Origin of the sequence: Bacillus marinisedimentorum (genome assembly GCF_001644195.2) — a bacterium.
GTDB classification, from domain to species: Bacteria; Bacillota; Bacilli; order Bacillales; family Bacillaceae_O; genus Bacillus_BL; species Bacillus_BL marinisedimentorum.
In genome coordinates this window covers 1-40,943 of sequence record NZ_LWBL02000044.1, presented here as the reverse complement: position 1 = coordinate 40,943, position 40,943 = coordinate 1, and the positions used below count along the sequence as shown (strand labels likewise).

The following is a 40,943-nucleotide window of genomic DNA, read 5'->3' as shown; positions in this document are numbered from 1 at the left end:
CAGGAACAGATGTGGCAATTGTGCCCTTGGGTGAAAGCGATTACCTGCAACGGAAATCAACACTAACGTTTAACAGAGCCAAAATGAAAAAAGAGCCCGGTTATCCGGGCCCTCTCAAGGAAAAGAAGAATCAGTCTGTATGGGAAACCTCAGTACTGATAATTGTAACAATTGTAGCGGCGAGAATAAGGCTCATAACGACTGAGAACATATTTAACACCTCTCCGTTTTTATGTTATTTACAGGATAGCATGTGGATTTGGGAGAACGATGATGAAATCTTGTCAAATCAATGAACATTAACACGTTTTTCATGCTGGCAAGTGATTTAATGGTCCGGCCCTATATAACGCTTATCCTTCAGGAAAAGCTTCCAGAAATAATAGAAGCCGGGCATCAGCACCAAAAAACCTGCTATGTACGTCACAAAAAGTGCCCTGAACATATTTGGGTGTGTAAAGCCGCTCTCAATTGTCACAATCGGATAGATCATGTAAGGTAAATGTGCCGATCCGTAAGCATAGCTTGCCGTCAGGAACTGGCTCACAATTAGGAGCACTGCCAGACGGGGTATCCCTTTAACTGCATGCCCCCGTCTTCTCTGGATAAACAGCGCGCCGTATCCTGCAAAGAACAGGAGAACAGAAACACCAAGCCAGCCCCTGTACTCAAAAAGGCTGGAAAAAAGCCAGTTTGATTCCGCTCTGACTGCAAGCACAATAAATAGTGCAGCAGCTAGTACAGCTGGCCCGAGCAGAAGTGCATCCTTGCGGTAAATCTGATATGCATTCATCTCTTCAGCAAGATAGGAATAATCCGCCAGGAGCAAAGAAGATAAAAATAATGTGCTGAGAACGGCGAAAATCATGAACGCATACACTTCCATCCTCAAGAAAAAAGCCGCGAAATCCAGCTGGAACACTCCTCCTGAATCAGTGACCAGTCCGCCGTGAGAAAGGGGAAGCACACTGATGAGCAGAGCGGGAATCAAAACTCCGGTTATTCCGGAAATATGGACGAGCATCCGCTCAAAACGCGGGGCCGAATGGGAAAATACGAGAAAAGCACTGCGAACGGCCAAAAGAATCACGATCGCACTTCCGGGAATCAAGAGAACTGTTCCGAGTACGAAAGTAGCCCCGGGGAAAAAACTGACAAGTGCCACGACAATTAAGACAATAAAAACGTTGGTCACTTCCCATGAAGGCGAGAGATACCTGTTTGCAATCCTGGTCGCTTTCGTTTGCGGCCGGTTATAATAAACCATTGACCAGAACCCTGCGCCGAAATCGATAGTGGCAAAAATGGAGTAAATGAATACGAAAGACCATAACAGCGTGACTGCCAGCAAAGAATCAGCCAATCCTGTCACCCTCCTTTTTAAAATGAAAAAAATTCTATTCCGCGAGTTGTTCAGCAACGGGGTGGCGCTTGAAATAATAATACAGGACAAGTACAACCGCGGCTGTCAGAATGACGTAGATGATAAGGAAAAATACGAACAGAGTGCCGATATTGCCTGCGGTTGTTGCTGCATCTTCCGTTTTCATCATCCTGTAAATCACCCAGGGCTGGCGGCCTGTACAGGCAAAGATCCAGCCGAATTCGATGGCAAGCAGCGCCATAGGTCCTGAAGAAACGAACAGCCACATCAGCGGGTTAGGAAAATCCCGTCTCTTCAATACTTTGTGCCAAAAGAAACCGATAACAGATAAAAAGATCAACAGAAAACCGATTCCTACCATAGCGTTGAAAAGTGTGTGGACAAACAGCGGCGGCCAGTATTCCTCGGGAAAATCATTCAAGCCGACAACCACTTCGTCAAATCGATCAGCAGCGAGATAGCTAAGCGCCCATGGAATTTCAATTCCCCACTTGACCTCCTGTTCTTCCCTGTCTGTGAAGCCGCCGATTGCAAGCGGGGCAAAGGCCTGGGTTTCAAAGAGGCCTTCTGCTGCAGCAAGCTTTTCCGGCTGATATTCATGCAGGAGCTGCGCAGACTCGTGTCCATTGAGGGCGGTTGCAAGTGAAAAGATGCCTCCGATGATCAGTCCGAGCATCATCGCTTTCCGGTGAAACGCATAAACCTCACTGGATTTACCGGCACGCAGCATTTTAAAGGCTGCTATTGAAGCGATTATGAATGCCCCCGTCATAAATGCCGAGACTGTTACATGTCCTGCGGTTGTAATAAAGCTGGGGTTGAAAAAGGCTGCCCATGGATCCACATCGACGATTTCACCATTTTCAATCCGGAATCCGGCGGGTGTTCCTTCAAATGCATGAACATTCGTTATCAGAATTGCAGAAGCAGCGGCACCGATCGTAACAAGGGTCACACTGAAAATCCGCATAATTGGGGAAAGCCGGTCAGCTGCATAAATGTAAATGGACATGAATAGCGCTTCAAGGAAAAAAGCATAAATTTCAATTTGAAAAGGCAGCGCGATAACTTTACCTACAACTTCCATAAAGCCAGGCCATAATAGAGACAACTGGACACCTGCTATCGTCCCAGTCGGTATGCCGACACCAAGAAGCACAGCGAACCCCTTCGTCCACCTGTTCGCCATCACTGCATAATGCTTGTCCTTTGTAGCCTGATAAAGAATCTCGGCAAATAAAATCATAAGCGGTATGCCGACGCCAAGTGTTGCAAAAATAATATGTACACCCATAGTCGTTCCAAATAACGTTCGGGCGAGAAATACATCCTCCATTTAAACACATCCTTATCAACTTCAGAATGGGATTCACACCAGAAACTTGGGGCGGATATGCTGGTGCCAGCAGTTTAGTCAAGTCCATGCTGCACTAAAATTTCATTTACTGTATTTTTATTATCCGGAAGATTGGCCGTCATATTTATCTCAAGCTGATCTGATTATAGTGTCTGCCCGCTGATTTGGATGGAAGCGGGCAGACATTGACAAGGACTCTGGGTATTCCGCTGAACAGGGCTTAGGGTTCACTTTTTCGGAGCAAGTCCTTTAACAGGATCCAGATGATCCAGCGCATTGTTTGAATCTTGCTGACTTGGTGATTTATCCGGCTTGATGAAAAACAATGCCGTCAACGAACCGACAATGCCAATCCCGCCCATCCCTGGATATATCATCTCAGGTAATACTTTGATAACCGCCGCAACTGCAGGAGGCCCGGCAGCGACACCGATAAACCGCATGCTGCTGTAGAGGGAGGTGATTGTTCCGCGTTCTTCCTTCTTAATCCCTTCAGTAAGCAGGGCGTCAAGACACGGGAGGGAGATGCCAATACCTGTTCCGCTTATTGTCAGGAACAGAAGAAGGAGAAGCAGACTTGAGTTTTCTTTAATGAAAAAGAGCGGGAGGGCAGCCATGGCATTGCCGCTGAATATGCCCCATTTCATCAGCAGCTTGTTGCTCCCGATTTTCTTGCCGATTAAGAAAGACGCTGTGCATAAGAACAATAGCGGAACGGCTAGAACACCGCCTTTTATTACCCCTTCAATCTTGTACCTGTCTTCAAGAACCGAAGAAAGATGAAAAAGGAAACCGAACAGAATAAACATATTGATGCCGCCTATGAAGAAGATTCCGCCAAGCCAGCGCCCATTTTCTTTAAATGTGGTTTTTACCGATTTAAGAAAGTTTGAAAATACCAGCTTTTTTTCTTTTTCCTGTTCTTTTGGCGGGCGGACGAGGAACATGACCAATAGTGCTGCTCCTATTGACAGAACAGGAATGGAAGCGAACGGAATGAACCATATGACTGCAGCGAGCAGAGCGCCGACAATGGGGCTAAGCACTTTTCCGAACGTATTAGCTGTTTCAATCAAGCCGAGTCCTTTGCTGACTTCTTCTTCATCGCTGAACATATCGCCGACAGTGGGAATGACAACCGGAAAAGCACCTGATGCTCCGATCCCCTGCAGGAAACGTCCCGCAATGATCATCATATACGGATCTTTCATTTTCCAGGCTGCATAAGCGGACAGTGCGCCTCCTGCAGCAGTGATAATAAGGCTCGGAATGATGATCTTTTTCCTTCCGAATTTATCGGACAGATAACCGGCAATCGGGATCAAGATGATTGCTGTTATTGAATATACAGTGATAATCAGACTTGATTGAAAATTACTGATATCCAGTTTTTTTTCCATGACAGGGAGGACCGGTATGAACATGGAATTTCCCAGGGTCATGACGAGGGGGATGGACGCAAGTGCAAGTAAGTCCCATTGCTTGTTTTTCATGCCTCTGAACCTCACTTAAATGAAAGTAGGAAGATAACAGTAGTATGTTCGGCATTTCCAGAAAAAATATGCACGATAAAAAGTCGAATGGGGTTATCCATAACCTGTAGTTTTTTCAATTTTCTTAAGCAAAGGGTTGTTTTATCTGAAATTTCCGAATAAAATTAAAAATACATACTAACCAGTTGGTATATAAAAAGGGGTGTTTATGTTGAAGTTACACCTTCTTTTAAAAAAAGAAGAGATCGAGGAAGAAAAAATGAAAGAAAATAAAGTGGCAGTGGTTTTTGATGTTTTGCTTGCAACTTCCACGATTGCATCCGCACTGGAGTACGGTGCAGCAGAAGTGATACCTGTCCTGGACGGAAAAGAAGCAAAAGCAGAGGCAGCCGGCAGGACGGCGGGTGATTTTTTACTCGTCGGTGAATATGAAGGGGTAACAATTGAAGGGTTCTTATCACCTAATCCTCTCTCCTTAAAAGACGAAGTTCCGGGGAAGTCTGTTATCCTTTCTACGACTAACGGGACGATCGCGGTAAAAAAATCTGCACAGGCCGGAAGGGTGTATGCCGCGTCACTTTTGAACAGCAGCGCTGTGGCAGATCACCTGGCGGAGACATCCAAAGATGAAACAATCATATTGGTTTGTGCGGGTTCCTCCGGAGAATTCAACGTCGAGGATTTCTACGGTGCAGGCTATTTTATTGATTGCCTCCTTCAGAAAGATAATGTGGAACTGGATTTAACAGACCCAGCGCTGGCGGCTCATCTGTTTTACATGGGGAACCGGGGGAATGGGGCACAAGTCCTGAAAGCTTCCCGTGTAGGACGCATGCTGGCTGATTACGGGTTCGAAACCGAGATCGATTATGTGGCAGGACACAGTTCACATAATGTTGTGCCTGTGCTTGAAGATGGAATGAGGCTGGTCAGCAAGAAACCATTAAAAGTGGAGGGGGAGTGAGCCATAAGCTTCCCGGATCTCCACTGGAACAGAGCCATATGGAAAAATTTATGGAGGAGGACTAACATGATTGAAACGGAAAAAAACCATCTGCTTGTAAAGGTTGAAGATAAAATTATGTATGTAACGCTCAACAGGCCTGACTCACTCAATGCCTTCAGTCCGGAGATGATTTCAGGGCTGAAAGCATCCGTACAAAATGCTAAGGAAGATGACAGCATCCGTGTACTTGTCATTTCAGGCGCAGGCCGTTCCTTTAGTGCCGGCGGAGATGTCAAAACGATGGGTGAAGCGAAACCGACTGAAGTTTATGATCATATCGGAAAACTGAATGAACTGGTCACGGCAATGAGAGATCTTGAAAAACCGATTATCGCCGCTGTACACGGCTTCGCAGCCGGAGCGGGCTTTAACCTTGCGCTTGCAAGTGACCTGATTCTTGCTGCGGAAGGGAGCCGCTTCGTCTTAAGCTTTTCCAGAGTGGGACTCATATCTGACGGGGGAGGCCTGTATTTTTTGCCGCGCCTTGTTGGCCCATACCTTGCAAAAGAACTGTTATTCAGTGCTGAACCCATTAGTGCTGAAAAAGCGCATACGCTCGGCATCGTCAATCAAGTGTATCCGGCTGAAACGTTCCGGGAGCAAGCGGCACGTTATGCCGGCAGGATTGCTGCAGGCCCTTCAAAAGCTTATGGCTTCATGAAAAAAATAGCCGACCGATCCCTTACATCGACGTTGGATGAGGTTTTGGAGTTAGAGCGGATTACCCAGGCGACAGTTGTAACAACCGAAGATCATCGGGAAGGGGTCAATGCGTTCAAAGAAAAGCGCGAGCCCGGATTCAAAGGGAAGTAATCGAGAAACAGCTAAAGCCCAGGTATGGTCCCCGATCTTTTTTCTATGAATACAGATGCAAATAAAAAAGCCGGGTGACCGGCAGTATGATTACTTGATGCCATAAATGGCTAAAAAAGCCATGCCGCGACTTCTTCAAGTGAAAAGAAAAACACCACGATACCTACCAAAATGGAAAAAGGCACGATGAACTCCGCTGCCAGGACAACGGTGGATACTGATCTGATATGCTCCCTGCGCACTGCGGCCCGTTTGTCACTTTTATATTTTTCAAGTGAAACCACTTTTTCCATCTCAAACATCCCCCAATCATTTAACACAATTATAACAAAAATGTCACAGAATGTTCAAAAAATAGTGCGTCATTTTTTTGCTGTCCTTAAAATTGCTTTTGAATGTTTTTATTGGACATACAAAAATAAATTAAAGATTGATAACCACTGTGGGAGCCTGTGAACAGGCTGAGTGAAGAGCCGTGACTTTTGCTGGCAGTACCCAGGTCAGGTCCGGATGAGCGATCTGATGGAGCAAGGGCTTTTAAAGACCTGTTTTTTTTGTATAGGAAAGTGGGAATTGTCGGAATGGAAACATTTCAGATGCAGTGGTCAATTTTTGGTAACTGCGTCTCTGTCAAGCTTCCAGGTCCTCCTGCCGGTGAGTTTCATATTGGGTTTCGGCCGTTTTGCGGGCTATAGATGATAAGAGTTCTCCCGCATTAATAAAACCTTCGCAAAAATGGTTTAGAAAGAGGATGGAAATGGAAAAACAAAGCGGTGTTCCTTTATGGAATCACGCATTTTTGTTTATACTGAAATGAAATGGATGAAGAAAGGAAGTGGCGGAATGGCAAATCGACTCCAATACGAAAAGTCACCCTATTTATTGCAACATAAAGACAACCCGGTCGACTGGTATCCGTGGGGGGAAGAAGCGTTTGAAAAAGCCAGGGCCGAAGACAAGCCGGTGCTCGTATCGATCGGATATTCAACTTGCCATTGGTGCCATGTCATGGCGCACGAATCATTCGAAGACGGGCAGGTTGCACAGCTCCTGAATGACCGCTTCGTTTCCATTAAGGTGGACCGTGAAGAGCGTCCCGATGTGGATTCAATCTATATGAAAGTGTGCCAAATGCTGACGGGACAGGGCGGATGGCCGCTGAACGTATTTTTGACACCTGAAGGGAAGCCGTTTTATGCAGGCACCTATTTTCCGAAAGAGAGCAAGTACGGACGCCCGGGCTTTGTCGATGCCATTGTGCAGCTCTTTGACCAGTACAGGCAAGATTCTGAAAAGATTACAAAGGTTTCGGATGACATCACGAAAGCCCTCAACGAGACGGCGAAAACTGCCGGCGGGGAAAAACTGCCGTTTGCCGCGGCTGATGAAGCATTCAGGAACCTTGGCAGCACGTTTGATACCGATTATGGAGGTTTCGGCAGCGCCCCGAAGTTCCCGACACCGCATATGCTGACATTCCTTTTGCACTACTACAGGCAAACAGGCAAAAAATTCGCTTTCAAGTTCGCCGAAAAGACGCTTGACAGTATGGCGGACGGCGGCATACATGACCATATCGGGGGCGGTTTTGCGCGTTATTCGACCGATGAGATGTGGCTTGTTCCCCATTTTGAAAAAATGCTGTATGATAACGCACTTTTGCTGCATGCCTATTCAACCGCTTACCAGCTGAATAAAAATCCGCGGTATTGGAAAGTCGCCTCTTCTATTGCCAGCTTTTTGAGGCGCGAGATGACTGATGAGAACGGCGCATTCTTCTCAGCAATAGATGCCGATTCTGAAGGGGTTGAAGGCAAGTATTACATTTGGAGCCGGGAAGAAATGAAAGATGTACTGGGGGAGGGGGCTGGGGACCTTGTTTGCCGTGTATACGGCATGACGGGGGAACCGGATTTCGAAGGCAAGTATATTCCCAATCTGATCGGCCGCTCGCTGCCTGAGATGGCGCAGCAGGAAGGCTTCAGTCTGCGGGAATTCGGCCAGGCCCTGGAATCTGCCAACAGGGAGCTTTTAAATACGAGGGAAAAGCGGACTTACCCCCATCTTGACGACAAGGTTCTGACAGCCTGGAACGCACTCGCCATTACGGCGCTGGCCCATGCCGGCAAAGCTTTTGGGGAAGATCAATATGTGCAAATGGCTGAAAAATCGTTTGAATTCATCACCGGTAAGCTGATACAGCAAGGCCGTATCATGGCCAGGTACCGGGATGGGGAAGTGAAGCATGCCGGATATATCGATGACTACGCTTATTTCTTGGAAGCGTGCCTGGAACTGTATGGCGCCACTTTCAATCCGGACTATTTGCTGAGAGCCAGGAAGACTGCTGACGATATGATCAGCCTTTTCTGGGATGAGGATGGCGGCGGCTTTTATTTCACAGGAACTGACAGCGAAAAACTCATCTCACGCCAGAAGGAAGTGTACGACGGGGCGACGCCTTCCGGAAACTCGGCGGCGTTCACAGGCTTGAACAGGTTGTCCTCGCTGACCGGTGAACCTTCCTATATGGATCGGGCTGAAGACATGAGGTCAGCGTTCAAAAAAGAGATCGAAACTCATCCGCAAGGCTACACGAAATTTTTGCAGGGGTTACTCATGCTTGGCGGCAGCCGCAAGGAAATCATCGTGCTCGGCGATTCCGCCAGTGAGGATTATCGTAATTTCCTTTCTGAATTGAATAAAATGTATTTGCCTGATGTCACCATACTGGCAGCGAATGACGGAAGCGAGCTGAAAGAGGCAGCTCCATTTGCCGCCAATTATAAAATGCAAGAAGGCAAGACAACTGTATATGTGTGCCGGAACTTCGCATGTGACAGGCCGACAACGGACCTTGACCGTGTGCTTGCCGGATTGAAGAGTGAATATGGAGAAGCGGAGTGATTTCCGCTTCTTTTTATTATGCCGGGCAGCCGGGTTTTGCGCGAATGCCGGGTTTGCCCTGAAAGTTGGCGGATTGGCGTAAACTTTGCCGTAAATAATCAATCTGCTGGCTTGGAAGGTTACCGCGTTAAGTTGGCTATGGTGATATCCATCGCTATTCTTGATTTGCCTGGCATAAATGCAGGGCAGGTCGGTGAATCTGGCGAAAAGCTGAGTTTGCGTTTATTTGCTGTTTCAGTTCTGCGTGAAACAGCCGGACAATGGCGTGATTAGGCCGGTGTATGGCGGGAAACCGGACATTTGGCGTGAAAAGCAGAGGTTTTTGGCGTAAATGTTCAGGTGGTTGGCGTGAAACCGGAGTGGTTGCGCGTGAAAGTCCGGTTATTCGGCGTGAAAGGTCAATCCAAAATCACCCCCCTGCCCCTGAATACAGTTTAACTGCAGCTGTTCGCTTGGTTTCAAGGCGCCCTGTCCGACACCCTGAAAGAGACCGGTTCCTTGCCAATCCTATCAAGTTGTTTCCTGTCCCATGAAGCATCAGGCAGAATCATTCAAATAATGAAATCGCAAAAAAGAGAGCTTCACCCTCTGCATTTTAAAACTAAAACCTTCCAAAACGAACGGATATTCGCTAAAATAGGAAGGAGTATGCAAAGGGAAACGGGGTAACAGCATGAAAGTGAAAAAGGACGTCATGAGCGTGCTGGAAAGCATGATGGCGGATGATTCATACAAAGATAATTTCATACACTGGAAAACGATACCGGAACGGGAAGCCAAACTCCGCGACATGCCCGCTGAAGTCGACGCACGCATCAAGGCTGCGCTTCAAAAACGCGGGATCGAACGCCTTTATACCCACCAGGAAGAGGCGTACCGGACTGCGCGCAGAGGGGAAAATTTCGCAGCGGTGACACCGACGGCTTCCGGTAAGACGCTATGTTATAACCTGCCTGTCCTGCAAAGCATCCTTGAAGATGAAAGCAGCCGTGCACTCTATTTGTTTCCGACAAAAGCGCTGGCGCAGGACCAGAAAAGCGAACTGAATGAAATCATTGATGAAATGGGTGCTGCCATTAACAGTTACACATATGACGGTGACACTCCATCTAATATCCGGCAGAAGGTGAGGAAAGCCGGGCATATTGTCATCACAAACCCGGATATGCTCCATTCTGCCATTTTGCCTCATCACACGAAGTGGGTTTCGCTGTTTGAGAACCTGAAATACATTGTTATCGATGAACTCCATACATACAGGGGGGTTTTCGGCAGCCATGTAGCCAATGTGATCAGGCGCTTGAAACGGATCTGCGAGTTTTATGGCAGCAGTCCCGTTTTCATAAGCACTTCAGCGACAATCGCCAACCCGGAGGAGCTTGCCCGTGAACTGACGGGGGGACCGGTCAGGCTAATCGATAATAACGGGGCTCCGTCCGGGAAGAAGCACTTCCTGTTTTACAATCCGCCGGTGATCAATAAAGCTCTGAACGTCAGGCGGAGCGCTACGCTTGAAGCGCGTAAAATCGCTGGTGAGTTCCTCCAGAACAAAATCCAGACAATCGTTTTCGCAAGAAGCCGGGTAAGGGTCGAAATTCTGCTGACATATTTGCAGGAGCTTGTCAAAAAACAGCTCGGCACGAAATCAATCCAGGGTTACCGGGGCGGATACTTGCCAAAGCAGCGCAGGGATATCGAGCGCGGCCTCAGAAACGGTGATATATACGGAGTTGTCAGCACAAATGCGCTGGAACTGGGTGTCGATATCGGGCAGCTCCAGGTGTGTGTCATGACCGGGTATCCAGGCAGCGTGGCGAGTTCATGGCAGCAGGCCGGCAGGGCAGGGCGGCGCCAGAGTGAATCGGTCGTCATCATGGTCGGGAGTTCAAGCCCGCTCGACCAGTACGTGCTGCAGCATCCGGATTACTTCTTTGAACGGAATCCGGAGTCGGCGCGCATCAATCCCGATAATCTTGTCATTCTTGTCGATCATCTGAAATGCGCCGCTTACGAATTGCCTTTTAAGGAAGGCGATACGTTCGACGGCCTGGAAGTGGAGGAAATCATGGAGTTCCTGGCTGAAGAACAGGTCCTTCATAAAAATAACGGCAAATGGTACTGGATGAATGAGGCGTTTCCGGCTCACAACATCAGCCTGCGATCGGCTTCGCAGGAAAATGTCGTCATCATAGATATAAGTGAAACGGCCAATGTCAAGGTGATCGGTGAAATGGACAGATTCAGCGCTATGACACTGCTTCACGATGAAGCGATTTATCTTCATCAGGGTATCCAATACCAGGTTGAAGAATTAGACTGGGACGAAAAGAAAGCTTATGTCCGTGAAGTGGATGTCGATTACTATACAGATGCCAATCTCGCTGTTTCGCTTGATGTGCTGGAAGAAGACAAACGGACAGAAGCAGAGAAGGCCGAATTCGCATTCGGTGAAGTATCAGTTCGGGCAATGGCGACCATTTTCAAGAAAATAAAGTTTGAAACACATGACAATATCGGATCAGGTCCGATTCATTTGCCTGAAGAAGAACTGCATACGAATGCTGCATGGATCAGCCTCCAGCACGAGGCGGCCTCTTCATTTTCTGAAGCGAAGCTGGAACAGGGGCTGATCGGGGCATCACATGCCATCCGGCATGTTGCTCCTTTGTTCCTCATGTGCGACCCGAGCGATCTGCATGTGGTCCCGCAGGTGAAAGCGACACATAACGAGAAACCGACCATTTTCCTTTATGACAGATATCCGGGCGGAATCGGACTGAGTGAAAAAGCGTACGGCATGATGGATACAATATTAGTCGAAGCTGCAGGCTTGATTGAGCGCTGTCCATGTGAAAGCGGCTGTCCTTCATGCGTTGGAACCGATGCCGAAGGAGAGTCGGTGAAGAGGTTCGCCGTCCGGCTTATCAATTTGTTCAGAGGTGCGTGATATGATGTCACTTAAAGGGAAACTGAACCGGTATAAAAAACATATCAGTACAGAACAAAAGGGAAATGTCGATGGAATCATTGATCGTAACCAGGCAGGTGATGGAACAATCGATATTCCGTATTTGCAGGAATGGAAGAACTTTCAAACATCACCATTCCAATTTGAAGGGCAGTATATCCTGATCCGGGAAAAGGAGTATCCGCTTGATTACCGGCACGGCCATTATTCACTTGGCGAAATCTTCACGGCTGTCGCCGGGTGGAACCGCAATGAAACGGAGCATCCCCTTTCCTCATCAGGAAGGGCAGCCTCCGACATGCTGTTTTTTGATACGGAGACAACCGGTCTCGGCCACGGAGCGGGCAATACCATATTTTTACTTGGAATAGGCCGGGTCAGCGATCGATCCGTTAGCATAACACAATATTTCCTGCCTGGACCCGGCCATGAGGTGGCTTTGTACCAGCGCTTTCTTGGCGACATAAAAGAGCTGAAAAATCTAGTGACCTACAATGGCAAAGCGTTTGACTGGCCGCAGGTCACGACCCGCCATACCCTCATAAGGGACCTTGTCCCGGCACTGCCGGCCTTCGGTCATTATGATTTGCTACACGCATCCCGCCGCCTCTGGAAAAACAGCCTGCCGGCGGTGAAACTGTCGATTGTAGAGGAAGAAGTGCTCGGTATCGAGCGGGATGCCGACATCCCCGGTTATCTGGCTCCGATGCTTTATTTCGACTTTCTGAAAGAACCGAATCCGGAAGCGGTAAAAGGCATCATGGAACATAATGAAACGGATGTTCTCTCGCTCGTCACCCTCTACACCCATTTATCGGGGAAATTGCTTGCTGCAGAGGGAGCGGCGATCACCGATCGAGAACATTATGAAATCGGGCGATGGCTAGAGGATCTTGGGCATGCAGACGAAGCACTGCATCGTTACGGGCTTATAAATCGTAAGGAATCATCTGTCTATAAGCTGGCTCAAAAAGGCGCAGCACGGCTTTATAAAAAGGCCGGACTTCTTGAGAATGCCGAAAAAATATGGCTCAGCCTGGAGTCCGATGGAGATTTTCATGATCCGGAAATTGCCGTTGAATTGTCGAAGTTCAATGAGCATACCAGGAGGGACTTTGACAAAGCGCTCCATTATGCGGAAAAGGCATACAGCAGCTGGAAAACGAACCAGCGCATTTTCAAACATAAGGCAGAGAAGGAGAAAGCGGAATTCATGAAAAGAATCGAGCGCTTAAGGCGAAAATCATCAGGGGAATAACGCAGGAAACTCCGGGGAATATTCCCCGGGTAAGCGCAAAATCCGACCGTTTGCAGCAAACAATAAATTGAATTGTGCAAACATTATAAAAGGTATTGTAGAATGATGTCCGAACATGTAAAATACAGTTGTTATCTCATAGGAAGAGGAGACAGGATAAGGTGCAAAAGGTTTTAATGGTTTTGTTTTTTTTGATGATCGGCTTGACTGTATTGTTGTTTAATTCGTTTGGACAGGTTATTGCTTTATTTTAATGAAAAAAATAGGTGCTTAACTCATTACATGTCTTTCCTTTCAGTCATAGGCTAATAGTGACTACAGTGAAAGGAGAGCTTAATTATGCACCCTCAAATGATGAGACCGATCGTATATCCGACAAAATGCTGTGAACACCATACGAATCAGACATTCCACGTGCCTCACATCCATCCGTCCCATACAGCAAACATCAACCATCAAATGTATAAGCACCTTCATTATTACCCGCATACGGAGTCGCAAGTGTCAGATGTATCACATCAGCATTTCAACTGTGGTCCCGGCCCGATGCCATTTATGCCGGGAAGGTGACTTCAGAATTTGAGAACTGATTCGGCGGAGCCGGTCAGTTCTTTTTTGGCGGATTGAATGGACAAGGGAGGTCGATTATGGCAAAAGTTGCAGCTGTCACCGGATATAAGGCGCATGAACTTGGTATTTTCAGCGATGAGCATCCAGGTCTTCCATACATAAAGAAAACACTGGAAAAGCGGATCCGGTCCCTTGCAGATGAAGGACTGGAATGGGTGATCATCACCGGCCAGCTTGGAGTGGAACTGTGGGCAGGCGAAACTGTAATCGGGCTGAAAGACGAGTATCCTGATCTTAAGCTGGCCTTTATCACACCTTTTTTGGAACAGGAAGAAAAATGGAGTGAAAACAATCAGGAATATTATCAGCTGATTCAGTCACAGGCCGATTTTACCGACAGTATTACCCGCCGGAAATATGAAAACCCAGGCCAATTCCAACTGAAGAATGATTTCCTGGTTCATAAATGTGATATGATACTAGTGCTATATGACGAAGAAAGAGGCGGCAGCCCCGGATATATCGTGGAGGCGGCCAGGAAGATGAGGGAGGAGAAGCCAGGCCCTGAACTCATGTTCATCACGCCATTTGATATTGATGAAACAATCAGGGACGAGCAGGAAAACAATCCTGATTTCTGGAATGGTTGAATCAAATTGACAATTCGTGAATCATCTGAAAAAATAAAAGTTATACTAAAGGGTAGAGATATGGGGTGAATGATGATGTTTTCAGATAAAATTCGTTTAACCGCTAAGGAAATATTGGAAAAAGACTTCAAATCGGGCTTCAGGGGATATGACCAGGATGAAGTGGACCAATTTCTTGATCTTGTCATCAAAGATTATGAAACATTCCATCAGGAAATCGAGCGTCTGCAGCAGGAGAACCTTCGCTTGAAAAAACAGGCAGAAGAATCGCCGAAACCCCAGCCAGCTGCCAATACAACCAACTATGACATTTTGAGGCGCTTATCGAATCTGGAAAAGCACGTATTCGGCAGCAAATTGTACGAATAAGAGGCTGTTAGTCGAATTCTTGACAATTAATCAATATGTGCTATAATTAAATCTTGTGATATTACAACTCAATAACGTTCGGGTAATCGCTGTGCGGCTTGACCGCATAGAGGAAAGTCCATGCTCGCACAGGCTGAGATGCCTGTAGTGTTCGTGCCTGGCGAAATCATAAGCCAGGGTAGCCTGATGCCAGGCTAACGGCAGGGAAAGCACCTGTGTCGCTTCGGCGATATGGTGCCGGTACCTTGAAAGTGCCACAGTGACGAAGTCCTTCCGGAAACGGAGGGAGTGGAACGAGGTAAACCCCTCGAGCGAGAAACCCAAATATTGGTAGGGGCGCCTTCTCGAAGGAATCAAACGGAGAGAAGGACGGCAGGCAGACTGTTTGCCGCAGATAGATGATTGCCGCCTGAGTACGAGGTTGACACCGCTTGCAGTACAAAGGTACAAAACATGGCTTACAGAACGTTATTGGTCGTATTGTATATCACATGATTAAATCATAGCAGAAGCTTCCGGATCATCCGCATCCGGAAGTTTTTTTATTGTTAAGGAAATTATAAAATTTTTGCTTTCTGGATAAAAAGCGAGAAGGGAGTCATCCAGCTCCAGGCGCCAGCGGCTATCGTCATAAGCGGTGCTCCCCTCCGGAAGGAAAACCCGCCTTCCTGCGGGTCCCCCCGCTTATGCGCACGCCGCTAAGCAGGCGCCTTGCGCTTTTCTTATTACATAAAGAAAATGACGGGAATAGAGACAAACGGGTTGACTTATGCAGGCTGTTTCGGGAAAAATACAACTGATGACTCATTTGGAGGAGCGGAAATAATATGGCAAACATTACGTTAATAGCAACAGCGGCAATGGGAATCGAAGCAATTGTCGCCGATGAAGTCAGGAGCCTCGGTTACGAAGATGTCCAGGTTGAAAACGGAAAAGTAATATACGAAGCCGATGAAAAAGCGATTTGCCGGTCAAATCTCTGGTTAAGGACGGCAGATCGGGTAAAGCTCAAAATCGGTGAGTTCAAGGCGACGACATTTGATGAATTGTTTGAAAAAACAAAAGCATTACCCTGGGGTGAATTCATCCCTGCTGACGGGGAATTCCCGGTGGTCGGAAAATCTGTGAAATCGAAGCTTTTCAGCGTATCGGACTGCCAGGCAATTGTGAAAAAGGCAGTGGCGGAAAAACTGAAGGAAGACCACGGGCTGTCCGGATGGCTCGATGAAGACGGCCCTTTTTACCGAATTGAAGTCGCCCTTCATAAAGATATTGCGACACTTACAATCGATACTAGCGGTTCTGGTCTCCATAAACGCGGCTATCGGACAGGTCAGGGTGAAGCGCCTTTGAAAGAAACGCTTGCTGCAGCCCTTGTGAAACTGACGAATTGGACGCCGGACAGGCCTTTTGCCGACCCGTTTTGCGGATCGGGAACCATTCCGATTGAAGCAGCATTAATCGGACAGAACATTGCCCCTGGTTTTAACCGTGAGTTCGTTTCCGAGGATTGGCCGATCATCGGGGCAAAGCTGTGGGAGGAAGCGTTTGAAGAAGCGGAAAGTCTGGCAGATTACGACCAGCCCCTGACAATTACCGGATCGGATATCGACCATAAGATGATCGAGATTTCAAAACAGAACGCAATGGAAGCCGGTTTCGCCGATTTGATTTCATTTAAGCAAATGCAAGTATCCGATTTCACTTCAAAGGATGAATTCGGTGTTATCGTCAGCAACCCTCCCTACGGTGAAAGGATCGGAGAGAAAAAAGAAGTTGAAGCGATGTATAAACGGATGGGGGAAACATTCGCAGCCCTTGATACATGGTCGGCTTATATACTGACATCCCATCCTGAGTTCGAAAAACTATACGGAAAAAAGGCGACCAAGAAACGGAAGCTGTTCAATGGTTTCATCAAAACGGATTATTATCAATTCTGGGGTCCGCGCCCTCCCAGAAGCAAATGACCGCTGTTTTCCCCTTCTATATGCTTAAATACAATGAACATTTGTATAAATTTTCCCTTATTGAATAAACTGTAATATAGCAATGGCAGAGGGGGAAAACGATGACTGATACATTGGAATGCTTTCAAAAAATCCAAACGGCGCTTTTATCCGTTCAACATGAACTGGATATGCTCCAGCAAAAACATGACAAAATTGAACGGGCGCTCCTTGAACTTCATACAGCAAAATCGGAATATTTGCTGGCCCTGTCCCATGCAACAGGGGTGGACAGCCAGCTGTTGAACCATTATTTGAAATGACCGGTTAAGTGAAAAAGCAATTAAAAGCGTATATCAAATGACACTGTAATGGCATATAAAAACATTATTATAATGAACGGGTACGCTTTTGAAGTACAAAATTTCAATTAGAAGATAAATTGACAATGTAATTAGAAACCGAATTGACCAGATAAAATCATATCATGATTAGCAAAAGAAACGCTCAAATGAGCGTTTTTTTCTGTCTTATATAATTGCTGGTTTAATGGAATAAATCTGGCTTATAGCTGATCATATATATTGTTTTTTAAAAATGGGAAGTTGATTTCCGCTGGAGGGGCTAGCTTTCACGACGGACACAATTGCGACGTCCGTTTGCTTCCCTCCGGTCGCGCATGAATGAGGGAAATACGGTGTGTTACCGAGGGTTTATGCATGCACGCACCAACCGGAATATGGCTTCGGTTCATAAGGGGGCGTCCCTGTAAGTGCGAACTGCTCCGATTGGAGTAGCGCTACCAGGCGAATCACCCTTGAAAAACCGTTCTCAGCGGTATAGAGGTACGATTCATGAAAAATTGTCCTGTGATTTTTCCCTGCTTTGATTTGAGAGAAACGGAAAGGAGCAGAAAACAGCCTGACAATGTGTCAAATCAACAACATTCTTCAACATAGCTTTTTGTATTGTTGGAAAGGAGTTTATCTGCCAAAATGGAAATAGAAAGAGATAAAGAAACCGGAGGAGTGGAAACATGGCTGAAGAGATGACGAAGTTGGAAGAAGGCTACACATTACTGGCGAAAAAGATTGCCGCTTATAATGAAGCGCTGTCCCTCATATTTTGGGATTTGCGCACAGGGGCGCCGAAGAAAGGGACCGAACAGCGCGCTGAGGTCATCGGGATGATTTCAAGCGAGATCCACCGCCTGCAGACTTCAGATGAAATGGGTACATATATCGAAAAATTGTCGGACGGCGAAATTTACGGACAGCTTTCCGAGATCACAAAAAAATCATTGAAGGAAAGTAAAAAAGACTATGACCGCAATAGGAAAATACCGGCCGATGAATACCGCGAGTATACCGTCCTGCAATCCCGGGCCGAAACGGTATGGGAGGAAGCCAGGGCGAACGCTGACTTTGGCATGTTCCGCCCTTATCTTGAAAAGCTGGTTGAATTCAATAAAAAATTTATCGGATACTGGGGTTTCGAAGGGAACAAATATAACACCCTCCTCGATTTATTTGAACCAGGCATAACCGTGGATATGATCGACAACGTGTTTGGAGAATTACGTGAGCGGATTGTGCCGCTGGTTGAAGACATAGCGGACGCTGAAGCTAAGCCGGAGACAGGCTTCCTGTTCAGCCCTTTTCCAAAAGAAAAACAGCGGCAATTCAGCCTTCATGTATTAAAAGAAATGGGGTATGATTTTGAAGCCGGCAGGCTTGATGAAACGGTCCATCCCTTTGCAATCGGACTGAACCCGGGAGATGTCAGAGTGACGACCCGCTATGATGAAAAAGACTTCAGGACAGCCGTTTTCGGCACGATTCATGAAGGCGGCCATGCCCTTTATGAGCAGAACATTTCTGAAGAGCTCGCCGGCACGCCACTTTCAGGCGGCACATCGATGGGCATCCACGAATCGCAGTCGCTGTTCTGGGAGAATTTTGTTTCCCGTAATCATTCCTTCTGGAAACGGCACTATACTGAACTTCAGAAAGTGGCATCACCTCAATTCGACCATGTAAGCTTGGATGACTTTTACCGGGCAATCAATGAATCCCGGCCGTCCCTGATCAGGATTGAAGCGGATGAACTAACTTATCCGCTGCACGTCATGGTCCGTTATGAAATTGAGAAGGGGCTGTTCAATGATGAAATCGAAGTTAAGGATCTTCCCCGGATCTGGAACGAAAAAATGGAGGAATACCTTGGCGTGACGCCGGCGCATGACGGGGAGGGAGTGCTGCAGGATGTCCACTGGGCGGGCGGAATGTTTGGATATTTCCCTTCATATGCCCTCGGTTATATCTATGCCGCGCAGCTTAACCAAGCAATGCTGAAGGATCTGCCGGAATTTGATGAACTTCTTGAGAAAGGGGAGTTCATGAAGGTGAAGGACTGGCTGACAGAACATGTCCACCGCCATGGAAAGATGAAGGAGCCCCTGGAGATTATGAAAGAAGCGACAGGCGGACAATTGGATGCAAAACCGCTTATTGAATATCTCGAAGATAAATACCGGAAGATTTACAATTTGTAATCGTTCATGTGAAAAGCAGGAGAATCAATTGATTCTCCTGCTTTTTTAGGAACTTCCTTATAGAGGTTGCCTTCCGCATTTCGAGTGTCCAGCTGCAGGCGCCAGCGGCTGTCAGATAAGCATTGCCTCCTTGCGAAAGGAAAGACCGCCTTTCTTCAGGCGGCCCTGCTTATCTGTACGCCGCTAAACGGCGCTTTCCGCATTTCGTATTACCATAGTACAAACGGTTTTGATCCCGGAGGTGCGTTTTGAATCATGTCGATGAACGGTATGGTATAGGCGAACAAAATCAAGGCGACAGTGACGCCAATCCACAGCTTCCAGTTCTCGAGGATCATAGGTGTGGCTTCTGCTTGTTCTGCGACCTCTCCGATTGGATATTCTTCACTGCCTTTTGGTGCGAAGAATGCAAGGTTGATCACGATGTAGATCACAAGCAGAACACCCATGAACAGAATCGTACCGCCGATCGCCGCCGCCAGGTGGTACGGCATCCAGCCCTGCGCAATCGGATTATCGAAATAGGTTGTGAACGATGTCCGGCGCGGTGCGCCCTGCAATCCGACGGCGTGCATGGAACCGGACATGAAGAACATTCCGATTGACCAGAGAATCGTCTGGATGATCCCGAGTTTATTCATTTCTTTCGTCAGAACTCGACCTGTAAGCGAAGGGATAAGCCAGTATGAAATCCCAAAGAACGTAAGGACGACTGATGTGGCCAGTGTCAAATGGAAGTGACCGGTAACCCAGATCGTGTTATGGACAACCTGGTTCAACTGGTTACTTGCATTGACAAGTCCGCCGGCTCCTGCCGGAATGAAGAAAAGCATGCCGACAAACGGAGCAAAGAACCGCACATCTTTCCACGGGAGTTTCCGTACCCATCCGAACAAGCTGCGGGCGCCTTTTGCCCTGCCCGCCATTTCAAAGGTGGCAAAGAGCGAAAAAGCAGTCATCAGAGACGGAATGACGACCATGAAGGTCAGGACAACCTGCAAATACTTCCAGAATGGATCGATACCCGGTTCTACAAGCTGGTGGTGGAATCCGACCGGAATAGAAAAGAGCAGAAACAGAATAAAGGACAGCCGGGCAAGTGAATCACTGAAAATCTTGCCGCCTATGATTTTCGGAATAATGACATACCATGCCATATACGCCGGCAGCAGCCAGAAGTATACCAGCGGATGCCCGAAGTACCAGAAAAGGGTGCGGCTGACAAGTACGTCGATCGTGTCAACAAGACCGAGGGACCAAGGGATGAATTGAATCAAGACAGTCGCCGCCACACCAAGTGTCGCGATTAGCCATAACAGCATAGTAATGACTGCCATGAAGCTCAAGAGCGGGCCGGCCTGGCCCGGATGTTCTTTTTTCCAGCGCCTGTAATGCGCAAACATCGCGAATCCGCTGAGCCAGCTTCCTACAACGACTAGTGTAAGTCCGATGTAAAAAGCAGGGTGCGCTTTTAACGGCGCATAGAATGTATAAAGGACTGTCGCTTTATTTAAAAGGATGAAAATGGCTGAAATCACAACACCGACAGTCATAAGCCAGAAGCCGGCCCACCCGGTTTTCCTAGCTCTCTCAGAAAATGTTCCCGACGTTTTGCTCATCGCCGAAAATAGGAATCCGATAATGAAGAATGTTGTCAGTACAAGGCCAAGCAGCACACCATGCACGGTGAGAAGCTGATAGTACCCGATTTTGGCCGGCAGCTCTACAAGGCCGGCTCGTACCAAAGTCTGCAGCAAGCCTGCAAATGCGCCGATTAAAAGAGCGGCAAAACCGACATATACGTGAGCAAGGCTAAGCTTTGCATCTTTTGCGTTTATACTTATTAATCCGTTTTTCATTGTTCAATCACCTCCACAGTGGCACTCATCACCTGATGGCCTGTTCCGCAATATTCATTGCATAAAATTAAGTATTCACCGGCTTCATCGTATGTTTCGGTATATGTGCTGATGTATCCAGGTGTCAACATCATGTTGACGTTGGTGCCGGCGATTTCAAAGCCGTGGACAACGTCTTTCGTTGTGACTGTATAGTGGACAGTCGCACCTTTCGGAATTTCAATTTTATTCGGTAAGAAGCTGAAAGCCTGTGCAATCATCGTCACCTGATACTCGTTTTCGCCAATTTGCTTAACGCCAGGTTCATCAAAAGGCTCCGTTGCCTCCACATTTTCAGGATCGACGGTCACCAGGCAGCTTGGCGGCTGGCTTCCCATATAAAATGCACTGACCCCAATTACTATAAGGAAAACAAGCAGCGCTCCGCCGCCGAAATACAGCCAAATTTTTTCATACTTATGCATATGCATGATTTGTTTCCTCCCCTTAATCGCCCGTTAACGTGCTAAAAATAACAGAAATACACCTACCCATGTCAGAACGATAAAGCCGCCGACAAAGAAAACGGAAATAAGCGTCCCCTTCAGCGGTTCATCATGCTGGACCTTTGGCCCGGCAGATTGATGCTCTTTGTTCACGGTTGGTTGTGACATCCCATCCACCCCTTCCAAATTAGTTCGTTCATAAGGTAACTACTATACTTATCTTATAAAACGAGAAAACAAATGGAATACGGTTTCACCATCGTTCAAAAAACGTTCATATATGGTTTTTTACTTAACGTATAGTGAAAAGCCTATACATCAAGGAATTCAAGGGTTTATAAGGGAATGCAAATGTGAAGATTATGTGAATGAACTGCGAAAAATGGATAGCCAGCGGAGCAGATCGGATGGAAAAGGGCTGTTTTTTTAAAAATAACCCCGCGGGGTAACGGAATCGGAATAAAGCTTTTTCGGAACCAAAAAACGGACCATGACAGGTCCGTTTTTTAAGAAGAATATATTCAGATATATTCTATTCAGCTAGCTGCTTTTCAGGCGGAGTTTCTACATATATCGGCTTTTGCGCACCCCGCGCATGCAATTCCCGAAGGAAATGGCGATATTCAACGATGGATAATTCGCCGTTCAAATAACTTTGCTGAACAAAATCAAGCAATACATCATTGCTTTCAGGCTGATTCTTTTTCACGTCGGTAAATTGGCGAATAAGTTCCTCGATTGTCATGAAACTTCCCCCTTAGTAAATTTCTTATTACCACTATAGCATGTTTAACGGAAAAACGTTTCTGTTAGAAAATTTTAACTTCCGACACGATTTTACAATATTCCAGTGACATTTGTCACAGACATCGATGTATGACACTGAAACCTGGACACATAATAAGCAACAAAAGAAGGAGGTCTCAGCATGCATACGATCTGGAAAGGTGCTATCAGTTTCGGGCTTGTCAACATCCCAATAAAATTATATGCGGCTACTGAGGATAAAGACATAAAATTGCGTTCTCTCCATAAAGAAGACCACAGTCCCATAAAATACGAAAAGGTATGCCCCGCCTGCGAGAAAACCCTATCGATGGATGATATCGTAAAAGGTTATGAATACGAAAAGGGCAAGTTTGTCGTTCTTCAGGAAGAAGATTTTGAAGAATTAAAAACAGAAGAAGGAAAAACAATTGAAATCATTGATTTTGTCGATTTGAAAGAGATTGACCCGATTTTTTTCAACCGATCTTATTTTCTCGGACCCAATGAGAATGGAGCAAAGCCCTACACCCTCTTGAAACAGGCGATGGAGGATTCGGGGAAAATCGGAATTTCCAAAATCAATATCCGATCAAAACAGCACCTGGCTGTTGTGAGGGTATATGAAAAGAGCCTCGTACTCGAGACAATCTTTTTCCCTGACGAGGTTCGGAATGCGGATCATATCCCCGCCCTCCCCGAAAGCGCCGATTTAAACGAGAAAGAATTGAAAATGGCGATCCAGCTGATCGAACAGCTTACGGCACCGTTTGAACCCGAAAAATATAAAGATGATTACCGGGAATCCCTCATGGACGTCATTCAGCAAAAAATCAGCGGAGAAGATATCAAGGTGGCGAAAAAAGCGCCGAAGAAAAATGTGGCTGATCTTATGGAAGCATTACAGGCAAGCATTGATGAGACGAAGCCGAAGCAGAAGAAAAAGAAAGCGCCTGCGAAACGAAAGAAAGCGAGCAGTTCATGAACCCGGTAAAGCCTATGCTTCCAACACTTGCAGAAAAATTGCCCCGAGGAAACGAATGGGTATATGAGTGTAAATATGACGGGTATCGCTGCCTCGTATATTGGGATAAAAACGGATTGGAGTTATTCAGCAGAAACGGAAATGCCCTGACAGCAAAATTTCCTGAAATAGCTGAATTGCTGATAAGCCGGTCTGCACTTGCCGAACCGGCTTTGCCAGTGTGGCTGGACGGAGAAATCTGTATTTTGGCCAGTAAGTTCAAAGCTGTATTTTCAGAGATCCAAACGAGAGGACGCCTTTCCAATAAGGAAACGATCAGGAGGGGGGCAGCAGGGCAGCCGGCCGTCCTGGCGATTTTCGATATCATGTCCTCAGCAGGAACGCTGCTGCACGATCGCACCTATACAGAGCGCCGGCGGTATCTGCGGAAGTTTATGGAAATGAGCTGTTTTCCGGAGGAAGTGACAGGGGAATCCCCATCAGTTTGTCTTGTGCAGTCATATGGATCAGGAACTGAGCTGAAAAATCTTATCGAGGCTGAAAAAGGTGAAGGAATCGTTGCCAAACGAAAAACAAGCCGGTGGGTGGAAGGAAAAAGATCGGCTGACTGGGTGAAGTGGAAAAACTGGAGGACCGCCCTGTTTTTCGTGGCCGGAAAAGACAAGCGAACCGGGTATTTTTATGCAGGGCTGCATAAGAAGGGGGAGATCAAAATTGCCGGCAAGTTTTCTGCCGGACTTTCCAGTGATGAGCGGTCCGCTTTATCTGGCATCATCCACTCAAATATCGAAAAGGAAACCAAAACAGCCATCTGGGTGAAGCCTGCAATTTGCATCGATCTGCAGTACCTGGAATGGGCGCAGTCTGCCTTAAGGCAGCCCCGGTTCGTCCGGTTTAGGTTCGATGCATCATGGGAGGAGTGCGAATGGGAAACGATAGCGGAACGATCGTAATAGAAAGTAATGAAATTCAGATTTCCAATCCAGACAAACTGCTCTTTAAAAATCCTGGCATCAGGAAAGCGGATATGCTGGCTTACTATATTAAAGCCTCTAATGAAATGCTCCCCTTTTTGAAAGGGCGGCCCGTTACCCTTATCCGTTACCCCGACGGCATTGATGCCCATTCGTTTTACCAGAAACACCTGCCGGGTCATGCACCTGGGTTTATTAAAAAGCCATTTGCGGAGAAAGAGAATATTGAGGATATTCCGATAGTTTGTGATGACTTAAGCACTATGTTATGGCTTGTCAACCTGGCTGCCGTGGAATTCCATGTTCCATTCCAGCGTCTCGGCGAAAGCAATCCCCGCGAAATAGTACTGGATCTTGATCCGCCGTCCAGACGTGATTTTTCCCTGGCTGTGGAGGCTGCCCTCATCGTAAGAGATCTTTCGGAACGTCTTGGTCTGGACTCTTATGTAAAGACATCAGGCAATAAAGGCTTACAAGTCTATTTTCCGCTGCCGGACTGTTCCATAACGTACAGGGATACAAAAAAGTTCCTCGATTTCACAGCCAGCTATCTGATTGAACAGGAGCCCGATTGGTTTACGGTGGAACGGCTAAAAAAGAAGCGCGGCCGCAAATTGTATTTGGATGTCGTGCAGCATGCGGAAGGGAAGACCATCATTGCACCTTATTCTTTAAGGGGAAATGAAGAAGGGCTTTGTGCAACACCGCTTTTCTGGGAAGAGGTGACAAAAGGGCTGGATCCAGAAATGTATACGATGGACGAAGCCTTGCGACGGCTTGAAGCAAAACAGCCGTTTGCGGGTTTTTTTGATGAAAAGAACGAGCGGATCAAAGAGATCATAAAGGCGCTGTAAACGGGTGTTAAAGGAAAAAGCTTTCGCAACTCAGTGCGAAAGCTTTTTATCTTGTTATTCAATTTCTGCTTTGAAACTCGGCGCAAGCATGCCGTATTGGTCGTAAACCTTGCCGACTTCTTCTTCAAAGGTGCCGAACTGTTCATCCGCTTCCGTTGCAAGTTCTTCACTGCCGCTGTCAATAGCTTCTGCCCGGGTCTCGTAGGATTGGGCAAGGTTTCCGATTGCTTCTTCAAGTGTCTGTTTATTTTCTTCGCCGAAATCTTCAGGGACTTCGATTGTGCGGATTTCACCTGCAAGTTTCGTGCTTGCTTCTTTTGCCTGCTGCTGAGCTTCGTTCACTTCTTCATCAGTGGCATCCTCGCTGTCCTTCAGTGCATAATAGTCGTTGATGAGGGGCTGTTCGCTTTTCAGTGTAGTTGTAAGATCCATTTGGAAATCAAGAAGGGCCGACTTAGCCTGGGCTTCAGCATTCTCATCTTCGCTGTCCGTGTTGTTTTCAGTGTCCCCGTTTTCTTCAGTAGCCGTATCCTCTTGCGGTTCTTCCTCCTGAGCACAGCCGGCAATGACAAGCGCTCCAGCCAGTGCTGCAAGCAACATCCATTTTTTCATGGTTGGTTCCCCCTTTGTATGTATTAAAACAGATAGAACGTAACAAATATTAGTCTATCTTTAAATATTTGGTGAGTAAATAACCAGAAGAATAATAAAATAGTTGTAAATTTTCAGCAAATAGTAAAGCGCTTACGTAAAGGGTTCAAAAATTTCTCTTATATTAGCATTGTTCACTGTTCTTCCTGTCAGTAAACCGAAACAGACAGGAATATCACTGTTTGATAAAATGGGAGAAGGATAACGGAATTGAAATAGGAGGGAATCAAATATGTATTTACCGTCATTTAAACTTGAAGGAAAAACTGCGGTGGTGACCGGTGCCGGCCGGGGGATTGGCCGGGCGGTCGCAATCGGATTTGCGGAAGCGGGTGCTGACCTTATTCTTATTGCACGGACACAAGAAGACCTTGAAGCAACTGCAGAAACGGTACAGGAAATAGGGCAAAAAACACTTGTGATCCAGGCCGATCTGACAAAACCCGAAGATATCAGCCGGGCATTCCAAAAAATGAAAGTTGAAGGGAGAAAAATCGACGTTCTGGTCAACAATGCGGGTATGAATATCCGAAGCAAGGCGCTCGAAGTAACAGAAGAAGAGTGGACCGCAATCATGGACACAAACCTAAGATCCGCTTTCCTGATGTCGCAGGAGGCGGGGGCCTGGATGAAAGAAACAGGCGGCGGTAAGATAATCAATATTACGTCAGTCGCCGGTAAGGTTGCACTTCGGACAGGGGTTGTATATGCATCCACCAAGGCAGCGCTCATACAGATGACAAAAAACCTGGCATTCGAGTGGGGAGAATACGGAATCAATGTCAACGCAATCGGCCCGTGGTACTTTAAAACGCCATTGACAGAAAAATTGCTGTCAGATGAAGAGTACTTGAATGATATCCTGTCGGTAACACCTCTCAACCGGGTAGGTGAACTGGAAGAGCTGGTCGGACCGGCTGTATTTTTGGCATCTTCAGCCGGCAACTATGTGACTGGCCAAACACTGTTTGTGGACGGCGGAATGACCATCAACGGGTTCTGATCGATACAGAAGAACCAAAACCGGGCTGTTATCATAGGCTGACTGTAAGATTGAGAATAATCTTGCAGGAGGCATGTTATGTCTACACTAAAAAACTATTATGCAGGAGTATATTCAAGCAAAGGATATGTGTCCCTTCATCAGGAATTGGCCGATGCAGCCGCACTGACCTTTTTGGTTGAAGGAAAGTCGAGGGAGGCGAAGTCGGCATTTATCAGAAAGGCAGCATTGAAATTGATGGAAGAGGGCCTGTCACTTGAGTATTTCCATTCACCTCTCAATACCCGCTACCTTGAAGGGCTTGCCATTCCGGAAAAGAATGTGGTGATTTTTGATGCAGACAGGATAAGTTCGGATATAAACAGCCGCTCCCTGACGATCAATCCGCAAATCAGCTATGATGAAGGACAGCTTGCTGAAACAAAAGCACAAGCGCTTGAATGGGAAAGGGAAGAACAGCAGGCACTCGATAACCTCGTTTCCGCTTTCAGACGGGCTCATTTGCTCCATATTGAAAAAGAAAAAATATACTTAAGCGAAATGGACTTTGACAGGGCGGATGATGTTACCGGCCGTTTGCTTGACGACTTGTTCGTGAATGCGGTTCCCGGAAAGGAAGCAAGTGAAGGTCGGACGATCTTTTTCGGGGCCTCAACACCGGATGGACCAATTAATTTCATTGACAATATAACAGAAGGTCTTGATAAAAGGATCATCATTAAAGGCCGGCCTGGCAGCGGGAAATCGACAATGATGAAAAAAATAGCCGAAAAGGCGGCCGGACTGGGGTTGAGGGTCGATCGCTATCCATGTTCATTTGACCCGGGAAGCCTTGATATGATCGCCATTCCTGCAATCGCTGCAGCTGTATTCGATGGGACATCGCCGCATAAGAAGGAACCGTTCCGCCCGGGGGATGTTGTGGTGGATATGTTCAAAGAATGCATCAGCAGTTCTGTTGAAATGCGCTATAAAGAGAAGCTCGATGAACTGGACTTCTTATATCAGAAATATATAAATGAAGGAATCGGCCATTTGAAAGAGGCCGGAAGGAGAGCGGCATTGCGTGATGAAAGGATAAGGGATGCGGCATCTGCATCATTCGACACCAGTCAATTTTCACAACAGATCCAGGAGATGTTAAATAAGCTATAACAGAATGAAACAGTCCTGTTTTGATGCTAAACAGATTCACTTGCGAGGAGCAAATCACCGATCACAGACAAAGTCACTTGGAATTCATAACCGCAAACACATGATATTTCACAGGGAAAAGGCTTAGAGAATTTTTATTTTCTAAGCTTTTTTCTTTTTCTTTATTAAAGCTCCTGTATAAAGTCGTTGTTGATTTCCGCTGCATTGGCTCGCTTTCACCACAGGCACAAGTGCGACATCCGTTTCTGCTTCCCTCCGGTCGCACTCACAGTGTCTTCTTTGTTGCGGGGCGGGCGATGAACCTCCTCGTCGCTATGCTCCGCTCGGGTGGGGTCTCAGCTGTCCCGCTGCTTCAGCAGGAGTCAAGCCCCTTCCGCTCCACTCAACTTCAGTACAAATCAACATGGTACTTAACACCGCCGTATTAAATACCCCATTTAATGGAATAAATTATTCATGTATATGATAGCAGCCTACCCTGGAGCTTAACCTTTCCTTTCGTACCTGCAGCGGAATCAACCCACTCATTTTAAAATGCAATGTCTTTGCTTTCATCATTCCGCCATACCTCTCAGTGGATGACATGAAGTTGTGCCATCTTACTAAAAAGGGGTGTCAATTCCTGTTCCAATTTCCATTTACCTTATTAAGAAACACTTTTAATCAATAAAAATAAGCAGCCCAATTCTATTGCTGATTGGACTGCTGTTTGGGTGTGCGGTATACTGTTTTGTACTCGAAAACCGAACTCGTCAGTTTGAAAACGAGTATGTTATCCGATGATATTTACATAGTTTGGCCTATGAAGTAAACCCGATCGTCTTTTTGCCGAAGGCTGTTTCGGCACCATTTTTATCAGCATTCATCGCCACACAACATAGATGAAAGGAGTATGAGGCGTTCAGTTCGATGTTTCGAGCATTAAAAAAACATTCATGTCACTATCATTGTCCATTTTTATAGGTACATGCAATGCCTTATCAAAACCGCTAAGCCTCGAACGTCCAGTCATGATTGTTGGCGGAGTGATATCCATCAGGACATTATCCTTTGATATGACGGTTGACAGGTTGCCCGCGAACATATTGCCAAATTCCCCTGTGAAGGATTCGAGCAAGTCACCTTCCAGCGGCATTCCGAACATTTTTTCGCCAAGTGCACCAAATGCGGTTTTATCTCCGTCAATCAAGAGACGCCCCCGTACATCACCGGTCATTCCAATCAGAACAGCCATTGGCAAGTGTGTGAATGAATGTTCGATGAGCAGAGGTTTATATATTTCGACTCCTTCTGGTACAATCGTTTTAAGCGCCTGGATTGCCCCGTTCAATACTTTGGCCACGTTTTCGTTTAATTGCATGTCTTATCACCTCATCCACGCGAAAAGGCAAAATACGCATGTTGATTATTCCTTTCCTTAATATCGGCAAAGCACCTTAAAAGTTGAAGGTTGAAAAGAAATATTTCTGCAGTTTAGCGTGCATCCGCATGCTGTCTGCATTTTTTTCGGTTTCATGAAGAAACTATAGGGGATATTACAAGTAACGAAATAAATGCCGGAGGTCTCAAAAATGAGCATTATTATGGCTACAGGTACATACGCCCCTCCTCACGTGGTGGGGCAGAAGGAAACCGCACAATTTGCAAAGGAACAGTTTGGGGTTGCCTTCAGGGATATCGACCGGCTGCTGTCCGTATTTGACAACGGCCTTATCGAAAAGCGGCATTTTTCTGCACCGCTGGAGTGGTTCAGGAAACCCCATACGTTTAAGGAAAAAAATGATAAATACATTGAATGTGCAGTGGAATACAGCATAAAGGCAATTGAACGCTGCATCGGCAATTACCGTTTGAAAGATAAGAACTTTCACCTGTCTGACATCGATGCGATCTTTTTTGTGTCCTCCACCGGCGTTTCTACTCCGTCAATCGATGCCAGGATTATGAATAAGATGCCGTTCTCCCGCACAACAAAAAGGATCCCATTATGGGGACTTGGATGTGCAGGAGGGGCTGCAGGGTTGTCGAGGGCCCATGAATATTGTATGGCCTTTCCGGAGGAGAAGGTATTGCTGGTCAGCTTAGAGCTTTGCAGCCTTACGTTCCAGCACGAAGACTTTTCCAAGAGCAACTTGATCGGCACCTCTTTGTTTTCAGATGGAGCTGCCTGTGTACTTGTTGCCGGGGAAAAGGCTTCGGTGCAGCATGATGACACGGGGCCGCTGTTACATATCAATGCCAGCCAGTCATCCACACTTGAACATTCAGAGGACGTAATGGGATGGGAGGTAATGAATGAAGGGCTGTATGTCGTTTTTTCAAAAGATATCCCAACACTTGTTAAAGACTGGCTTCCTGAACAGGTTTATTCGTTTTTTGCTGAGCAGTCGATAACCGTTGCCGATATAAAGCAATATATCGCACATCCGGGCGGAAAAAAAGTGCTTCAGGCATACCGCGATGCACTGGACATAGAATGGAAACAGCTCGATCTCCCGCTTGCCGTTTTAAAAAATTACGGGAACATGTCATCTGTCACCATTTTGTTTGTTCTTGAGGAAGCAATGAAAAACAGAATGGAAATTGGAGATAAAGCCCTTGGTGCCGCGCTTGGGCCGGGTTTCAGTTCGGAACTTGTGCTGATGGAGTGGAGGTGAACCCGTGACGGTTTTTTATTGGTTTTTCGCTTTCCTTATTTTTCAGCGGATTGCAGAGCTTATGATCGCCCGCAGGAATGAAGCATGGATGAAGAGCAAAGGAGCACGTGAACACGGACGTCAGCACTACAAATATATCGTGCTTGTCCACGTGCTGTTCTTTTTCATGTTTTTTGTGGAAGGGGGTCTCATCCAGAGGAGTATATCGGATCTATGGCCGCTCTGGCTGGCCCTGTTTGTATTCGCGCAGGCGATGCGGGTATGGGCCTTGTTTTCGCTTGGCAAGTTCTGGAACACGAAAATCATCGTCCTGCCGGGTGCTGATGTCGTCGCAAAAGGTCCTTATAAGTATATCCGCCATCCGAATTATGTTGTTGTCGCACTTGAATTTCTCAGTGCTCCTTTACTTTTTGACGCTTATTTAACGGCAGCATTGTTTACGCTGCTGAATATCATTGTCCTCTCCATCCGAATTCCGGCGGAGGAAAAAGCGCTTCGCGAAGCGACGGATTATTCCAATATATTTGAGGGCAAGTCGCGTTTCACTCCGTAAATTGTGAACAAAATAGAAAAACGCGCGATAGAATGAGAATCATTCCCGCTTATGCCTTGCGAAAACAAAGAGGTGGTGATACGATTAAGGTGTAAATGATAATGGTTATCACTATCGGCGGGTTAATAACTGTGAAATGGGTGATGGATGATGATTTTCTTATTTATCGGATTAACGGTTGTTATCTATAGCGTCATCATGATCGATGTCCTATATCACGTTCATGATTCTTTCGCTGTAAAGTTGGTTCGGTCATTTAACAAACAGCAGAACGCCGGGGAAGGCGTTGAAATTAAAGACATGCATCTGACCAGGTGATTCCTGGTTTATTTTTTTAGGCGTTTAAAAATTTCACATATCGTATTTGTGGTTGTAATTACATGGTAAAATAAACAAATAAAAACCGAAAAGGGGATTGAATGTGAAAAACTCCGAACGATTTATAAAGGCTTATAACGAAATCGCTGAATATCTCGGATCTCTTGTCGGGATTAACCGGTACATGCCGTTTTACAGGCTTGTAGAAATGGCCAAAAGGAAAAACGGAATCGTAATGGAGTTTCGGGAGGACCTATTGGAAGCCGGAGAATTACGGAATGCAATCGTCCATGACAAAAGTTATCCGGAAGTGGCCATCGCCGAGCCGCACCTTTCTGTCGTTGAAAAACTCGAATTCATTGTTCATGAGCTGATGCAGCCCATTTATGTCATTCCTGCTTACGAGCGGAAGGTTCTAGCCTTTAAAAAAACAGATTCCCTGCTATCAGTCGTCATGGCAGTGAAAAAATATGCTTATTCCCAGTTTCCCGTTTATGATGAAGGCGATAAGTATGCCGGACTCATTACCGACCGTTCAATCTCGAGGTGGGTCGCCGGACACGCGGACTTCATTACGACAGAAGCGATGGAAACAGCCTCAGTTGGAGATCTCCTCCGTTATGAAAGCAGCAAGACAAGAGCGTCATTCATCAATCAGGAAAAAACGGTATATGATGTAAAAGAACTTTATTTGCAGGCGGTCGATAAAAGCGGACAGAGGCTCGAAGCCGTTTTCATCACCAAAACAGGGAAGGCGGATGTGGAGCTGCTCGGTTTGGTAACACCGCGTGATCTATTAAGTATCGGGGAGAAGTACAAAAGGAAATGAAAACGCCTGTTTTTTCCCGCCCTGAGGGAAGGAGAAAAAACAGACGCAAAATTATTATTTCTTATTCATATGCCGGTCCATGTTGAGGAGCATGGCACTCATATCTTTTTCGCCAAGTCCATTTTCAGCTGCTTCTTCAAGCAGGGCGGTCATGCTTTTGCCGCCGGGCAGCTCCATTTCGGCTTCTTTTGCCATTTCACCGGCAATCCTCATGTCCTTCAGGAGAAGCTTTATGGCAAATCCTGCTTCATAATGGTCTTTTGCGATGAAGTTTTTATAGTGGCGCTCCAAAATCCGGCTCTGCGCATAGCTGGCATTTAAAATATCAAAAACCAGGTCAGGATTGACATTCATTTCTTTTGCCAGCGCCATGCCTTCACTGACCGCCTGGGTATGGAAGCTTACCATCAAATTATTGATCAGCTTCACAACCGACCCGGACCCGGTATCACCGACATGGTAGATGTTTTCACCCATCACTTCAAAAACATCTTTCAATTTATCAAAAGTTTCTTTCCCGCCGCCGCACATGATGGAAAGCGTACCAGCTTCAGCTCCGAAATTGCCGCCGCTGATCGGAGCGTCGATAAATCCGATTCCCCGTTTGCCGGCCGCATCGGCAATTTTTTTATTGAGCGCAGGTGAAACCGTGCTGTGGTCGGCCACTGTAAGACCATCTCTGGCATTTTCAATGATGCCTTCCTGACCGAAATAAACATTTTCGACGTCTTCAGGAAGCGGCAGGCAGGTCAGCACAATGTCCGCCTCGGCTGCAGCTTCGCTGACAGTATATCCTGTGATTCCGCCGCGTTCTTTAAAGGTTTGCTCCTTTCCTTTGCTCCGGTTGATGCCGATGACAGAGTAACCTGCGTTTACGAGATTGGTAGCCATAGGCAGCCCCATATTGCCGAGACCGATAAAAGCAATCTTCATAAAAATCCCTCCCATTTATTTAAAGGCTTCGTCATCCAGGAATGTTGATTTAAACATAGCCTGTGTTGGCGCGGCTTGTGCAAGTGCGGAAAGTAACACGCTGCCAAATCAACAATAAGGTTTAACATAGCCTTTGAAAAAGGTTCTTTAAGCAGATGATAAACAGCAGGAAGTATGAGAAAATATGACAGAAGCAGAATTTCCGCCGTTTTTTGACTGCATGTACAAAAATTCTTGAATTCCTGGATGAATTCCTGCAAGTTTCATAAATTGCTAAATTTTCATTGATGACAGTACCGGATCGGCTGTATAATTTTACTAGCTTCAATAGTTGGGGTTTAGAAAAAAAGGGGAGTTTGATTGAGTGGGTAAAAAGAAAAAGAAAAAACTGCCATTTCGTTTGAATATATTGTTTTTAGTTGTTTTTCTTCTGTTCTCAGCCCTCATTTTACGGCTGGGCGTCGTTCAAATCGTATATGGTGAAAGTTTTAAAAATGAAGTGGACCGGACCGAAAATGTCACGGTGAACAACTCTGTGCCGCGCGGGAAAATTTACGACCGCAACGGCAGGCTTATTGTCGATAACCGGGCCGTCAAGGCGATCACCTACACGAAATCCCAGCAAGTTTCCCAGAACCAGCGGCTTGAAACCGCCGAGAAGCTTGCAACAATGATAGATAAAAGCACAGAAAACATTCCGGTCCGCGATAAAAAAGATTTCTGGATTTTGAAAAATAAAGAAGCAGCGATGGCGAAACTGACTGAAAAAGAAAAAGATGAACTTGATGATAAAGAAGAATATAAACTTATTCTTGACCGGATAACAGACGCAGAAATCAATTCATTCACAGACAGGGAACTTGAAGTGCTTGCCATAAAGCGGGAGATGGACGGAGGCTACGCGTTCACAACCCAGATCATTAAAAATGATGATGTGAAAAATGAAGAGTTTGCCGTCGTCAGCTCCAATCTTGAAAAACTTCCCGGTGTTGATACAACAACTGACTGGGAAAGGGAATACCCGTATGGCGGGACCTTCTCAAGCATCCTGGGAAGCGTGACAACATCAGATCAAGGCCTTCCTGCAGATCAGCTTGACTACTATTCTTCCAAAGGGTATGAGCGAAATGACCGGGTCGGAAAGACATTCCTTGAGTACCAGTACGAGGACGTGCTGAGAGGGCGCAAGGAAAAAGTGAAGTATGTAACGGATAAGGCCGGCAACGAACTTGAAAAAGAAACCGTTTCAGAAGGAAGGCGCGGCAATGACCTTCAGTTGACGATTGATATTGAATTGCAGCAAGAAGTGGAAAAGATTGTAGAGGAAGAATTGCGGAAAGCCAAAGGAGTGCCGGGCAACAACTTGCTCGACCGCGCTTTTGCGGTCATGATGGATCCAAAGAGCGGTGAAATTTTGGCCATGACAGGCAAACAGTACCTTGTGAATGACGGAAAAGGGATGATTCAAGATTATTCGTTCGGCATCATGTCAACCCAATATGAAGTCGGCTCTGCCATAAAAGGTGCGACCGTCCTGGCCGGTTACGACTCAGGCGCGATCAGCCCGGGCCAGGTCCTTGTTGACCAGCCTATTTACCTCTCTAGAGCCAATCCGAAGAAATCGTATACGACGATGGGCGCCATTAACGATTTGACTGCATTGCGGAGATCCTCCAACGTTTATATGTTCAAAACCGTCATGGCAATGGCGGGAAAATATTATTACCACAAAATGCCGCTCGGAATCGATGAAAAATATTACCGTCAATTGCGAAATTATTATGCACAGTTTGGTCTCGGTATCAAAACGGGCATCGACCTGCCGAATGAATCGCCGGGTTTGAAAGGGGCCTATAATCCAATCTCAAGCGGCGGTATATTCCTTGATATGTCGATCGGCCAGTACGACACCTATACACCGCTGCAGCTTGCCCAGTATGTTTCCACTATCGCGAATGACGGCTACCGCATGAGGCCGCATCTCGTCAAGGAAATATATGAACCGGGTGGTGGCCAGGAGCTCGACGGCAAAATAGTGAAAAATGTGGAACCGGAAGTGCTCAATAAACTGAGCATGGACCAGAAGCATATCAAGCGGGTGCAAGAAGGGTTCCGTCAAGTATTTCAGCCCGGGGGAACTGCGAGCATGTTCAGTTCTCCGCCGTATGACAAATACCGTGCGGCCGGTAAGACAGGAACTGCCCAGGCGCAGTATTATGGACCGATAAGGGAATATCATGGTACCGATCGATATAACCTTACACTTGTAGGATATGCACCATACGAAAACCCGGAAGTTGCGTTTTCAGTAGTTGTGCCGTGGGTGGATGACGGCTATTCCGTTAATAAGTACATCGGCCAGCGCATTCTCCACGCTTACTTTCAGAGCAAAGAAGGAAAGCTCTCCGCAACTGAAACAGAGACAGAAACAGAGACAGAAACAGAGACAGAACAGGAATGAGTCCGGCAGCAGCCGGGCTCTTCTTTCATTCATTCTGTCATATTCATTCGCTGCAAATGGTATTGCTAGGACCGTCACTGAGAAAAATGTACATAAAAGGAGGATTGCTGATGAGTGTGCAGATAATGAAAGAACTTCGCAGAATCGAACACGAGAACGAAATAACAATCCTTTATGCGGTGGAAACCGGTTCGAGGATGTTCGGCTATGCCCATTCTGACAGCGACCATGATATCCGGTTTATCTATAAGCGGGAGCTGCGGGACTATGTCCGCATCGATCCGCTTCCGGACACGGTTGATGGTGCAGCCGGCCTGGATTTCCACGGATGGGATATCCAGAAAGCGCTCCGCCTTTACCAGAAGTCAAATCCCGGGCTGGCCGAGTGGCTATTCGCTCCGGTTCGGCATGTTGAAAACAGCAGCTTGATTTCGTTGATGAGATCGGGGGTGGCGGATATGTATTCACTGAAAGCGCTTGGTTACCATTACTGGAACATGGCTCGGCATAACACTCGCTGCAGCAGTTCGGGCAACAATGTAAAACGGCACATTCACTTTATAAGAGGGCTGCTCAATGTCCTGTACTTGACCCAACATGAGAAAAAACCGCCTCTAACCATACATGAATTAATCGATTCCGTTCAGTTGCCTGAAGATTTAAAGGAGGATATGCAAGCATTTTTTAAACAAATCAAGATAGGGAAAAAGGCAGGATTGAACGGGGGCATAATGAAAAGGCTGCAGGGAATGCATAATGAACTTGAAGAGGGGCTTGCAGGGCTGCCGCATTCCGTTCCTTCGTCAGGCTTGCTCAACAGCTGGCTATGGGAAGAAATCAAAAGCTGAACGTTTTGATTAAAATGAGGGACTGGTATAATGGAAACACCATCACCCCAGGAGGAGGAAAAATCATGAGTGTACATAAAGCGATCTCGGCTCATTCACAGGAGCAGCATGAACGGATCCGGCAATTCATTGAACTTGAAAAGCAAAGAGAGTCAGCAATCGACAGCGCTGTGACTGCGGCTGTGAACGGAGACAGATATGATGTTGCGGAAATCAACCGCATCACAGATGAAATGAACGCCCTTGCCAGGAAAGGGGCTGTACCTCCTCGCCGGAATGTGACAATCGAGATGGTGGAAGCATATGCAAGAAAAGTGTCCGGGGAAGGGTGATTCGATGAAAACGATCGTGCCAGCTGAGTGGCTTTACCAGCATTTGCATGACAGTCAGGTCATCGCGGTGGATTGCAGGTTCGACCTTGGCGATCCCTCAAAGGGAGAACGTGACTTCAAGGAAGGACATATTCCCGGCGCCGTCTATTTTGATCTGGAAAAGGACCTGTCAGGGCCGGCAGCTAAACACGGCGGCCGGCATCCGCTGCCTGATATCGAACAATTCAGTGATAAGCTCGGAGAAGCAGGCATCGGAAATGATACGCTCGTCGTAGCTTATGACGATCAAGGCTCAGCAATGGCTTCACGGCTATGGTGGCTTCTTCGTTATATGGGCCACAATCGGGTGAAAGTCCTTGACGGCGGATTTGCAGCATGGAAAGAAGCCGGCTTCGCTGTGGAAACAGATGAAGCAAAGCATCCGCCGCAAAGGTTTGTCCCGGCCGTCAAATCTGAATTGACTGCCGATATGGAAGAAGTGAAATCCAGACTCCATGGCACAGGCACGGTGATCATCGATTCGCGGGAACCGGAACGGTATGCAGGCCGGACAGAACCGATTGATCCCGTTGCAGGGCATATACCAGGTGCCGTCAATCACTTCTGGAAAAACCTGCTCAGGGACGACAATACATGGAGACAAGCTTCCGTCATTGAGCGGCAATTCGGACAGGTTGACCGTGAAAAGGAAATCATCGTTCATTGCGGGTCAGGCGTGACAGCCTGCCCGAATATCCTGGCGCTGTCGGAATCCGGATACACGAACGTGAAATTGTATCCTGGCAGCTGGAGTGACTGGTGCTCATATGAGGATAACCCCATTGCCGGAGAAGGCAGCAATAACTCGCGTTCATAATCACCGGGAGGCTGCGCATACTATCTGTAATCACTTGTTAAGGAGTTGAGCAGATGGGCAGGCAGAAGAAAGGGAATCCGAACGCACAGCGAAACAACAATGCAAAGAAAATGGCCATGAGGTCAGAAGGCAAAGATATGCCTTCATATGCTGAAAATGAAGTTAAGAAAAATGAATACCGTTAAAGCGAAAAGCTCCCGCCGCAGCGGGAGCTTTTCCATTTCAATCAGACACGGTGCTAACGTTCCGTGTTATCCTTCTTGGCTTTTTCTTCACCCTGGCTTACCGGATCATCCATGCGTTCTTTTCCAGGGCTTATTCCCATCGGATTCACACTCGGTGCTTCTTTGCCCCTGTTATTATTCCGTCGTTTTGACATGAAATCACCTCATCGATTAGTGTCCAATTTTTTTCTGAAAGTATGTATGCATATTTAAAAAAATTGCGGTATGATGAAATGGAGTACAGGGTTAAAGGCGGGGATAGCTTGTTTAGACGGGATGCCACAGTGGAAGAATTTCTGGAGTATTTGGATAGCAAAGGTTTCAAATTTGACCGTCAGGAGTACGGATTCATCTTTTTTGGTCAGACATTGACGGGCGCCAGCGATTATCTGGTGAATATCGCCATTGAAATCACCTTGAAACTGCAGCGTGAATTTGACGGCAGTTACTTCGTCGGCGTACTCGAAGCTCTCCAGGCTCAGAAAATACATACCAGAAAAGAAGCGTTTCTTTTCATTAAACAAAAGAATACTGCCAGCTGATAAACACGGAGCGGTTCTTAATTGGCGAATGCCAAAGGCGATTATGCGCTTATGACGATAGCCGCTGCCGCCTGGAGCTGGACGATTCTCTTCTGGCTTTTTATCCACAACGCTTACATTTTAAAAGTCCTAACAATTAAAAAAGTCCCCCTGGCGGCAGCAGCAGGGGGGCTTTATCATTCATTTAAATGGATGGCTTGCTTCGCCAGCTGGTCGGCCCGGTTTTCTTTTGCAGGCACCCACTTGAGGAAAAACAGGTCAAATTTGTCGATTTGCTCCAGCGCTTTTTCAAGAAGCGGAACATAAACAGGGTTTTTTACGTAGCGATTTTCCACCGCCCGTTCGACAAGCTGTGAATCCGTACGAAAGGAGACAACCGTATAGCCTTTTTGAAGACAGATGTCCAGCCCCTTCAGTAAAGCGGCATACTCCGCCTCATGGTTGGAAAGAATGCCGAGCGGAACGGAATGCTGTTCGACTTCACTGCCGTTTTTAATGAAAATGCCTGCTCCGGCCATACCCGAGTCGCCCCGGCTTGCACCATCAACATAAACTTCAATCATGTTTGTTTATCACCTATCTATCAGGACTCAGGCTGAACCGCCGTTTCACCGCCGTTATGGAAACGTTTGGCGATATACATGAATGGCGTATCAAGGACAGCTACAATCCATTTTATAATATAAGTTGAAAATGCGATCATTAACCATTCCCCAAACGGGAAAACACCAATAAAGGCAATCGAAGTGAAAATAAGGGTATCGATGAGCTGGCTTAACATCGTGCTTCCATTATTGCGGATCCACAATTGGCTGTTTTTATTGAATTTCTGCTTAAGTTTGCCGTAAAGCCATACATCAAGATACTGGCTGATGATGTAGGCGGTAAGGCTCCCGGCAGCAATCCGCAGCTGCAGGCCAAAAATCGTTTCAAGGGAACCCTGTGCGAAATCAATTTCGTGTGGCTTGAAAACGAGCGCAACCTGCATGATCAAGGTCATGGATAGCAGGACAAAAAAACCGAGCCAAACAGCTTTCCTCGCTTCACCTTTGCCGTATTTTTCATTGAGGATATCGGTTGCAAGAAAGGCCGTTCCGTAGAGGATGTTTCCGAGTGTCGCGACCATGCCGAACAGCTCAACTGTCTTGACGACCTGTATGTTGGCAATGACGGTGGCAACCCCGACCCATACGAATAGTCCGGTTTTACCGAATATCCGGTATGCAGCGAGCACGAGGATGAAATTCAGGACCGCAAACAGCAGCCAGATGAGTTCATTAATCATAAAATTAACCTCCTAGTTTTGGTGACGCGGGAGTTTTCGAACCGCGGTGAAAAGAACCAATAGTAAATTATACGAGTAATTAGTTCATGTTGCAATAAAATAATAAAAACCGAGGTGACAAAAACATGATGTTCCGAATCGAATGGCTGTATATGAATCCAAAAAGGAAACGGGAAGTTGAATTTATATCCGGGTGGATCAGCGGTGATGAAGTTTTGCAATTGGCCGATGATATAATCAAAACAGGCCGGACAAAAGAAATCATATTTGTGGATGAAAAAGATGTGCGGTGGAACAGGAAAGAGATGGAGCGCCTCCTTGCGCAAGTGGAGGAAGAGCCGCATGACATACAGGCATTTTTTGACGGCGGATATGATAAAAAGGCAGGGAAAGCAAGTGCCGGAATGGTCATATACTATAAGAAGGACGGGAAAACCCACCGGATCAGACGGAATGCCAGCCTGCAGGAACTCTCTTCCAACAATGAAGCAGAATATGCGGCATTGTGGAATCTTGTTGTTATGATGGAGGAAGCAGGCATCCAGCATCAGACAATTGGTATCAGCGGCGATTCAGCGGGTGCCATTAATCAGGCTTCCGGCGAGTGGCCTTGTTATGATGAAACGCTGAACACCTGGCTGGACAGAATAGAACAGAAGCTGGAAGACCTCGGCCTGAAGGTCCGCTGGGAACTGATTGACCGGAAGAAGAACAAGGAAGCACATGAACTCGCACATAAGGGACTTGAAGGAACTCTGATTGACGGCAGCACCATCATCACCGGATAATGCGTTTACGAATTAGGTCACAAACATAACCGTACATTGGAGTCTTCCCTTACTGAGCCAACCAAGCAGCCATAGAGAAGCAGGGAGTGAAAGGATGAATCGTGTCAAAGCTGTAAAAGAGGCGGGAAGCCTTTTAGATACTTACTGCAGCGACTGTTTTTTGAAAGAACATCATCGCCGCACCGGCGGCAAAGCATATGCCCACTCATTTTGCATCAACTCGTGTACAGTGGGAGAAAAGCTGCAGGAATACGGAAGCTTGCTCGCGGGCAAACAAGAGAAAAATTGCTGAAAAAAGGCCCCGGCCG

General features: G+C 46.6%; 44 protein-coding genes and 1 other RNA gene. 31 read left to right on the top strand and 14 right to left on the bottom strand.

Annotated elements, in window-relative coordinates; all coding sequences use genetic code 11:
- Positions 1 to 296: hypothetical protein (locus tag A4U59_RS22045; RefSeq protein ID WP_211274940.1), on the top strand; the 296-nt coding region annotated here is incomplete at its 5' end.
- 32 nt (positions 297 to 328) lie between these two features.
- Here A4U59_RS22045 and A4U59_RS13635 read toward each other — a convergent pair.
- From A4U59_RS13635 to bcbE, 3 genes are all read right to left on the bottom strand, one after another.
- Positions 329 to 1,363 (bottom strand): cytochrome d ubiquinol oxidase subunit II, encoded by a 1,035-nt coding sequence (locus tag A4U59_RS13635; RefSeq protein WP_066174094.1) that lies wholly within the window; start codon positions 1,361 to 1,363, stop codon positions 329 to 331.
- Between the two features lie 34 nt (positions 1,364 to 1,397).
- Positions 1,398 to 2,720: a cytochrome ubiquinol oxidase subunit I gene (locus A4U59_RS13630; protein WP_066174090.1), complete on the bottom strand. Its 1,323-nt coding sequence runs from the start codon at positions 2,718 to 2,720 to the stop codon at positions 1,398 to 1,400.
- A gap of 248 nt (positions 2,721 to 2,968) precedes the next feature.
- On the bottom strand, positions 2,969 to 4,234 hold the full coding sequence (bcbE, locus tag A4U59_RS13625; protein ID WP_066174088.1) for a bacillibactin exporter BcbE: 1,266 nt from the start codon (positions 4,232 to 4,234) through the stop codon (positions 2,969 to 2,971).
- A 208-nt stretch (positions 4,235 to 4,442) separates the two neighbouring features.
- On the opposite strand from bcbE, the gene A4U59_RS13620 reads away from it, so the two are divergent.
- Together A4U59_RS13620 and A4U59_RS13615 are read left to right on the top strand one after the other, a co-directional pair.
- Positions 4,443 to 5,198, top strand: coding sequence for a 2-phosphosulfolactate phosphatase (locus A4U59_RS13620; RefSeq protein WP_066174086.1), 756 nt, complete (start codon positions 4,443 to 4,445; stop codon positions 5,196 to 5,198).
- Positions 5,199 to 5,264: 66 nt separating this feature from the next.
- Positions 5,265 to 6,053, top strand: coding sequence for an enoyl-CoA hydratase/isomerase family protein (locus A4U59_RS13615; protein ID WP_066174083.1), 789 nt, complete (start codon positions 5,265 to 5,267; stop codon positions 6,051 to 6,053).
- Between the two features lie 110 nt (positions 6,054 to 6,163).
- Here A4U59_RS13615 and A4U59_RS13610 read toward each other — a convergent pair whose 3' ends face one another.
- Positions 6,164 to 6,346 carry a hypothetical protein gene (locus A4U59_RS13610; protein WP_066174077.1) on the bottom strand — a complete coding sequence of 61 codons (183 nt, stop codon included), beginning with the start codon at positions 6,344 to 6,346 and terminating at the stop codon, positions 6,164 to 6,166.
- 550 nt (positions 6,347 to 6,896) lie between these two features.
- Here A4U59_RS13610 and A4U59_RS13605 point away from each other — a divergent pair.
- The 11 genes from A4U59_RS13605 (at position 6,897) to A4U59_RS13555 (ending at position 19,278) form a co-directional block, all read left to right on the top strand.
- Entirely contained in the window at positions 6,897 to 8,960 is a 2,064-nt protein-coding gene (locus A4U59_RS13605; RefSeq protein ID WP_066174109.1) for a thioredoxin domain-containing protein, read from the top strand.
- Between the two features lie 111 nt (positions 8,961 to 9,071).
- Positions 9,072 to 9,233, top strand: a complete 162-nt coding sequence (locus A4U59_RS13600; protein WP_169823964.1) for a hypothetical protein — start codon at positions 9,072 to 9,074, stop codon at positions 9,231 to 9,233.
- Positions 9,234 to 9,633: 400 nt separating this feature from the next.
- On the top strand, positions 9,634 to 11,907 hold the full coding sequence (locus A4U59_RS13595; protein ID WP_066174073.1) for a DEAD/DEAH box helicase: 2,274 nt from the start codon (positions 9,634 to 9,636) through the stop codon (positions 11,905 to 11,907).
- A gap of 1 nt (position 11,908) precedes the next feature.
- Positions 11,909 to 13,186, top strand: coding sequence for a ribonuclease H-like domain-containing protein (locus A4U59_RS13590; protein ID WP_083270846.1), 1,278 nt, complete (start codon positions 11,909 to 11,911; stop codon positions 13,184 to 13,186).
- A 354-nt stretch (positions 13,187 to 13,540) separates the two neighbouring features.
- Positions 13,541 to 13,756 (top strand): CotD family spore coat protein, encoded by a 216-nt coding sequence (locus A4U59_RS13585; RefSeq protein ID WP_425388906.1) that lies wholly within the window; start codon positions 13,541 to 13,543, stop codon positions 13,754 to 13,756.
- A gap of 77 nt (positions 13,757 to 13,833) precedes the next feature.
- Positions 13,834 to 14,406 carry an SLOG family protein gene (locus tag A4U59_RS13580; protein ID WP_066174070.1) on the top strand — a complete coding sequence of 191 codons (573 nt, stop codon included), beginning with the start codon at positions 13,834 to 13,836 and terminating at the stop codon, positions 14,404 to 14,406.
- Between the two features lie 75 nt (positions 14,407 to 14,481).
- Positions 14,482 to 14,775, top strand: a complete 294-nt coding sequence (gpsB, locus tag A4U59_RS13575) for a cell division regulator GpsB (RefSeq protein ID WP_066174105.1) — start codon at positions 14,482 to 14,484, stop codon at positions 14,773 to 14,775.
- A 74-nt stretch (positions 14,776 to 14,849) separates the two neighbouring features.
- Positions 14,850 to 15,241, top strand: an RNA gene (gene rnpB, locus A4U59_RS13570) — RNase P RNA component class B.
- A gap of 361 nt (positions 15,242 to 15,602) precedes the next feature.
- Complete coding sequence (locus A4U59_RS13565; protein ID WP_066174068.1) at positions 15,603 to 16,745, top strand: THUMP domain-containing class I SAM-dependent RNA methyltransferase; 1,143 nt, start codon at positions 15,603 to 15,605, stop codon at positions 16,743 to 16,745.
- Positions 16,746 to 16,846: 101 nt separating this feature from the next.
- Positions 16,847 to 17,047, top strand: a complete 201-nt coding sequence (locus tag A4U59_RS13560; protein ID WP_066174066.1) for a hypothetical protein — start codon at positions 16,847 to 16,849, stop codon at positions 17,045 to 17,047.
- A 713-nt stretch (positions 17,048 to 17,760) separates the two neighbouring features.
- Complete coding sequence (locus A4U59_RS13555) at positions 17,761 to 19,278, top strand: carboxypeptidase M32 (RefSeq protein WP_066174063.1); 1,518 nt, start codon at positions 17,761 to 17,763, stop codon at positions 19,276 to 19,278.
- A 209-nt stretch (positions 19,279 to 19,487) separates the two neighbouring features.
- Here A4U59_RS13555 and A4U59_RS13550 read toward each other — a convergent pair whose 3' ends face one another.
- From A4U59_RS13550 to yppF, 4 genes are all read right to left on the bottom strand, one after another.
- Complete coding sequence (locus A4U59_RS13550; RefSeq protein ID WP_066174060.1) at positions 19,488 to 21,137, bottom strand: b(o/a)3-type cytochrome-c oxidase subunit 1; 1,650 nt, start codon at positions 21,135 to 21,137, stop codon at positions 19,488 to 19,490.
- Complete coding sequence (locus A4U59_RS13545; RefSeq protein WP_066174057.1) at positions 21,134 to 21,607, bottom strand: cytochrome c oxidase subunit II; 474 nt, start codon at positions 21,605 to 21,607, stop codon at positions 21,134 to 21,136. The genes A4U59_RS13550 and A4U59_RS13545 overlap by 4 nt, the downstream gene beginning before the upstream one ends.
- A gap of 27 nt (positions 21,608 to 21,634) precedes the next feature.
- Positions 21,635 to 21,790, bottom strand: a complete 156-nt coding sequence (locus A4U59_RS21090) for a cytochrome c oxidase subunit 2A (RefSeq protein WP_106406343.1) — start codon at positions 21,788 to 21,790, stop codon at positions 21,635 to 21,637.
- 364 nt (positions 21,791 to 22,154) lie between these two features.
- Positions 22,155 to 22,367 (bottom strand): YppF family protein, encoded by a 213-nt coding sequence (yppF, locus tag A4U59_RS13540; protein WP_066174051.1) that lies wholly within the window; start codon positions 22,365 to 22,367, stop codon positions 22,155 to 22,157.
- Between the two features lie 183 nt (positions 22,368 to 22,550).
- Here yppF and ku point away from each other — a divergent pair, with 183 nt between their 5' ends.
- Genes ku through ligD (A4U59_RS20935) form a run of 3 tightly spaced genes read left to right on the top strand, consistent with a single transcriptional unit; the run spans position 22,551 to position 25,200 of the window.
- Positions 22,551 to 23,372 carry a non-homologous end joining protein Ku gene (gene ku, locus A4U59_RS13535; RefSeq protein WP_066174049.1) on the top strand — a complete coding sequence of 274 codons (822 nt, stop codon included), beginning with the start codon at positions 22,551 to 22,553 and terminating at the stop codon, positions 23,370 to 23,372.
- On the top strand, positions 23,369 to 24,325 hold the full coding sequence (ligD, locus tag A4U59_RS20940; protein ID WP_083270845.1) for a non-homologous end-joining DNA ligase: 957 nt from the start codon (positions 23,369 to 23,371) through the stop codon (positions 24,323 to 24,325). Before ku ends, ligD (A4U59_RS20940) begins: the two co-directional genes overlap by 4 nt.
- Entirely contained in the window at positions 24,298 to 25,200 is a 903-nt protein-coding gene (ligD, locus tag A4U59_RS20935) for a non-homologous end-joining DNA ligase (protein WP_157888184.1), read from the top strand. The genes ligD (A4U59_RS20940) and ligD (A4U59_RS20935) overlap by 28 nt, the downstream gene beginning before the upstream one ends.
- Before the next feature lie 54 nt (positions 25,201 to 25,254).
- Here the strand turns inward: ligD (A4U59_RS20935) and A4U59_RS13525 are convergent, their stop codons facing one another.
- Positions 25,255 to 25,812 carry a hypothetical protein gene (locus A4U59_RS13525; RefSeq protein WP_066174047.1) on the bottom strand — a complete coding sequence of 186 codons (558 nt, stop codon included), beginning with the start codon at positions 25,810 to 25,812 and terminating at the stop codon, positions 25,255 to 25,257.
- A gap of 271 nt (positions 25,813 to 26,083) precedes the next feature.
- On the opposite strand from A4U59_RS13525, the gene A4U59_RS13520 reads away from it, so the two are divergent.
- A complete protein-coding gene (locus A4U59_RS13520; RefSeq protein WP_066174044.1) occupies positions 26,084 to 26,854 on the top strand; it encodes an SDR family NAD(P)-dependent oxidoreductase in 771 nt (256 codons plus the stop codon).
- A 78-nt stretch (positions 26,855 to 26,932) separates the two neighbouring features.
- Positions 26,933 to 28,009 (top strand): hypothetical protein, encoded by a 1,077-nt coding sequence (locus A4U59_RS13515; RefSeq protein ID WP_066174041.1) that lies wholly within the window; start codon positions 26,933 to 26,935, stop codon positions 28,007 to 28,009.
- A gap of 901 nt (positions 28,010 to 28,910) precedes the next feature.
- Here A4U59_RS13515 and A4U59_RS13510 read toward each other — a convergent pair.
- A complete protein-coding gene (locus tag A4U59_RS13510) occupies positions 28,911 to 29,369 on the bottom strand; it encodes a chemotaxis protein CheX (protein WP_066174038.1) in 459 nt (152 codons plus the stop codon).
- 211 nt (positions 29,370 to 29,580) lie between these two features.
- On the opposite strand from A4U59_RS13510, the gene A4U59_RS13505 reads away from it, so the two are divergent.
- The 4 genes from A4U59_RS13505 (at position 29,581) to A4U59_RS13495 (ending at position 32,366) form a co-directional block, all read left to right on the top strand.
- Positions 29,581 to 30,666, top strand: coding sequence for a type III polyketide synthase (locus tag A4U59_RS13505; RefSeq protein ID WP_066174035.1), 1,086 nt, complete (start codon positions 29,581 to 29,583; stop codon positions 30,664 to 30,666).
- Between the two features lie 61 nt (positions 30,667 to 30,727).
- Positions 30,728 to 31,219 carry an isoprenylcysteine carboxyl methyltransferase family protein gene (locus tag A4U59_RS13500; protein ID WP_066174102.1) on the top strand — a complete coding sequence of 164 codons (492 nt, stop codon included), beginning with the start codon at positions 30,728 to 30,730 and terminating at the stop codon, positions 31,217 to 31,219.
- Positions 31,220 to 31,369: 150 nt separating this feature from the next.
- Positions 31,370 to 31,537 carry a hypothetical protein gene (locus A4U59_RS21390; protein WP_157888183.1) on the top strand — a complete coding sequence of 56 codons (168 nt, stop codon included), beginning with the start codon at positions 31,370 to 31,372 and terminating at the stop codon, positions 31,535 to 31,537.
- Positions 31,538 to 31,640: 103 nt separating this feature from the next.
- Entirely contained in the window at positions 31,641 to 32,366 is a 726-nt protein-coding gene (locus A4U59_RS13495) for a CBS domain-containing protein (RefSeq protein ID WP_245680561.1), read from the top strand.
- Positions 32,367 to 32,420: 54 nt separating this feature from the next.
- Here A4U59_RS13495 and A4U59_RS13490 read toward each other — a convergent pair whose 3' ends face one another.
- Positions 32,421 to 33,299 (bottom strand): NAD(P)-dependent oxidoreductase, encoded by an 879-nt coding sequence (locus A4U59_RS13490; RefSeq protein WP_066174028.1) that lies wholly within the window; start codon positions 33,297 to 33,299, stop codon positions 32,421 to 32,423.
- A gap of 364 nt (positions 33,300 to 33,663) precedes the next feature.
- On the opposite strand from A4U59_RS13490, the gene A4U59_RS13485 reads away from it, so the two are divergent.
- From A4U59_RS13485 to A4U59_RS22420, 5 genes are all read left to right on the top strand, one after another.
- Positions 33,664 to 35,760 carry a peptidoglycan D,D-transpeptidase FtsI family protein gene (locus A4U59_RS13485; RefSeq protein ID WP_066174025.1) on the top strand — a complete coding sequence of 699 codons (2,097 nt, stop codon included), beginning with the start codon at positions 33,664 to 33,666 and terminating at the stop codon, positions 35,758 to 35,760.
- 110 nt (positions 35,761 to 35,870) lie between these two features.
- Positions 35,871 to 36,608 carry a nucleotidyltransferase domain-containing protein gene (locus A4U59_RS13480; RefSeq protein ID WP_066174021.1) on the top strand — a complete coding sequence of 246 codons (738 nt, stop codon included), beginning with the start codon at positions 35,871 to 35,873 and terminating at the stop codon, positions 36,606 to 36,608.
- A gap of 65 nt (positions 36,609 to 36,673) precedes the next feature.
- On the top strand, positions 36,674 to 36,940 hold the full coding sequence (locus tag A4U59_RS13475) for a DUF2533 family protein (RefSeq protein ID WP_066174018.1): 267 nt from the start codon (positions 36,674 to 36,676) through the stop codon (positions 36,938 to 36,940).
- Positions 36,941 to 36,944: 4 nt separating this feature from the next.
- Positions 36,945 to 37,796 (top strand): sulfurtransferase, encoded by an 852-nt coding sequence (locus A4U59_RS13470; RefSeq protein WP_066174016.1) that lies wholly within the window; start codon positions 36,945 to 36,947, stop codon positions 37,794 to 37,796.
- Positions 37,797 to 37,849: 53 nt separating this feature from the next.
- Positions 37,850 to 37,981 carry a hypothetical protein gene (locus A4U59_RS22420; RefSeq protein WP_281183670.1) on the top strand — a complete coding sequence of 44 codons (132 nt, stop codon included), beginning with the start codon at positions 37,850 to 37,852 and terminating at the stop codon, positions 37,979 to 37,981.
- A gap of 53 nt (positions 37,982 to 38,034) precedes the next feature.
- Here A4U59_RS22420 and A4U59_RS21085 read toward each other — a convergent pair whose 3' ends face one another.
- A complete protein-coding gene (locus tag A4U59_RS21085) occupies positions 38,035 to 38,175 on the bottom strand; it encodes a small, acid-soluble spore protein L (RefSeq protein ID WP_106406342.1) in 141 nt (46 codons plus the stop codon).
- 42 nt (positions 38,176 to 38,217) lie between these two features.
- On the opposite strand from A4U59_RS21085, the gene A4U59_RS21795 reads away from it, so the two are divergent.
- Positions 38,218 to 38,562 (top strand): DUF6123 family protein, encoded by a 345-nt coding sequence (locus A4U59_RS21795; protein WP_425388904.1) that lies wholly within the window; start codon positions 38,218 to 38,220, stop codon positions 38,560 to 38,562.
- A 176-nt stretch (positions 38,563 to 38,738) separates the two neighbouring features.
- On the opposite strand, the gene A4U59_RS13460 is transcribed toward A4U59_RS21795, so the two are convergent.
- Positions 38,739 to 39,125, bottom strand: coding sequence for a reverse transcriptase-like protein (locus tag A4U59_RS13460; RefSeq protein WP_066174014.1), 387 nt, complete (start codon positions 39,123 to 39,125; stop codon positions 38,739 to 38,741).
- Between the two features lie 20 nt (positions 39,126 to 39,145).
- A complete protein-coding gene (locus tag A4U59_RS13455; RefSeq protein ID WP_066174012.1) occupies positions 39,146 to 39,847 on the bottom strand; it encodes a queuosine precursor transporter in 702 nt (233 codons plus the stop codon).
- Between the two features lie 125 nt (positions 39,848 to 39,972).
- Between A4U59_RS13455 and A4U59_RS13450 the strand changes: the two genes are divergently transcribed.
- Entirely contained in the window at positions 39,973 to 40,635 is a 663-nt protein-coding gene (locus A4U59_RS13450; RefSeq protein WP_066174010.1) for a reverse transcriptase-like protein, read from the top strand.
- A gap of 94 nt (positions 40,636 to 40,729) precedes the next feature.
- Positions 40,730 to 40,927, top strand: coding sequence for a zinc-finger domain-containing protein (locus A4U59_RS13445; protein ID WP_066174008.1), 198 nt, complete (start codon positions 40,730 to 40,732; stop codon positions 40,925 to 40,927).
- Positions 40,928 to 40,943: the final 16 nt, after the last annotated feature.

Coding starts and splice junctions, on each gene's coding strand:
- A4U59_RS21390 (WP_157888183.1), top strand. CDS start 31,370: ATGATTTTCTTATTTATCGGATTAACGGTTGTTATCTATAGCGTCATC.
- A4U59_RS21090 (WP_106406343.1), bottom strand. CDS start 21,790: ATGTCACAACCAACCGTGAACAAAGAGCATCAATCTGCCGGGCCAAAG.
- A4U59_RS13450 (WP_066174010.1), top strand. CDS start 39,973: ATGATGTTCCGAATCGAATGGCTGTATATGAATCCAAAAAGGAAACGG.
- A4U59_RS13500 (WP_066174102.1), top strand. CDS start 30,728: ATGATCGCCCGCAGGAATGAAGCATGGATGAAGAGCAAAGGAGCACGT.
- A4U59_RS13550 (WP_066174060.1), bottom strand. CDS start 21,137: ATGAAAAACGGATTAATAAGTATAAACGCAAAAGATGCAAAGCTTAGC.
- A4U59_RS13455 (WP_066174012.1), bottom strand. CDS start 39,847: ATGATTAATGAACTCATCTGGCTGCTGTTTGCGGTCCTGAATTTCATC.
- A4U59_RS13480 (WP_066174021.1), top strand. CDS start 35,871: ATGAGTGTGCAGATAATGAAAGAACTTCGCAGAATCGAACACGAGAAC.
- A4U59_RS13555 (WP_066174063.1), top strand. CDS start 17,761: ATGGCTGAAGAGATGACGAAGTTGGAAGAAGGCTACACATTACTGGCG.
- A4U59_RS13565 (WP_066174068.1), top strand. CDS start 15,603: ATGGCAAACATTACGTTAATAGCAACAGCGGCAATGGGAATCGAAGCA.
- A4U59_RS13525 (WP_066174047.1), bottom strand. CDS start 25,812: ATGAAAAAATGGATGTTGCTTGCAGCACTGGCTGGAGCGCTTGTCATT.
- ligD (WP_157888184.1), top strand. CDS start 24,298: ATGGGAAACGATAGCGGAACGATCGTAATAGAAAGTAATGAAATTCAG.
- A4U59_RS13630 (WP_066174090.1), bottom strand. CDS start 2,720: ATGGAGGATGTATTTCTCGCCCGAACGTTATTTGGAACGACTATGGGT.
- A4U59_RS13545 (WP_066174057.1), bottom strand. CDS start 21,607: ATGCATATGCATAAGTATGAAAAAATTTGGCTGTATTTCGGCGGCGGA.
- A4U59_RS13460 (WP_066174014.1), bottom strand. CDS start 39,125: ATGATTGAAGTTTATGTTGATGGTGCAAGCCGGGGCGACTCGGGTATG.
- A4U59_RS13620 (WP_066174086.1), top strand. CDS start 4,443: ATGTTGAAGTTACACCTTCTTTTAAAAAAAGAAGAGATCGAGGAAGAA.
- A4U59_RS13475 (WP_066174018.1), top strand. CDS start 36,674: ATGAGTGTACATAAAGCGATCTCGGCTCATTCACAGGAGCAGCATGAA.
- A4U59_RS13515 (WP_066174041.1), top strand. CDS start 26,933: ATGTCTACACTAAAAAACTATTATGCAGGAGTATATTCAAGCAAAGGA.
- A4U59_RS13470 (WP_066174016.1), top strand. CDS start 36,945: ATGAAAACGATCGTGCCAGCTGAGTGGCTTTACCAGCATTTGCATGAC.
- gpsB (WP_066174105.1), top strand. CDS start 14,482: ATGTTTTCAGATAAAATTCGTTTAACCGCTAAGGAAATATTGGAAAAA.
- A4U59_RS13605 (WP_066174109.1), top strand. CDS start 6,897: ATGGCAAATCGACTCCAATACGAAAAGTCACCCTATTTATTGCAACAT.
- A4U59_RS13615 (WP_066174083.1), top strand. CDS start 5,265: ATGATTGAAACGGAAAAAAACCATCTGCTTGTAAAGGTTGAAGATAAA.
- A4U59_RS13445 (WP_066174008.1), top strand. CDS start 40,730: ATGAATCGTGTCAAAGCTGTAAAAGAGGCGGGAAGCCTTTTAGATACT.
- A4U59_RS13585 (WP_425388906.1), top strand. CDS start 13,541: ATGAGACCGATCGTATATCCGACAAAATGCTGTGAACACCATACGAAT.
- yppF (WP_066174051.1), bottom strand. CDS start 22,367: ATGACAATCGAGGAACTTATTCGCCAATTTACCGACGTGAAAAAGAAT.
- A4U59_RS13610 (WP_066174077.1), bottom strand. CDS start 6,346: ATGGAAAAAGTGGTTTCACTTGAAAAATATAAAAGTGACAAACGGGCC.
- A4U59_RS13490 (WP_066174028.1), bottom strand. CDS start 33,299: ATGAAGATTGCTTTTATCGGTCTCGGCAATATGGGGCTGCCTATGGCT.
- A4U59_RS13590 (WP_083270846.1), top strand. CDS start 11,909: ATGATGTCACTTAAAGGGAAACTGAACCGGTATAAAAAACATATCAGT.
- A4U59_RS13520 (WP_066174044.1), top strand. CDS start 26,084: ATGTATTTACCGTCATTTAAACTTGAAGGAAAAACTGCGGTGGTGACC.
- A4U59_RS21085 (WP_106406342.1), bottom strand. CDS start 38,175: ATGTCAAAACGACGGAATAATAACAGGGGCAAAGAAGCACCGAGTGTG.
- A4U59_RS13580 (WP_066174070.1), top strand. CDS start 13,834: ATGGCAAAAGTTGCAGCTGTCACCGGATATAAGGCGCATGAACTTGGT.
- A4U59_RS13595 (WP_066174073.1), top strand. CDS start 9,634: ATGAAAGTGAAAAAGGACGTCATGAGCGTGCTGGAAAGCATGATGGCG.
- ku (WP_066174049.1), top strand. CDS start 22,551: ATGCATACGATCTGGAAAGGTGCTATCAGTTTCGGGCTTGTCAACATC.
- A4U59_RS22420 (WP_281183670.1), top strand. CDS start 37,850: ATGGGCAGGCAGAAGAAAGGGAATCCGAACGCACAGCGAAACAACAAT.
- A4U59_RS13510 (WP_066174038.1), bottom strand. CDS start 29,369: ATGCAATTAAACGAAAACGTGGCCAAAGTATTGAACGGGGCAATCCAG.
- ligD (WP_083270845.1), top strand. CDS start 23,369: ATGAACCCGGTAAAGCCTATGCTTCCAACACTTGCAGAAAAATTGCCC.
- A4U59_RS13505 (WP_066174035.1), top strand. CDS start 29,581: ATGAGCATTATTATGGCTACAGGTACATACGCCCCTCCTCACGTGGTG.
- A4U59_RS21795 (WP_425388904.1), top strand. CDS start 38,218: ATGTATGCATATTTAAAAAAATTGCGGTATGATGAAATGGAGTACAGG.
- A4U59_RS13560 (WP_066174066.1), top strand. CDS start 16,847: ATGACTGATACATTGGAATGCTTTCAAAAAATCCAAACGGCGCTTTTA.
- bcbE (WP_066174088.1), bottom strand. CDS start 4,234: ATGAAAAACAAGCAATGGGACTTACTTGCACTTGCGTCCATCCCCCTC.